Consider the following 55,291-nt stretch of genomic DNA (forward strand, 5'->3'; position numbering starts at 1 on the left):
AGCATACGTGCTTGTCATCGCGGCTGAACTCTGCAGCTTAACGTTTCAGCCGAACGACAAGTCAAAAAGCAACTTAATCGGAACTTCCCTGTTTGCGGACGGGATTGCCGCAGTACTAATGGGAGGAGAAAAGGCGAACCGAAACGACGTCAAACAGCCGCTTCTTCCGCGGATATTCGCCACTCAATCGGTGATGATGCCGGATGCGGAAGATGTGATGGGCTGGGAATTCACCGACAGCGGTTTTCAAGTCATTTTTTCAAGAGACATTCCCACCCTGGTTTCACAGTGGCTGAAGGACAATGTTGATGAATTTTTATTTGAATATGGTGTCAGTACTCACGACATTAAAACCTTTCTTGCCCATCCAGGCGGGAAAAAGGTCATTGACGCCTATTTAACGAGTCTTTCAATGGGCACCGGGCAGCTTGCGGCATCTCGGAAGGTGCTGCAAAAACACGGGAACATGTCTTCCGCAACTATTTTTCATGTGATAAAAGAACAGTTGCTCAACGGACGGCAGAAAGAAAACGAAAAAGGGCTGATCGGCGCTCTCGGGCCGGGATTTTCGTCTGAGCTTTTGCTGTTCAGCTGGGAAAAGGGGGCTTCTTAATGTTTTGGCTGTTTATCATGCTGGTTGCGGCCCAGCGGATTGCGGAGATGATCGTGGCCCGGCGCAATGAGCAAAAGGTGAAAAAGCAAGGCGCAGTCGAATACGGAGAAGGACATTATCCCTTTCTCGTCCTGATGCACGTGCTCTTTTTCGTCTCTCTTACAGCTGAGGTGGCGGCGTTTCAAAAAACGCTTTCTCCAAGGTGGGCCGCCATTATATGTATTATTTTATTTGTACAGGGGATCAGGTATTGGGCTCTATTATCATTAGGGCGGTATTGGAATACGAAAATCCTTGTCGTGCCGGATGCGGAGCTTGTCAGAAAGGGGCCGTACAGGTGGATGAAGCACCCGAACTACGCGGTCGTCATCTTAGAATTTATTTTTCTGCCGCTGTTATACGGAGCGTATTGGACACTGTTTCTCTTTTCGATTCTCAATGCCTGCATGCTCACTGTGAGGATTCGCGCCGAAGAGAAAGCGCTAGAAGAAAACACCGCAAAATAGAGATTGAAAATCATTCTCACTCATGATAAGATGTAAATATGAAAATGATTCTCATTCAAGGTGGTGCCGAAAATGACAATGTTATTTTTATTTGCAGCCGTTTGTACATACAGTGTTTTAATTGGTTTCGTATTGAAAAAAGTTTCGAATAAATCGATGTCTTCTTAAACATCTGCGGTTTTTCCTGCCGCGGGTGTTTTTTCTTTATCAGCTGCCGATATCGGCGGCTTTTTTGCGTTTCCTGAAGAAAAGTGAGCCATTCTTGTGTAAAATGGGGGAGAGGTTTTTTTCAGAGCTTTCTAAAAATGAAAAACGTCATTTGATGCGACAGACACAAAGGGGTAAAGACACATGACAGAAGAAGAACGCCATAACAGGGAGATTTTCAGCAGAACGGGTGCCTTATACGCACAATTTTTGGATCATCAGGATGAAAAACGGGCCGATCAGCTCGCGGCCATTATGAAAAAAGCGGCTGATGAAGAGGTTTATATCGCGTTTACCGGGCATTATTCGGCCGGAAAGTCCTCTTTATTAAACACATTGCTCGGTGAAGACATACTGCCGACAAGCCCGATTCCCACAAGCGCCAACCTCGTCGTCATCCGGCACGGTGCAGATAAAGTCGTGCTTCATACGACGGACGGGGCTTATGCAGAGATCAAAGGAAGTTACGATAAAGAACAAGTGCAGCAATTCTGTAAAGACGGTGAGCAAATTGAGACGGTGGAAGTCTATGCCGGCTTTAAGGAGTCAGAGCCTTATGCGGCCTACATTGACACACCGGGAATTGATTCGACGGACGAAGCGCATTTTTTATCTGCCGCTTCGGTTCTCCATCAGGCTGACGCTTTATTTTACGTCGTTCATTATAATCACGTTCATTCAGAAGAAAATATGCTGTTTCTCAGCTCCATCAAAGACCGTATTCCGAATTTGTTTCTGATCGTCAACCAAATTGATAGGCATGATGAAACCGAAACGAAGTTTGAAGAGTACCGCAGGCAGGTGGAAGATATGCTTGAAGGCGCAGGAATACCGAAAGAATCGCTTTTCTTTACGTCTGTCACTGAGCCTGACCATCCTTTAAACGGCATGGAACAGCTGAAAAAACATCTGCAGAAGCTGAAACAGCAGGCAAAAACAAATTTATGGTCCTTAACGGAGAGAAAAGTTGCACACTTAGTCAAAGAGCATACAGAGATGCTCGTAAAAGATGATAAAAACGGCAGCGGAGAGCAGTTTGACAAACAAGAAGCACTTGTCCGTTCTGTTGAAGATGAGCTTAAAAAAGCCGTTCAACAGGCTGAAATAGCAGAGAAAGACATCAGAAAAGACGTGCAGAACATATTGCAAAACGCTAATCTGACACCCTTTGAGATGAGGGAGCTTGCATCTGCTTATATTGAATCACAGCAGCCATCATTTAAAACCGGATTATTCTTTTCAAAAGCGAAAACGGCTTCGGAAAAAGAAAGAAGGCATGCTGAATTTTTTGCCGATATTAAAAAAAGAACGGAAGGGGAAGCGGATTGGCATATTATCGACACATTTACGAAAGCGGCCAAGCGGCATGAAGCGGATTCGGACGAACTGATCAAGAAAATCCAGGCGTACCGCACACCGCTTTCTGATGATATCACCGCTCAGGCCCTTAAGCAGGGAGCGGCCTTTTCATCTGAATATGTATTAACTTATACGAAAGACCTCGCTGAAATGATCAGAAGGGAAGCCAAAAGACAGACAGCGGAACTCATTGAGGAGCTGACCGCTTATGTTCAGACAAAAAACGGACCGCTCATTGAGAACTTGAAAAACCGGCTCGAAAAAGAAAAGAAAATAAGGGATGAGCTCGCGCAATCGGCAAAAGAAGAACGCAATGCCTTGGAAAAAGCAGCCCGCGTCCGCGCTTTGTGGGAAGAAGAATTGACCTGTGATACGGGAAGCGGCGACTGGTATACGCGAAAAAAACGCCTTGCGAAAGCGCCCGTCCAAAAAGAGAAACCAAAAGAGGCTGTACAGCATGAAGTAAGCAAGCCCGAAAAAAATGCGATGAAGGAACTTCCTATAAAAGAGCAGACTGATCGGTTCTATGAGCTTGCCGGGATTCTTGAATCCTCAAGCATTTTAGGAAAACAGGCAGAAGCCTTTCGAAGCAGGATTGAGCGGCTTGAAAACCGCCAGTTTACCTTGGCGTTATTCGGCGGATTCAGTTCCGGTAAATCATCATTTGCAAATGCGCTTGTCGGTGAATACGTGCTTCCGTCATCACCGACGCCCACAACGGCTACGATCAACAAAATAACGAAACCGCAAGACGGCAAACCGCATAAATCTGCGGAGATCGTTTTTAAAACGGAGGAGGAGCTGGACGCTGAAATGCTTCAGCTGACTGAGCTGAAAGACGCTGATGTAAAGGGGCGTTCACTGAAAGAGAGATGGAATTATGCCATTAAAAAGGGAAAAATTCCGGATGAACTCATCCCGGTGATTCAGACGATGCTGCAGGCGTTTGATGCGTATGAAGAACAGATCCGTCAAAGGCTGACACTGACGGTGCCGGTTGAAGGTTTAAAACCGTACGCAGCCGAAGAAAAAACGGCCTGCTGCGTAAAAGAAGTCACCGTGTATTATGATTCGCCTCTCACGCAAAAAGGCATCACCATTGTTGATACGCCGGGAGCAAGCAGTATAAACAAGCGCCATACGGAACTTGCCTTTCAATATATAAAAGATGCTGACGCGTTCTTTTATATGACGTACTATCAGCATTCTTTTTCAAAAGGAGACAGGTCTTTTCTGAAGAAACTCGGCCTCGTCAAAGAATCATTCGGCATGGATAAAATGTTTTTTGTCATTAACGCCGCCGATCTGGCCAAAACCGAAAGCGAGCTGGAAACCGTCAAAGACTATGTCCGCTCAGAACTCTCAAAAGAGGGAATTAACCGGCCGAAATTATATCATGTTTCAAGTAAAGAAGAGCTTGCGGGTAAAAAAGAAGCTTTTTATAACAGGTTCTCTGATGTAAGAACCGGGCTTGAGCACTTTATTGAGGAAGATGTAATGAGGGCCAGCTGCGCCCAGCTGAAAACAGAGGCGGGCAAATTGTGCGATATGGTGGAACAGCTTCACGAATCTCTTCACCAGTCGGCAGAAGAAAAAGAGAAAAAGAAACAGCGTCTGGAGTCTTCCTATGAAAAAGCTCTCGCTGACATTTCAAAGCGCCGTACGTCTGAGGTCATCATTCGAAAAGTGATGAAAGATACGAAAGAACAGCTCTATCACATTAAACATCGCCTGACGTTTTATGCGAATGATATGCTGAAAACCGCCTTCCATCCGGGTCTTCAAAACGGTGATTGGAAACAAAATATATCAGCGGCGCTGAATGAAGCGCTCAAGGAATTCCGTTTTGAATATATTCAAGAGCTGAAAACGCTCGATATCCGGATGACCGGTTTTATTGAGCGTCATATGACTGAGGAATGGATGGAAAACTGTCAGAAGAAGCTTATGGAAGACGGAAATTTCTCCATTTATGTGAGCGGTGAAAACGAATTTGCCGTTCAGCTGAAAGAGGTCGCTCCGGTCATTGACGTCTCGGCATTCTCACATCACGTAAAGGAAGTTAAATCACCGAAGCAGTTTTTTGAACAGAACGGAAAAGCAGCGTTTGTAGAAGGGCTCAGGCTCAGCCTGCAAAAAGTGACAGAAAAGTGGCTTGAGCAGGAGAAAGAAAGCCTTTCAGAGCGATATGCTGAGCAGGTGCGCCGTCTGCAAGAAGACATGGCGGATAAAAGCCTGTCCCAGATCCGCGAGCAGCGGGACACTTATTTACAAGGTCTTGCGGAAAATACGAGTGCAAGGGAAATTGAACACCTTTACGAAGCCGAAAAAGCATGGAAAAAGAAAGATGAAATGCTGAAAATTTAAAAATCCGGTTGGCGGGCAGATAACAGTCATGGTAGACTAAAATGAAAAAAAGCGAGATGAAACCTTTTATGTCAGAAGTCCATAAAGCAATTTCAGCACATTCCGCAAAACAGCATCAGCACGTCAAAACATTTGTACAGCTTGATTATGAGCGTGAACAGGCCATTGAAGAAGCCATTGTAAAATGCAGACAGAATAAACCGTTCACGACAGATGCCATCAATGGCATCACCGCAAAAATGAACCAGCTGGCGAAAAAGGGCATCGTGCCGCAAAGACGATTCGTAAGTGAAGAGATGGTGAAAGAATTCGTCAGCAGACAGTAATGGATGAACCTGCCGCGTGTGTCATCAGCGCTTGCTGTACATACTATCCGTATCTTCTCTAAAGGGGGATATGACCATGGGCAGAACAAAACTGGGAAACAGAAATGCTCAGCAGAATAACAATGCCAAAAAGAAAAACGGCTTCGGACAGAAATTTGATTCTTATGCCGGCCGTGAAGCTGAAAAGCTGATGGCAAGCAATAAAAGACACGGTGAGTAACGTGACGGCAGCATCTTCCAAATGGGGGGATGCTGTTTTTTTACCGCCTTCTTTGGTAAAATAGGAACATTGAATAAAAAAGGAGTTTCGATATATGAATAACAAATTACTGCTCGTTGACGGCATGGCGCTTTTGTTCCGCTCGTTTTTCGCGACGGCCGTTCATCGCAATTTTATGATAAATGAAAACGGAATTCCCACAAACGGAGTCAACGGTTTTTTAAAGCATCTAATTACGGCGGTTGATACGTTTCAGCCCACACATGTCGTCTGCTGCTGGGATATGGGAAGCAAAACGTACCGCAATGATTTGTTTCAAGATTATAAGGCCAACAGAAGCGAACCGCCGCTAGAGCTGATTCCGCAATTTGATCTAGCGAAAGAAGCAGCGCGAGAGCTCGGTTTTTTAAACATCGGCATAAAAGGCTATGAGGCGGATGACTGTATCGGTACGCTTTCTGCCCTATTTTCCGGGGAAGCGGAAATTACGATTGTAACGGGTGATAAAGATCTGCTTCAATTGCTGAATCATCAAGTTCAAGTAGCGCTGCTGCAAAAGGGTATCGGCAATTATAAGGTATATACAGATGAGATATTCAGAGAAGAAACGGGAGTTCCGCCAAAAGCGCTGATTGACATTAAGGCGCTGATGGGAGACACGAGCGATAACTATCCCGGCGTTAAAGGGATCGGGGAAAAAACGGCGTACAAGCTGATCCGTGAATATCAAAACATAGACAGCTTATTAGAAAGCCTCGCTCTCTTGCCGAAGGGCCAGCAAACGAAAATTCAGCAAAGCTTGAAAGAATTGGAGCTGTCAAGGCAGCTTGCTGAAATACATTGCGAGGTGCCGTTAGTCTGTACGCTTGAAGAAGCGCTTTTTTCATTAAAGATGGAAGAGGCGGCATTAATGCTCAGACGTCATCAGATAAAAGGAATTGAAAGGATGCTCGAAAAGCTGAACGCCAGAGAGATCAGCTGATCCCTCTAGCGTTTTGTATTGCTTTTTTTTGCGTTGTTTTCAAGGGCTGATTTCGGGTCTTTATGCGCATTTCCTTCCATATTTCCCTGAGGATTCACGCCCCCGGTCAGCCGGCCTTTATTTTCTTTTCTCATAGCTATTCACCTCATTTGTAGGATGAACAGTGAGACGCAATTTCATTCCGGTTATTTATTCAGCCGAATCGCTTTTTTTGCGAGCTGATCGGCTGTTTGGTTTTGTCTGCCGGGAATCCACTTAATGAAAAACAATGGAAATTCGGCCTTTAAGCGGATGATTTCGTCAACAAACGGCTGGAAAGCCTTGTTTTTAACCGCTTCAAGATCTGCGGCCCGCTCCACGATATCCGAATCCGTCCGGAATGACACGGACTCAAATCCGCGGGCGGCACACAGCTTCATTCCTTCAATTAAAGCGAGAAATTCAGCTTCCTGATTTGATTGGTCGCCGATCGGAATTGAGAAAGATTCTGTTTTCCCGTCATGTTTAATAAAAATACCGATACCGGACGGGCCCGGGTTTCCGGCGCTTGCACCGTCTACATAAATTTCAGCGGGCATCATCCGTCACTCTCCATTCGGTGTCATTCGTTTTGCCGCATACGCATAAGGGACAGAAATGAGTGATACCGCAAATTTAATCAGGTAAGTTGAAATGAAGATGCTGAACCATACTCCCGCGGAATAAACGCCGATAAAGGCCACGGCAGTGAAGATAAATGTATCCAGCAGCTGGCTGAGCGCCGTGCTTCCGCTGTTTCTGAGCCAGAGAAGCCTGTCTGAAGGAAAGATTCTCCGAATGGCTGAATATACATAAACATCTATCGTTTGGCTGAAAATAAAAGCCAAGAGGCTTCCGAGCGCAACACGCGGCAGAAAACCGAAAATCGTCTCAAGGGCAGGCTGTGCGATATCTGATGCAGCCGGTTTATATAAAAGAGCCCCCTGCATGGCGCATGTCAAAGCGAGCAGAGTGGAAAACCCGAGCCAGACGGCTTTGCGCGCTTCCCTGGGACCGTATTTTTCATTCAGCACATCCGTTGCGAAGAAAACGGTGCCGTACATGATATTTCCCAGTGTCGCCGTAAGCCCGAACAGCTCGACTGTTTTGACAACCTGCAAGTTGGCGCACACCGTGGCGAAACCGATCCATACGAATAGGCCCGTTTTGCCAAATCCTTTATAAAACAGAAGAACAATGATAAAATGAATGACCGCAAATAAGATCCATAACACATCGTTAAACAAAACCTGCTGACTTCCTTTCAATTTGAGAATGGTTTGATTATAGCACACGCCCGTCAACTAATGAATGGTAAGGTGATTTCAATGAATCTTAAGCCGTATATCGAAATAGAAGCAAAAGGAACAGGCCCTGTCGCGTTTTTTTCCGAAGATTGGCTGACCGTTCCGAAAGCGCGCATGCTTGCAAGAGAAGTCAGCCGCTTTCCTTATATAAAAGACATTTATTTTGAGGATGAAAAAGGCGCGAGCTGGACGCTTAAAGAATTAGAAAAGCTTACTGAAGAGCTTGCGCACGAACCTGACGACATTACAGTGTATTTCGACGGCGGCTTTGACAAAACAAGCGGACGCGCCGGACTCGGAATTGTCGTGTATTATTCTCTCGGCGGCAAGCGGCACCGCATACGAAAAAACAAAAGCTTAACGCTTCAGACGAACAATGAGGCGGAATATGCCGCTTTGTACGAAGCGCTTAAGGAAGTGCAGGAACTTGGCGCAAGCAGAAATTCAATCACGATAAGAGGGGATTCCCTCGTCGTTTTACATCAGCTTGACGGCAGCTGGCCGTGTTATGATGAAACGCAAAACGAATGGCTGGATAAAATTGAAGCGCTGCTCGAATCCTTAAAGCTGACACCGACATATGAAGCCGTAAACCGAAAGGAAAATCAAGAAGCGGATGACCTTGCCAGAAAAATTCTCTCGGACCGGCAGATTGAAAGCCGTATAACATTAGAAGGTAACGGAGATGACTGATATTGGATAAAAAAAGCATTTATAAAGAATTGACAGAGCTTCAGGATGAATATTGCAAAGACTGTTTCGTAAAAAAGCATTTCCGCAAAGAGTTTGGAAAAACGCACGCTCATTCTTTCTGCATCAAGCAATGCACGGTGGGGGAGAAGCTGAAAGCCTACGGCAAGGTGCTGACAAATCAATAAAAAATAAAACCGCAGCTTCTGCGGTTTTATTTTTCGAATTCATCGAGCTGATGCTGGCAATCGTCGAGAAGCATTCGCTGCTTTTGCAGAAAATCCTGGTCGAGAGCTTGCAGTTCACTGGATTGTGACATTGTTCTGGCATCCTGAATCGCCTGGTAAGCAGATTCCACCAAAGTTGAATTTTGGCCCCGGGTAGCCGCTCCCGTTGTTTTCTGGGCCGTTTCCACCGCTAATTCAAGCTGGCGTTTATCCGTCAGTCCGTTTGGAAAAAATTCAGAGTCCATTAAAAAACACCTCCGCAAATAGTTTGGAGATTTTTTTTTAGAAATATGTACGGAAAATAGAAAAAAATATAGAAAATAAGCCGATATAACTATTGAACCTGATTAATTAGGGCTTATTTACTATTATTCAGGGTATCTTGGGAGAGAAGGGAAAAACCAGCCGTGAATGATAATGATTTAAAAACAATCCTTCAGCAGACATTTAAAGAAATATACGGTGATTTGGGAAGTTTAGCAAAAATGGCGAAAAAAGGAATGCCGTCAATGGAGAAACAAATTGAAGAAATCGAGCAGCGCTGCAAGCAGAATCTTGTCGCAATTGAGATTCAGACGGCAATCAAATAGGAGAGGCATACGCCTCTCCTCTATTTGTCATCTGATCAACATGTATTGAGTTTAGAGTTTTACAACATTAGAAGCTTGAGGTCCACGATTACCTTCGACAATTTCAAAAGAAACTTCTTGTCCTTCTTCTAATGATTTGTATCCTTCTCCTTCGATAGCAGTGAAGTGAACAAATACGTCGTCTCCGCCTTCAACTTCGATGAAGCCGAATCCTTTTTCGTTATTGAACCATTTTACTTTACCGTTTTGCATATTGCTTAATTCCTCCTAGTACTGTAGCACCTTCGTGCTAAAAAAAATTTTGTCATCATCCAACCGTACGTATGTAAACGTTGTTAAATGATGGTTCAACTATACACCATATGGGAGCGGACGTCAAGCAGCCGCTCCCTATTTTTTATCTTTATTTTTCCAGTCACAAAGCTTAACCGGAAAAAAACAAAAAGCACACGAATCGTTCGTGTGCTTTTCTTTTACGATAATGCCATATCTGCCTTCCCGGCCATCATTTCAGATTCTTTTATAATGTCCTGCAAAATGACTTCAGAAGAGTTGGGGAGGTGAAGGCTTTTAATATTGTCCTTCATCCGGTTCAGCTTCTCCTCATCCGCAAGAAGGGAGGTGACCGACTCTAAAATTTCTTCGTGGCGGTTGACCACGACAGCCGCACCGCGATCTTCAAAGAAAATGGCGTTTTCTTTTTCCTGTCCGGGAACCGGTTTGTACAAAATAACGGGTACTCCGATCGCCGTTGCTTCCGTCAGTGTGATGCCGCCCGGTTTCGTGATCATGCAGTCTGTAATACGGAACAGCTCGTCAATTCTTTCTACATAGCCCAGAACTTTCAGCCGGTCGGCATTGTCACCTTCCAAGCTGCTGAGGGATTCTTTCAGCGAGCTGTTTTTGCCGCATACCACCACAACCTGCACCTGATCGTCATGAACGAGATTTTCGCACAGTTCTTTTACGTTTTTCAGCACACCATGCGCTCCCGCCATAATAAGAAGAACTTTTTTGTCGGGAGAGAGATTGTATTTTTTATAAATCGGCTCTTTCGGCATCGATTCCTCGAATTGAGGCCTGATGGGAATGCCCGTGATCTTTACGTTGTTCGGGTGAGTGCCGATTTCAATCAGTTTTTCCTTCACGTAATCTGTGGCGACATAATATTTATCAACATTTTCATGAACCCAGATTTTGTGAAGGCAGAAATCGGTCATAACGTTGAACGTCGGGATCACTTTTCCGGTTCTCCGTCTGTATTCCGGTACGACAATCATCGGAAATGTATTGATAATAATGTCCGGCTTATGCTCTTCGACGAGCTGGCCTAAACGTTTATTTCCCATTTTAAAATAAATATTGAATTTGCGTTTATTATAGATTTTGTCAACTCCGTAATAAAACAAACGATAAAACTGTTTCCCGATTGAGAAGCTTTTTAAATAAAGGTATTGAGTAACCTCTGAAACAATCGGATTTGACTCTTGATACAAATTGGAAACCGTCACATCTAAGCCGAGACGCAGACACTGTTCGTAGAGCGTTTTGGCCACTTGAACATGCCCGTTTCCGTAATTTGCAGTCAAAATTAATACTTTTTTATTGGTATTCAAGTAAATTCACCTCAATGTAATCAACAACAAGCAAGCTTCATGCATCGTAAGGAGTTATTGTCTATAGATAAACATAACACAAGTGCATCATTTTATAATAAGCGCGGCAACATATTTAAACTAAATTTAATTGATATGTTCCATTATTTTAAAGTTTTGTTATACGCATACTGAATCAAGAGTATTTTATCATATTTTTGTCACCGTATCACTCAAAACAAAAATTAATCCCATTCATACGGGGTTTCCTGATATACGTAATAATTCAGCCAATTCATAAACAATAACGTTGCATGAGCTTTCCAGCGGTTAACAGGTTCTTTCCCGCCGGGCGCAAAATAGTGCTTAGGAGCTTCTACGTTTGAAAGATTTCTCTCTATGTCTCTCTCATACTCCTGAAGTAGCGTATCGGTATCATATTCCGGATGACCCGTTAAGAAAATCTGTTTTTCGTCTTTTGAAACGATTAAACAGACCCCCGCTTCCTCTGAAACGCTGAGCACATCCAGATCCGAAGCCGATTGCAGCTGCTCCGTATTAATATCTGTATGCCGTGAGTGGGGCACATAGTATAGCTCGTCAAATCCTCTTACCAATCTCTCATGTTTTTTAAGAACGGTATGCTCAAACACACCGAAGATTTTTTTCGGCAGCTCCACTTTCTCAATGCCGTAATGATAGTATAAACCGGCTTGAGCGCCCCAGCAGATATGGAGGGTTGAAGTGACATTCGTTTTGCTCCATTCCATGATTTCCTTCAATTCTTCCCAGTAAGAAACATCTTCAAACGGCAGGTGCTCAATCGGAGCCCCGGTAATAATCATTCCGTCAAACCGTTTGTGGCGGATGCTGGAAAAATCCGTATAAAATTCATCCAGATGCTGCCTTGCCGTATTTTTTGGAGTATGTGTGCTCGGAATTAAGAACGTAAAGTGAACTTGTAAAGGTGAATTCCCAAGCATCCTGAGGAGCTGGGTTTCCGTTTGGATTTTTTTCGGCATCAGATTTAAAATCACGATCTTCTGCGGCCGGATATCCTGATGAAAAGCCCGGCTTTCATCCATTACAAAGATGTGTTCACTTTCAAGCACCTGCTTAGCGGGCAGGTGATTTGGTATATTAATAGGCAACATGCCACCTCCGTTATTCCCCGTTAATTTTCTTCATTATAGAAATTTTTAAGCCATTTTTCAATCCATCCCGGCGTAATAAACCGCATTTAACGCATAATGACGGGGATAAAAGCGGCAAATAGGCATAAATTCGGAGCGGCTCTTTATTATGACGGGTAAAGAGCCGTTTGGTTCCTCGAAAAAAACGTTTTCCGTTAAGTGGAAGGAAAAAGCGGTTGCCGTTTGTTTTGCAGTGTAAAACAGGTAAAATAAATGAAGAATGTAAAAAGGAGGGCCGCAGATGACAATTTACGATATAAACGTACGGACCATAACAGGCGAAGACATGACGCTATCGGCTTACAGAGGCAAGGTGATGATCATTGTGAATACAGCAAGCAAATGCGGGTTCACATCCCAGCTCAAGCAGCTTCAGGAGCTCTATGATACATATCGGGAGGAAGGTCTTGAAATATTGGGATTTCCCTGCAACCAATTCATGAACCAAGAACCTGGAAACGAAGCGGAAATTCAAGAGTTCTGTGTGAAAAACTACGGAGTCACATTCCCGATGTTTGCGAAAGTTGATGTCAATGGAGCAGACGCTCATCCTCTCTTCACATATCTGACGGAACAGGCGAAGGGGATGCTCGGCACAAAAGCGGTCAAATGGAATTTCACTAAGTTTATCGTGGACCGAAACGGTGAAGTCACCGGGCGTTTTTCACCGAACGTCAACCCAAAAGAGCTTGAAGATACGGTGCAGAGGCTTTTGGCCCGATAAGAGGTGATACGATGAACGAAAAAGAGCAGCTGGAAAGCGTCAGGAATTGGGTCAGAGAAACTTATCAATGAACGAACGGGCCATGACTGGCTTCATATTTCCCGGGTCGCAACACTTTCTGTGTACATTGCAAAAGAAGAAGGCGCCGACTTATTTATCACTGAGACGGCCGCGCTGGTTCATGATCTGATTGACGCCAAGCTCGAAAAAAGCGAAAGGCTGACGGCAGGCGAAGTGACAGAACGGCTGGCTGCTTTCAACATTGCGGATGGCTCCATTCAGGAGATCGCGGATATTATCACGAGAATGTCATTCAGACACAGGGAACTGCTGATAAAGCGGCCGCTTTCATTGGAGGGGAAAGTTGTTCAGGATGCAGACATGCTTGATGCGATCGGCGCAGCGGGCATCGGCAGGGCTTTTATGTTTGCCGGGGCGAAGGGTCACCCGATGTACGGAACTCAAACAAGTGTGCTGGCCCATATAGAGGATAAATTAATCAAGCTTAAAGGCTTAATGAATACAAAAGCGGGGGCCGGTTTAGCAGAGGAGCGGCATCAATTTCTTTTGCAGTTCGCCGCCCGTATCCAAAAAGAGGCCGGCATTTGCAAAAGCTAAGCGGCGCAATAGAACGCTTGTGCCGACTATGTTAGAATAAGTGTCAGATTGCGCATAGGAGGACCAATATGAAGATTAAATCAATAGAACCGACGCCGAGTCCGAACACGATGAAAGTGATTTTGACTGAAGAGCTTCCGGCAGGGAAAAGCAACAATTACAAGCCCGGTCAGGCAGATGATGCTCCGGCTGTCGTACGTGATATTTTAAACATTGAAGGAGTAAAGGGCGTTTATCACGTTGCCGATTTCCTGGCTGTGGAGAGAAACGCCCGTTTTGACTGGAAGGAAATTCTGCCTCAGGTCCGTTCCGCCTTCGGAATGGAACATACGGAGCAGTCTGAGAGCCGTTCTGAACAGGAATCGTTCGGTGAAGTGAAGGTTTTCGTACAAATGTTCAGCGGAATCCCGATGCAGGTCAAATTGACGGACGGCGAACGTGAAGAGCGCTTCGGCCTTCCGGAACGTTTCCAAGAAGCCATCTTAAAGCTGCGTTCCGAAGCTTCAAATGTTGTATTTGAGCGGGCTTGGAAAGAACAAGGCGTGCGCTTCGGGGATTTTACCGAAATCGGACACGATGTCACAGAAGAGCTTCAGGCCGCCTACAGTGATGAGCGGCTCAAACGCCTGACAGAAGCAGCCGCACAGCAAAAGGGTGAGGCCAAACCTGCAGTGCAGCGGAAAGCTTATAAAGTGACTTTGGACATGCTCGATGATGAAGACTGGAAACAGCGCTATGCCCATCTTGAGCAAATGGATCCGGATGAAGACGATTTACCAGTATTGGAAAAGGCGCTGTATGATCCGAAGACTTCGATCAGAAGACAAGCCGTCGTTTATTTGGGAATGATCGAAAAGCCGTCTGTGCTTCCGCTGTTATACAAAGCGCTTGAAGACAAAACGGTGACGGTCAGAAGGACGGCGGGTGACTGTCTGTCGGATCTTGGCGATGCGAGCGCCATCCCGGCCATGACGAAATCGCTCAGTGACTCAAGCAAGCTCGTGCGCTGGCGCGCGGCCATGTTTTTATATGAGGTCGGCGATGAAAGCGCGCTGGAAGCATTAAAAGCGGCGGAAGACGATCCGGAATTCGAAGTCAGCCTGCAAGTCAAAATGGCGATTGAACGGATTGAGCACGGAGAAGAGGCGAAAGGTTCAGTCTGGAAACAGATGACTGAAAGCAGAAAAAAAGAACAGTTATAACAAAAAGGTGCGCCCATGCACCTTTTTTATTTGAATTCACTTTTTATAAAAATTATTTAGAATATTGTTGAAAAATGATTCAAAACTCTATATAGTAAGTACAATATTAATTGTTGGAGGGTTTTTATCGAAATACAGAAAGAATAGAAAAGCGAGACAGGGCAAAGACACTGTAAAATTTGCAGAACGCGCCCTAGAATAAACTGAAAATTTTAAAAATAGTGCACAGTCTAAAAACAGTAGGGGGATCACCATGGCAGAATTACGCAGCAACATGATCACACAGGGAATTGACAGAGCGCCGCACCGCAGCCTTCTTCGCGCTGCCGGCGTAAAAGAAGAGGACTTCGGTAAGCCGTTTATCGCGGTCTGTAATTCATACATCGATATCGTTCCCGGGCATGTTCACCTGCAGGAATTTGGAAAAATCGTAAAAGAAGCAATCAGGGAAGCGGGCGGTGTGCCTTTTGAATTTAACACGATCGGAGTAGATGACGGAATCGCAATGGGGCATATCGGCATGAGATATTCGCTGCCGAGCCGCGAAATCATTGCCGATTCAGTTGAAACGGTCGTCTCGGCGCACTGGTTTGACGGAATGGTCTGCATTCCGAACTGCGACAAAATTACGCCGGGAATGCTGATGGCGGCTATGCGGATTAATATTCCGACCATTTTTGTCAGCGGGGGGCCGATGGCAGCCGGCCGCACAAGCGACGGCCGCAAAATTTCGCTTTCTTCAGTATTTGAAGGCGTCGGCGCATATCAAGCCGGGAAAATCGGTGAAAGCGACCTGCAGGAGCTGGAACAGTTCGGCTGCCCGACGTGCGGATCTTGTTCGGGCATGTTTACGGCAAACTCCATGAACTGTCTGTCTGAAGCGCTCGGTCTGGCGCTTCCGGGCAACGGAACAATTCTAGCAACTTCACCGGAGAGAAGAGAGTTTGTGAGAAAATCAGCGGCCCAATTGATGGAGACCATCAAAAAAGACATTAAGCCGCGCGATATCGTCACCGAAAAAGCGATTGACAACGCGTTTGCGTTAGACATGGCTCTCGGCGGCTCAACCAACACAGTGCTTCATACGCTTGCGCTTGCCAATGAAGCTGGGGTTGAGTACTCTTTAGAACGCATTAACGAAGTGGCTGAACGAGTGCCTCACTTATCGAAATTGGCGCCGGCCTCGGACGTCTTCATTGAAGATCTGCACGAAGCGGGCGGTGTGTCGGCTGCCCTTAATGAATTGGCGAAAAAAGAAGGGGCGCTTCATCTTGACGCGCTGACTGTAACAGGCCACACACTCGGAGAAACAATTGCGGGTCATGAAGTAAAGGATTATGACGTGATTCATCCGCTTGACAATCCGTTTACCGAAAAAGGCGGTTTGGCCGTCCTGTTTGGGAATCTGGCTCCGGACGGCGCCATTATCAAAACAGGCGGGGTGCAGGACGGGATTACAAGACATGAAGGCCCCGCTGTCGTCTTTGATTCCCAGGATGCCGCGCTTGAAGGCATTATAAACCGCAAAGTAAAAGAAGGAGATGTTGTCATTATCCGTTATGAAGGGCCAAAGGGCGGCCCGGGCATGCCGGAGATGCTCGCTCCGACGTCTCAGATTGTCGGAATGGGGCTTGGCCCGAAAGTGGCGCTTATTACAGACGGCCGTTTTTCAGGAGCGTCCCGGGGCCTTTCAATCGGGCACGTATCGCCTGAAGCGGCTGAAGGCGGCCCGCTCGCATTCGTAGAAAACGGCGACCATGTCATCGTTGACATAGAAAAACGGATTTTGGACGTACAAGTGCCTGAAGAAGAATGGGAAAAACGCAAGGCCGAATGGAAAGGCTTCGAGCCGAAAGTAAAAACAGGATATCTGGCCCGGTATTCCAAACTCGTAACAAGCGCCAATACGGGCGGAATCATGAAAATATAAAACAGAGGCCTGAACAATTGAATTCCGGCCCCCTCTATAGTATCCTTGACTTCATATAAGGATTTTAGAGGGGGCTTTTTTATGTCAATGGCTTATGAAGAATATATGCGCCAGCTGGTCGTGCCGATGCGCCGTGAGCTGACGGGTGCGGGTTTTCAGGAATTAACGACTGCTGAAGAAGTAGAAAGCTTTATGGAACAGGCAGAGGGCACGACATTGGTCGTTGTCAACTCCGTGTGCGGCTGTGCAGCCGGTCTTGCCCGTCCGGCTGCGACTCAGGCTGTTTTACAGCATGAAAAAGCGCCTGATCATACGGTTACCGTATTTGCCGGTCAAGATAAAGACGCAACTGCAAAAATGCGTGAATACTTTACAGGGCAGGAACCTTCCTCGCCATCAATGGCGCTGTTAAAAGGTAAAGAGGTCGTTCATTTTATTCCCCGTCACGAAATCGAAGGGCATGACATGGAGGAAATTATGAAAAATCTGACGGATGCCTTCGATGCGCACTGCTGAAATGCCCGAATTCCGGGCATTTTCTTTTTGGAGAAAAAGATGATCACAACGAGTTACCGACCAAGCGAATATACGATACACACAGCGCAGTCACTCAGTGTCAGGCTGGGTGACACTTACTGCAGCCGCAATAAACAGCCCATTGAAAAAATGCTGGAACGAGCGGCTAGCGATCTTTTAGTCATCGGAAAGGAACGGTTCGAACTTTACACGAAGCAAGGGGAGAAGTTCTTTTTTCACCCGAATACAGCGATGTTCCGCGCAAAGCGGTTTTTGAGAGGGGAAGCCGAGCCGTTGTTAAAAGCAGCCGGATTACGCGAAGGGGATTCCTTTTTAGATTGTACGCTCGGGCTGGCATCCGATGCGATTTTGGCAAGCCTGGCAGTCGGAAAAAGCGGACAAGTCATCGGCCTGGAGAAAAACAAGCTTGTCTCATTGCTTGTTGAAACAGGACTTCAAACGTGGGAAACCGGAATGGAGCAGCTCCAAACCGCCATGAAACGCATTCAGGTCAAACATGCCGACTGCGCCGATTATTTGCGGGAGCTTCCTGATTCATCGGTAGATGTCATTTATTTTGACCCGATGTTTCACGAACCTGTTGAAACGTCAGACGGCATTGCACCACTCCGCGCGCTGGCAGAAGAGGGTTTTAACGAAGAGTGCATCACGCAAGCCGTCCGGGCGGCGAAAAAATGCGTAGTGCTTAAAGACCATTGGAAAAGCCCGCGGTTTGAACGATACGGCTTCAAGGTGCTGAAAAGAAAGACGGCGCTTTTCCACTTTGGTGTCATCCATGTGAGCTCATGATATCTTGGGCTTCTTTTTCGTTAATCAGTGATTTCCATAACGACAAAATAAAGCAGCGTGAGAAGTGATACAGTCGCAAATAAAGCGTTAATCATCTCATCCCCTCCTTTTTCTCCTTCTTATTGTAAGCGGTTTATCCGCTCGGTCACAGTTACCAATTTCCCATATTGCATGATAATACGCTGCCGGACATGACGCCGCGCTTTCATCTATGCTAAAATAAAGGAAAAGAGGACAATAAAACAGAGGGGAACAATCTGTCATGAAATTGTGGATGAAAAAGACCCTTGTGGTTCTGTTTACCATTGTAACGTTCGGACTCGTGTCTCCTCCGGCTGCTTTGATGACAGACAAGCCTTCAGGACAGTCGAGCAGTCTTGAGCAGAATGATTACACCGCTTTTTATGATGAACACGCCCTGCCGGGAGAAGAGAAGGCAGGGCGGGAGCCTGAATTACTGTTTCAATCGTATCAGCAGCAGCTTCTCGGTGATGCTGAAAATCAATCATTTTTAAAATTCGGCAGCAAAATCTCTCCGGTCATTGAAGATGATTACAGAAGTGAAATTCTGCCGAAAATCGAAGATGTGATCACAGGACATTTAGCCAAGTTTCAAGATGATGAAGCGTATCAGGATGTGGTTATTTCCAGCAAACCGTCGGCCGGAAAAACTGAAAAAATTTTTCATGTGTATAACAGGCTGACGGGTGAAGATCTTTTAAGGTTCCACGTCCGCCGGGATCATCCTCCGCAAGACGGCTACTGGTTTAATTTTCATTACCATACCGCTGAAGACGGATTTCAATCACATCATGAGCTCGGCAGCATTTACTGGGACCGCAATACGCCGCCTGACTGGATGAGCGTGTAATAGCGAGAAGAAATAAAAAAATCATTTCTGAGAAATTTTGCAGAAATGATTTTTTATTGTGTTACACTACTAAAAGACTACTTTAAAAGGATGAAAAAAATGAAACAATATAAAGATTTGTGCCGTCATGTGTTAGAAAACGGAGAAAAAAAAGGAGACCGTACGGGAACGGGTACGATCAGCACGTTCGGCTACCAAATGCGGTTTAACCTTCAGGAAGGTTTCCCGATGCTTACGACGAAAAAGCTCCATTTTAAATCCATCGCGCATGAGCTGCTTTGGTTTTTAAAAGGAGATACGAATGTCCGCTACCTTCAGGATAACGGAGTCCGCATCTGGAACGAATGGGCGGATGAAAACGGAGAGCTCGGACCGGTTTACGGTTCTCAATGGCGTTCATGGCGCGGAGCGGACGGCGAGACCATCGATCAAATCTCCCGGCTGATTCATGACATCAAGACAAACCCGAATTCCAGACGTTTAATCGTCAGCGCCTGGAATGTCGGCGAAATTGATCATATGGCGCTTCCGCCTTGCCACTGCCTGTTTCAGTTTTATGTCGCGGACGGAAAACTGTCGTGTCAGCTTTATCAGCGCTCAGCGGATGTCTTTCTCGGCGTGCCGTTTAATATTGCGTCTTATGCGCTTTTAACAATGATGATCGCGCATGTGACGGGGCTTGAACCGGGTGAGTTTGTTCATACATTCGGAGACGTCCACATTTACCAAAACCATGTGGAGCAGGTGAATTTGCAGCTGACAAGGGATGTCCGTCCGCTGCCGAAACTGCGGTTTGCGCGAAATGTTGATTCTATTTTTGATTTTACGTTTGAAGACTTTATCATTGAGGATTATGACCCGCATCCGCACATAAAAGGAGCTGTCAGCGTATGATTTCGTTTATTTTTGCGATGGATGAAAACCGGCTGATCGGAAAAGATAACGATCTGCCTTGGCACCTTCCCGATGATCTCGCATATTTCAAAAAAGTGACGACGGGCCACACCATTGTAATGGGGCGGAAAACGTTTGAATCAATCGGACGCCCGCTTCCGAATCGGCGTAACATCGTTGTAACCTCACGGGACGAATCTTTATTCCCGGGCTGTATTACCGCCGACTCGGCTGAGGAAGTGCTCAAGCTGATCCCGGCAGATGAAGAATGCTTTGTGATCGGCGGCGCCCAGCTGTACAGTGCGCTCTTTCCTTATGCGGACAGACTCTACATGACAAAAATTCACCATGTCTTTGAAGGAGACCGTTTTTTTCCGGAATTTAATGAAGCTGAATGGGAATTGACATCCCGCAAACAGGGAGTAAAAGATGAAAAAAACCCTTACGATTATGAGTACCTTGTATACGAGAAAAAGAATTGAGTTTAAGCAGGGGGACAAGAATTGATTCGTTACGGCTGCCTTGTGATGTACGTTGTATTTATGTTCATGAAAAATATTCAGGAATATATCAATCAAAAAGAGCTTGACCCGCGGCTTTCTTTTCAAAAACAGATGAGGCTGGTGTATGAGCGGCCGAAAGCCTTTATGAGAGGCTGCATTGACGTGTCGGGATCGGCAATCGGCATTCATCATGATCAGCCGATACCGGACGGCCCCGTATTGTATGTGCATCCCAGATTGCGCCCGGCTGATCTTCTGCTGCTTGCGGGACATCTTGAAGAGCCGGCTGGTTTTATCGCTGGCGAGAAAGCTTTCCGGATGCCGTTTCTCGGAAATTGGCTGCGTCTGATGGGTGTCATTTGTGGCGGAGACAGCCGGGATGCAGTGCTTCATGAGGCGGAAGTCCGTCTGCAAAAAGGGCAAAGTCTGATTCTGTCCGAAGACGGCAAAATCAATCCGGAGGAACTGGCCCTTCGTTTCGACCTCCCGATTGTGCCTGTCAGCACTTCGGGAACAGACCGGCTGCTGCGGGGCAGATTACTGAAACGGCTGAAACCGGCTGACATTGAATTACATATAAAGCCCGCTTATTATCCGGCCGGTCAGAAACGGCTCCGTGCATAAAAAAAGCACAGTCTCTATAGAGAGGCTGTGCTTTTTATTTCAGATAAAGGGGACTTTGACGCAATAAAATAAAATACAGAAAAACATCGAGGCGCTGCCGCCTAAAACAAAACTGTGCCAAATGGCGTGATGATACGGAACCTTTCTCCAAATATAAAATATTGTGCCGGCGGAATACAATAAGCCGCCGAAAAGAAGAAGGCCGAAACCGGGACCTGACAGCGAAGCGTACAGCGGTTTAATGGCGACGATGATCAGCCAGCCCATCATTAAATAGACAAGCGTTGAAAAAATGATAAACCGCTTCACGAAAAAGATTTTAAACACGATGCCTCCGATGGCAAGCGACCAAACAATAATTAAAAGGGTCAGACCGAGCGCCCCTTTAAGGGGTCCTAATAAAAATGGCGTATATGTTCCGGCTATTAATACGTATATCGCGGAATGATCCACAATCTCAAGAATGTCTTTCGTTTTTTTATGCTGAATGCTGTGCAAAAGAGTCGAGCTGAGATACAGCAGCAGCATTGAAGCGCCGAAGATTGAAAAGCTGACGATGTCTGTCGGCGAGCCGTATTTCACCGCGAAGATAATGAGAAAAATAAGCGCCGGAATCGACAGCAATACACCGATTCCGTGTGTGACGGCATTTGCGATTTCTTCTTTTATTGTGAACAATATAATGTCCTCCTTTTTAAAGGATTTGTTTTTGCAGTGACTGCAAAAAGCTCAACCCTTCTAATGTAATTTTTGTTCCAGCGCGTCCTCGGCCTTTTGTCACATAGTTCATCTTTTCTAAGTAATCAAGCCTGTTTCTGACCTGCTGGGGCGATAATGTCATTGTGCTGTTTTCGCTTAATTCGGATATGCTCCGTCTGCTGGCGGGTTCGCCTTTTGTATTTAAGTCTTTAATTGATTCCAAAATAAACAAAAACTCTTCTTTCTCCATCAATGTCAGCCGTTTTTCTTTTTTCTTAGCTGTTTTCGCTTTCTGGCTGTTTTTGATATACAGCGGGACATCATCGGGATAAATCGTGTTGCCGGATGCTGCCGCGGCCATATAGTACGCCGCATTTTGAAGTTCTCTGATGTTGCCGTTAAAGGTGTGCCGCTCAAACAGCGGATAAACGGACGGATCGATATGAACATGCTGCCCCGAGGCTGTCAGCATATGCTGCAGAAGAAGCGGTATATCGCTTTTTCGTTCAGATAAAGCAGGGAGCGGAAGGCATAACACGTGAAGCCTGTAAAATAAATCTTGGCTGAACGTATTTTCTGCGCCGGTATCACCAAGATCCGCCGTGCTGCTTGCAATGATGCGGGCGGAAAGCCCGGCATCCAGCTCGGAAAGAAGGCGGGCCTGTACCGAGAGCGGCATGTCTCCGATTTCATATAAGAATAATGTTCCGCGGCGGGCCCTGTTTAATGCGCCTTCAGCGCCGAACAGTTCATATTCGAGCCGCTCTTCGCTTTGGCTACAGTGAACGGTAATAAATAGTTCGCTGTTTCTGCGGGATTTATGGTGGATCGCTCTGGCCATTTGTTTTTTTCCGGTTCCGACTTCACCCGTTATGAAGACTGGCAAATCAGATAAAGCAAATTGCGAGGCCAATCGTTTCGCTTCTGAAAAGGTGTGATGTTCGCCGGCTAGCTGATAAAAAGGATCAGTTTGTTCAATTACACTCATGAATTGGCTCCTTTTGGTTCTAATTGGTTTAAGTATAACACGTTTGTGCGATCGAAAATATCTTTTTCTCTTGTATCGGTTCATTTAATTTTATTTACAAAATTAAAATAATTGTCTTATTATTTGAATATTCATGTTATAATGGCATATTAAATAGGGATTTAAATAAGAAAGGACTCTGTAAATGAAACCGTTGCTTAAAGAAGACTCTCTCATCCAGGTAAAAGACATTTTAAAAGCGCACCAAAATGTAAAGGACGTTGTGATACATACGCCTTTGCAGAGGAATGACAGACTTTCTGAGAGGTATGGCTGCAACATCTATTTGAAAAGGGAAGACCTGCAGGTGGTCAGATCATTTAAGCTCAGAGGGGCTTATAATAAAATGAGGCAGCTCTCAAAAGAGCAGACTGAAAACGGAATTGTATGCGCAAGTGCGGGAAACCATGCGCAGGGGGTTGCGTTTTCATGCAAACACCTCGGCATTCACGGCAAGATTTTTATGCCGTCAACCACACCGAGACAGAAAGTATCCCAAGTGGAACTGTTCGGAAAAGAATTTGTAGAAATCATATTGACGGGTGACACTTTCGATGATGCGTATAAGAGTTCTGCGGAATGCTGTGAAAAAGAAAACCGCACGTTTATTCATCCGTTTGACGATCCCGATGTCATGGCCGGACAGGGAACGGCTGCCATCGAAATTTTAAATGACATTGACGTTGAACCGCATTTTCTTTTTGCAAGCGTAGGGGGAGGAGGACTCCTGTCCGGGCTCGGCACGTACATGAAAAACATATCGCCGGATACAAAAATCATAGCGGTAGAGCCGAAGGGCGCAGCCTCCTATTTTGAATCGAAAAAAGCCGGACAAGTGGTTGAACTTGAGAAAATTGATAAATTTGTCGATGGGGCGGCCGTAAAAAAAATCGGCGCCGAAACCTTTCAAACGCTCGAAACCGTCGTCGATGACGTTGTGCTTGTCCCGGAAGGAAAAGTGTGCAGCACGATTCTCGAATTATATAATCAATGCGCCATCGTAGCGGAGCCGGCGGGGGCATTGTCCGTGTCAGCCCTTGATCTGTACAAGGAAGAGATTAAAGGGAAAAACGTCATCTGCGTGGTCAGCGGAGGGAATAACGACATCGGCAGAATGCAGGAGATGAAGGAACGCTCCATGATTTATGAGGGGCTGCAGCATTATTTTATCGTTAATTTCCCGCAAAGGGCGGGAGCGCTTCGCGAATACCTAGATGAAGTGCTTGGGCCTGATGATGACATCACCCGGTTTGAATACACGAAAAAAAATAACAAAAGCAGCGGCCCCGCATTGGTCGGCATTGAGCTCAAGCATCGGGAAGATTACGGCGCGCTCATTGCCCGGATGAATCAAAAAGGATTTCATTACGTAGAGGTGAATAAAGATCAGGATCTGTTCCACCTGTTAATCTGACTTTTTTTAGAACGGCCGCGCAAAATGACAGACACGCTTTCTCAGATTGTATATAATAAAAAGAAAACAATCGAAAAAGAAGGATTGATATCTTGTTACTCAAAAGCCTAGAGTTCAAACGACAGGACGGGATTCAGGTAAAAGTGACAGAAATACCGGTTGTCACGGAAGGTGAACATTATTTTTTTCAAATTCATCAGCACCTTGAGCTTTATTTGAGAGAGGTTTTTGCTTCACAAAGTGTGAGAACAGTGTATTCATTCCGACAATATTTCAAGCGCCGTATGAAGTGGAAAGATTACGAGGCCGTTTTCAACCAAGAGATTTTAAAACATAACGCATAACGGTGCATATTCCTTAGCGCCTTCCTTTTGATAAGGGAGGGTGCGGGAATTTTTTTATGATGAATGCTGTAAGCGTTTTATCCATGGGGGGGAATGGAAATGAAAAAAATGAAAATCTTCGCTGCCGTCTTTTGTTTGCTGCTCTTGTGCGCCTGCGGGGGGAAAACGATAAAAGACCCGCTGAACTATCAGATTGAACCGTTTTCATACCAGAACCAAGACGGGAAAACAGTGTCACTGAAAAGCTTGAAGGGGCATGTCTGGATTGCCGACTTTATGTTTACAAATTGTAATACGGTCTGTCCGCCGATGACGGCCCACATGACCGAACTGCAAAAAAAACTGAAGGCTGAGAATCTGGACGTGCGGATTGTGTCGTTCAGTGTAGATCCTGAAAAGGATACGCCGAAACAGCTGAAAGCCTTTGCTTCCAAATATCCGCTTTCGCTTCGCAACTGGGATTTTCTGACCGGTTACAGCCAAAAGGACATTGAAGATTTTGCGCTGAACAGCTTTAAAGCAATCGTCAAAAAGCCGGAGGGAGAGGACCAGGTCATACATAAAACCTCTTTTTATTTAGTCGGACCTGACGGGACGGTGCTTAAAGATTATGACGGCGTGCAGAAGGTTCCGTATGATGACATCCTCTCAGATGTCAGAGCGGCTGAGGAGCTCAAGTAAACTGGCAGATTAGACATTTTCAAATCTGAAAAAACATGTTACACTTTCCACTAGTAGACGGGGAAGGAGCAACCAGATTGAAGCTGCGAATGTTCTCATTGATCGCCGGACTGGCTTTGCTTTTATCAGCTTGTTCTGTCCAGCGCACCGGTTCTGACACTGAAGAACCGAAAACGAAAGATCATATTGTCATAGCTGCGGTCGGTGATTCATTGACTGAAGGAGTAGGAGATCCTGACGGTTCAGGATACGTCGGCAGGGCAGCGGAGTCTCTTAAGAAAAAGGGACATGTGAAAACGGTTGATATTAAAAATTATGCGGTGCAGGGTGACAAAACGTCTGACCTGCTGGAAAAGCTTGATAATAAAAAAGTTCAGAAATCATTAAAGAGCGCCGACTATATCTTTTTTACCATCGGCGGCAATGACTTAATGAAGGTGCTCCGCCAGAATATGATGCAGCTGACGGTTCAGCCGTTCCAAAAGGAAGAGAAACCTTTTGAAAAACGATTCAAGGCGATCGTTTCAAAAATCCGCAAATATAATGAAAACGCAGAGCTGGTGTATGTCAGCATGTATAATCCATTCACGTTTACGCTGCCTGAATTAAAAGAAATTAATGGGGTTGTAACGGATTGGAACAAGATCGCCGCAAAAGAGCTGGAAAAAGATCCTCACGCCGCCGCGGTGAATGTTGAAGACTTGTTCAGTCAAAAAAGCGGCAGCAGACGGATTTCAAAGGATGATGATTTTCATCCGAACGCAAAAGGGTATGCACTTATCGCCGATCGATTGTACGGCATCATTGAAAAACAAGGGTTACCAGCAGAATAGGGTGAAATGATGAAAAAGTGGAAATCGCTGTTTTTTGTTCTTCTCGCACTCAATGTGATTGCCGCCGCGGTAATTGTGACATTATTGGTTATGCCGGGAGAGCAGGCGAAAATACAAGATCAGACAAAAAGTGAGTACGGCTTTCATATCACGAGCTCGAAAGAATCTCTTGCCAGGTTTGTGAATGCGTACTTAAAAGAGAAGGCATCGAATCAGCTTGACTACAAAGTGGACATCAATAACGATGTGCACGTGGCAGGTAAAATCAAAGCATTCTCAACCTCCATTAACGCGGTCGTCACATTTGAACCGTCCGTACAGGAGAACGGAGATGTGATGTTGAAAGTGACGAAGTTTTCATTAGGCGAATTAAGCCTGCCGATCAGCTTTGTGCTGAATTATATGGACAGCTTTTATGAACTCCCGTCATTTGTGCACGTTCATTCCGGGGATAAAAGCATCGAGATCCGTCTGTCGGAAATGCCTTTAGACAACGGCATGTATGTAAAAGCGGATAAAATCAATCTCGACACGGATGAAATTGAATTTTCCTATTATCATCCGAAACAATAAGTTTTCATAAAAAAAACACAGATCCTTTCAGGGATTTGTGTTTTTTCGTGTCAGCGTTTTTTGTCCAGCTTGCTGAACAGTTTGATTAACGTTGCGAGCTCTTCATCAGAGTAGCAGTCAAACCGTTTAAAAAAGTATTCTGTTTTTTTCTGGTTGAAATGATCGACAATTTTCTCCCCGGCTTCCGTAATATGGATTCTGATAATTCGCCTGTCCTCTTTGGAACGGATGCGGGTGATCCATTCCTTTTCTACTAAAGCGTCGGTCACTGCGGTAATATGGCTTGCGGAGACCTCAAGAATGGGGGCGAATTCCGTTACTTTTTTAGGCCCTTGTTCACTGAGAATCCGCAAAATGGTGAATTCGTTCCTGGACAGCTCTTTATCTAGAATTTCATTAACTTCATTTCTGATTTGTTTAAACACTTTTCGAAGCAAAGCTTCCATATCATACATCATTTGTGTCCTTACTTTCAAATCATGAACCTCCAATATGTAGTCAGCGTGGCATTCGTTCAGCTTCCCCTGAAAGCAGAATTATTTTTATTCTGTTTATACATGCTATAATATAATAATACCACGTATGAACAAAGGAGGGCACCCGTATGTCAGAAAAAAAAGAAATCGCCACATTTGCAGGCGGCTGTTTTTGGTGCATGGTGAAGCCGTTTGTCGAACAGCCCGGGATTGAAAAGGTGGTGTCCGGCTATACAGGAGGTCATACTGAGAATCCGACTTACGAAGAAGTGTGCAGTGAAACGACCGGACACAGAGAAGCCGTTCAAATCACATTTCAACCTGACATTTATCCGTATGAAAAGCTTGTCGAGCTGTTTTGGCAGCAGATCGACCCGACTGATGCAGGCGGCCAGTTTGCAGACCGCGGAAGTTCATATCGGGCGGCGATATATTACCATAATGATGAACAAAAACAAATCGCTGAAGCCTCAAAAAAACAGCTTGAAGAAAGCGGCATATTTAAAAAGCCGATCGTGACAGACATCTTGAAGGCTGAGCCTTTTTATGAAGCGGAAGGCTATCATCAGCACTTTTATAAGAAAAATCCTGATCACTACGGGCGCTACCGTGTAGGTTCCGGACGTCAAGGCTTTCTGGATGAGCATTGGAGGGACAGATAAGATGGCTTTTAATAAAGAAGAAAAAATCAAATCATTAAACCGCATGCAATATGAAGTCACACAAAATAACGGAACGGAGCCGCCGTTTCAAAATGAATTCTGGGATCACAAAGAAGAGGGGCTGTATGTTGATATCGTATCGGGAAAGCCCTTGTTTACTTCTCTGGATAAATTCGATTCTCATTGCGGCTGGCCCAGTTTTACAAAACCGATTGAGGAAGAAGAGGTTGACGAAAAACTGGACACAAGCCACGGGATGATCCGGACGGAAGTGAGAAGCAAAACAGCTGATTCCCACTTAGGCCACGTATTTAATGACGGTCCGGGGCCAAGCGGTCTCCGTTATTGCATTAACTCTGCGGCACTCCGGTTTATTCCGAAAGACAAGCTGAAGGAAGAGGGCTATGAAGCCTGTCTGCATTTATTTGAAAAATAGAGCTCAGCAATGAGGCCTGCCTATCAGACAGGCCTTTTTTCTATGTTTTTTTTTCTTCATGTAATCGTTCAATAATCTTTACGATTGTGTCTTTTGTGATGAGCGGCGCCTGATCGGATTGATATCTGGGGAGATTGACCTTCCGAAATTCCGGATGTTTGGCGGGTTCCGGCAATATTGCGTAAAGATTGCCCCATTCATATAAAGATTCCGTCTCATGAGGAGAGGTCAGTTCTTCATGAAGCTTCTCACCGGGACGTTTTCCCACTTCAACAGCGGCGGGGCGCGGCAGTCCGTGCCGGAACGCATATTCTTCAAATCCGTGAAGCAGTTCTTCAAGCCTCAGGGACTCCATTTTAAAAATAAATGTTTCTCCGCCCTTTGTGATCGCCGCAGATTGCAGGGTGAGCGTTGCGGCATCATCAATCGACATAAAAAACCTCGTCATGTTTTTATCCGTAATGGTGAGCGGGCCGCCTGCCATCAACTGCTCAAATAAAATAGGAATAACAGAACCGCGTGAACCGAGCACATTGCCGAAGCGGACCGAACAAAACACCGTACCGCGGTTTTGAACATGATGATTTGCCTGATGAAACAGCTTTTCGGACAACAGCTTCGTAGCTCCCATTGTGTTTACCGGGGAAACGGCTTTATCGGTTTTTTAAGATATTTACTGTATTTTGAGGGACTATCAGTGACGGTGAGGTCGATAACGAAAAATTAAACCTTAGGATAGGGGTAATTTCAAACTGAGCCGGAATTGGCCCTTTTCTTTTTTGTGTCATCGTAACGATAACTTCTTTGAAGACCATTCTTAATAGCGCGTTCTTTTTCTCTGTGCTTGATTCAATGTGATATTGATCAATTATCCTATTTATGTTGTTTCTGACTGTATTACTGTCTATTTCTGATTGCGCTTCTTGAGTTCCATTGAGCTCATGCTTGGCAATCTGGAGTTCTTTAAATTCTTCATCTAAAACAGCTTTTCTTTTCAAAAAAAGTTCATCAGTGTAAATGCCGCTCTCATATTTCTCGAAGATAAAATTCTCTTTGTTTTTTAACTCTTGTTCTTTTTGTGAAAGATGTTCAGACATTTGCTTTTTTGTTTTCACATTACTATTTACGTCTTCGTATTTAGAAATCATTGAAGTGATATGTTTTGTTAAAGTCTTATTATCTAAGTTGCTTAAAGAAGAGAGGTAATCCAGAATGGCATTTTCAACATCGTTATATCTTACATAAGTGCATTTATTCTTTTTGCAAGTGAGTGATTTAACGTGATACACACTTTCCGTGCCGTTTTTGTTTTCTCGCGTTCGTCTAGTTTCGTATTTAGATAATGGTTCACCGCACTTAGAACAAGTGCATACGCCTGCCAATTCACTTAATTCCAATGCATTTTTATTAGGCAGCAGGGGGACTTTGTTTGCAATTTTATCTTGTGATTGTTGAAATTGTTCTTGATCTATTATAGGAGCATGTGCATCCGATACTACAATTTGTTCCTTTTCAGGTCTAATTGTTCGTTTACCGTCTTTTGTTTTTTCTCTAACCTTATATTTAACAGTTCCGATATACGCTTCGTTTTGCAGAATTGCTTTAATTGTGTATTGATTCCAGCGCTTTTTTCCTGATGGAGTCGGTATTTGTAATTTTGTTAAGTGAGAAGCAATCGCTGTATAACTATAATCTTTTCCATTCAACCCATTTAAAAAGATGTTAAAGATGAATTGAACGACTTTTGCTTTTTCTTCGACTGGGACTAGTTTGGATGTTTTTTTGTTTAACCGGTATCCATAAGGCGCTAGTCCGGAAATCCATTTCCCTTGTGCCGCATATGTGTATTTAGCGCCTGTCATACGCTCTCTGGTCATTTCAAATTCTTCTCTGGCCATAAACAATTCAAAACGAATCTGACGCATGTCTGCAGGGTTTCGAGGGTCATAAACTTTATATGGTGTAATGATAATCAATCGCTTGCTTTGAAGAAGGTTAACAATTTGTCCCGCATCACTGTAGCTCCCGCGGCTGAGTCTTGTTATTTCTTTAACAGCAATTGCCTGGTACTTGCCTTCCTCGAGGTCTTTAAGACATTCTTTAAAAACAGGGCGGCCCTCAATGCTTTCTCCTGACCCGATTTCCATTTTTAATTCATAGGGGATTTCAATCGACTTCAGTATTTTATTCATGAGTTCTTTTTGTTCTGTTAGCGTATCTTCGCCTGTTCTTTTTTCTCGCTCCATATCCTGACGAGAGCGTCTAAGATAACCCAAAATATTTGTAATGTTGTAAGAATGAACGATGTTTTTTAATTCCAAAAAATCAGCACCTCCTCTTTATTGTATTTACTGTAAAAACAGTAGTATTCGTACAATATTCTATCTAACATTGAACACGAAAATAACCTAATAAATATTGTAGGGGCTGTATTCTTTAAGTGTTGGGCTAAAGAGCTCGCTCATACGCTCTATGTTTTTTGTTAGCCTGAGAAAATACCCAAATAAAAAAAGAAGCCTCAGAGGACTTCAAAATAATTAATTCTTCTCACATGCAAAGTTGTCATTATCCCGATCCATTTTAGATGTATAAGCAGGGTGAGTGCTTGGTACACCATGCGGATATTTCTTTCTCAGCTCTGTGCAGTTTGCAAAGTGTTCTGTTCCTCCAGCAGAAGGGGAGGCTTGAGCAGAGTTAGAAGAGCTGCTTGATGCTGAACCGCTTGAGTTCGATTTATGTGTCTCGGATTGGTGTGTTGTAACTGACTTTTGAGCCGGCTTAGATACACTTACTGATTTCTTCGGTTTCGTTACGCAGCCATTAAATCCTTTATCAGTCGCATATCCATTCTTACTCCAAATCTTCAAGTCTTTATCTTTCGCAGCTTGCTCATCTTTCTTATACGTGTCTAAATACTTCGTGTTTGGCTCATATACATAAGCTACTCGTGCTAATCCTTCTTTAAGCAGTGTTTCTTGTACTGATTTGCCATCTGCATAAACGTAAGCCAGCATTCTGCCATACTTGTCTGTACGATCTCCTTTATCAAACTCCAGTTGAAGTTTTCCCTTGTTAACCAGCTGTTTGTTTCTTGCTGAAGCATCCTCACCATATGGTTGTACGCAAGAGTTTGGGTTCTTAGTTTTAGGCGTGTCAACAAGTAAATAACGAACAGTTTTGACTTCGCCTTTATAGTTAACTTTAATCGTATCCCCATCAACTGTTCTGTTAAGTGTTACATCGACCAGCTTTTTCTTTTTGTCAGACGCCTTTTTATCCGACGAATCCTTCTTTGAAGCATTTTCGGCTTTTTCATTTTTGTCATTAGTACTTTTGTCATTTGATTGAGTGTCTGCCTTTGTCTCTTTTGCATCCTTTTCTTCTTGCTCTGTTGTTTTAGCTTGATCTGAATCTGTTTTATCTGTAGAAGCAGAATCAGATCCACACGCAGCCAAAGAAAAGCTTAGAGATAATGGCCAATACCTAACAGCCATTTCTTCAATGTAATTCCCCCAATTTGTTTGTTCTGTCTCTATATCGGACAAACCTTCCTAATTATAAGTATAAAACCAAAGATTGTAAATTTCATTTTGGCATTTTAAGACACTCAAATACAGTTGTGTGGTAAAATTTAGTGACTCAAACACCTTAGAGGAGGGAAATTTAATTGGAAGAAGGAAAGTTAATTCGCATGACTCTTGATGGGATAAAGGAAGCTGTTTCTAAATACGGAACTTTTCCTATGCTCCAACATGGAGGGCATGTCATGGAAGATGCTGCTTTTCAATTCAGAGACCCAGCCAGTCCTCAAGAAATTAATAGTTTAGAAAAGATGTTAGGGGTAACTTTGCCTAATGATTATAAAGAGTTCCTATTCAATCACAATGGAATGGAAATGTTTAATGGTATTGAGCTTCTTAGTACAGAAGGGATAATTGAATTTAATGAAGTTCAAGACTTCCCTAAGGGATATGTCCTAATTGGGTATCATTATGATGGCAGGTATGTTATTGATGTAAACAAATCAAATAAAGGGTTGGGGTATATGTTGCATCTGGATTCAATTGATAATATTGAAGATGCGGTATATTTAGACTCTAACTTTGAGATATGGTTTGACATGTTGGTGTCATCAAACGGAACTAAGTACTGGGAAGTAAAGCCAAAAATTAAAGAGTATTATAAATATGTTTCAGAATAGAAAGTTTAGATAAGATCAAGTGGAAAGGAGCCGTAAATGAAAGTATTTGAAGTAGCCTCGTTCATTTCAGCCGCAGAAAAGCGGGCAAAACAATACGATCAGATTAGAGAACAATTTATCAATCTCAGAAAAGCATTTCAGGGAATGGCTGATTTAGATGACAGTGAGTTTTCAGGCAAAGGCGCCGACAACATTAAAGCATTCTTTCAAGATCACGCCGGTGTCACAGACAGCTGGCTTGATCTGATCGATATGAAGATTGCGTTTCTTAACAGTATTTCTGGAAAAGTATCTGATGCCGGATTGGCCGATTCGTTTGTGGAAGAGTCATTTTTAGAACACGAGCTGATTCATGCGAAGAATAAATCACAAGCCATCATGCAGGAGCAGCGCAATGAACTCAAGGACATCATAAATGAAATCAGCGATATCATTCATCTTGATGTTTTCTCTACAGAAGATGTCGATCAAAATCTGGAATCAGCAGACAAAAAACGGGACGATACCGTAAATAGGCTCGGCAAGCTTGATCACGATCTAACAAAAGAATACGCCGAAACAGAAGCGAACGAACAGTTCATCCAGGCCGACTTTCAGCAGCTCCAAAATGCCACGGGCAAAGGAAAAAACGCCACTCCGCTTCACTATAACGCCAAGGCGTACAGGGAAAGTGACATACATAAGAAAAAAGGCGAGATTGCAAGACATTCAGACACATATTTAACGTTTAAGAAGGAAGAAGCAAAAGAGCGGGAAATCAAGGATCTGAAGAAAAAGCTCGCTGACGGTGTGACCGATCCGGATGAATACTTGGAAATTGCGAAGAAGATCGGCTATGAAAACCTTGAACCTTCCCAGCAGCAATATGTCATTCAGCTTGAACAAGCAAAACAGCTTGAAGAAGTCGGAGAAGTGACTTGGGGTATTTTAAAAGGAGCTGGCGTTGGTTTATATGATGTCGGGAAAGACACGGTAACCGGTTTATGGGACTTCATAACCGATCCGGGAGAAACCTTGTCAGCACTGGGTAATGCAGTACTTCATCCAGTTAAAACATATGATGCTGTTTCAGCAGCAATTGAGGAATCATATCAAAAAGATATGGTGAACGGAGATGCTTACTCCAGATCAAGATGGGTGACATATGCAATTGGTTCAGCAGCTGTGGCTGTCGTCGGAACGAAAGGCGCAGGAGCCGTTAACAAAGCTGATGCGGCGGGGAAGGTCATAAACAAGGCAGGACAGGCAGGGAAGAAAATTAAAGACGTTAAACTTCCAGAACTGCTTCCTTATAACTCTAAATATGATCTTGCTCTGTCGGGTGACGTACCATACAATGTGGTTGACAGCCAAAACCTTAAAAATCAACTATTAACTAATGCGAAGAAATTAGATGAGAGTAGAAAGCCGTTTACAGGTAAGGAATTAACTCTCCCTTGGCTAAATAAAGAGAAGTATGGCGCCTTTGAAGTTAAAGGGAAGGTAAAAGCTTCGGGTAAAACTAAAGATGTAAGTCGAAGAGTATACACGTTGAAAGATATTGATATAAACAAAGTTGATACTGAAAGCGGAAAAACAAATTTACAACTTATGAAAAAAGGTGACGCTCCTTTTGCTAATGATGGCACAAAAATCAACTTACATCATTTAATTCAAGAAGAGCCAGGAACGATGGTGGAAATTCCAGTTTCTGTTCATCAAAATAATAAAAAAGTTCTCCATGGATTGAAAAAAGGTGGGGAAAGTTTTAGAAATGACAGGGAGTTGCGGAATCAGTATAAAAGCTTCCAACGAAGATATTGGAAATGGAGAGCGAGCCAATTTGAAAAAGGAGAAATGTAACAATGACTTATCATGAAATTGAAGAATTTATTAAAGAAAACGCTGAAGATGATGATTTTACAGGCGGAATAAGTGAAGAAAAAATCAAAGCGATACAAAATCGTTTAAATGTAAAACTTCCCGAGAGTTATAAGTGGTTTTTAAATAAATATGGCTCCGGTGGAATTTACGGGGTAAATATACTAGGCCATGGGAAAGTTTCTGCAAGGGTTGTTACAGTTACTGAGGAATATAGAACTTATTATAATTTAAGTGACGGTATTATCGTTATAGAAGATGTAGATGAATTCTCTTATTGCCTTGATACAAACAAAATGGAAAACGACGAATGTCCAGTAATAGTTTGGGCAAATGAAGCCGGTTATGGTGACAAGGTTGCAGATAACTTTCTGCAATTTTTCTTGGAAGAGCTTGAAGAAGCAAAAGAAAATTGGGAAGAGGACGAAGATTGGGACGATTAAGTAGAAGTATTGCAAAGTTAAGCTCTCTTTTTGAGAGCTTTTTTTGTATGAAATAATGAAATAAGATACTGTTGGTTGAAAAGAAACTGTTTTTCCATCTATTATATTTGGTCGAATTTAAGTTGAATATCTCGCTGGAATTACCGATAAATAACATGTGAAATAATACCAAACGGAAGGAATTTGTTATACAAAGGTGAAGCGAACATATACAAATATGATGCTATACTTGGGCAAAACAGGGTAGTGGTAGGATGGGACAAATACATTGAAATTCCAATGAACGAACTTCCTTCAAATGAGATTCAAGTTGAAGGTCTTGGGAAAAACATGAAAATCATTTACAGCAACGTTGTAAAATTTGAGAGAGGGTGAATGTTATGGAAGGCCTTAATAACTCTTACAACATTACGAAAGACCCTAAGTTTTTAGCATTTTGCAGTTTAGCGACAGAAGGCGCAGGAAGTAATTCGAATCAGCAATGTTCAATTAATTTTGATGAATTTAAAGATGCGCTCGAGAACGGAAAAGTGGTTGATAATCAAAACCTTAAAAGCACTTCAGAATTAAATCACCAGTTCGATTACTGGAAATCCAGAATAACGGGTGGACGAGCTGTAACTGAAACAGATAATCAAGTGCTGGATATCATCAAACAAGCATACAATCTTGGAATGGTGACGAAAGATAATATGCTTTTGAGAAATCAAGCCATTAACGCGTATAAAACATCTATTTAATTTAAAATTAAAGCCCCTTATTCAGGAAGGGGCTTTTGCTTTGCAACTTATTCTTTATGTTTAATCTAAAACCATAAAGTACTGCACTTTTGTTTCTTCTTCAGGTAAATCAAATTCATTAAGTTTCTTTTTAGTACGGATATCAAAAATCCCCATATAGCCACCAATGCCTTTTTTGTTTTCCTCTTGTGAAATCACATAAAGTTTTTGATCTTTAAACTTTGTATTCATATATGGAAATTGTAAATCGAATTTTTCAAAAGAAAAATCTTGACCGTACTCAAGAAAGCAGGTGTATCAGGATTTGTTAATATATGTAACGTTTTTGGATATATGGTATATCCGGTACCTTAAAGTATCGTTTATTAAATTCTTCTCCTTGGGATGTGGATATGAGTACGCTTTTGTTGATGAGTGGATTTGAATAGATAAAAAAGATTTTATCCTCGGTTGGATTAATTTTAGAAGTACTTACAGAGTGGACATTTGATGAGCGGTTAATATCCAGATGTGACAAGTGCGCCTCCATTACTGTCTAGGTCCGTTCCTTTTGAATTTTTGTATGATTGCCACACAAGTTTAGAGCAATACTATTTATTTGTACTTTTTTGGTTGCAGCAACTGAATAAGGCTTATCTGTTTTACTACTAGCATATGTCTGAGCCTTTACCTTATCATAGATATCTGCGCCCTTATGCTTTTGAATCGCTTACTCCAGTTGTTCTGATAATTCCTTACCCTTTTCCAGCCCATGCTTCCATAATTTTGTTATGGAGGGGATAAGAAATAAATACGGATCAAAAGCGATCTTACGAGCTGTTTCTTATACACCTGGAGGCACAGCTTTGCATAGAGCAGGTTTGACAGGTGGTCACAAATCATAAAATAAAAAGCCCACTCATATGAGTAGGGCTAAATTAATTAATTTTTTAACCTCCGACTGGCCTTTCAGCTATCTGGATGTTAGATGGTGAATCTGTACTCAATTGCGTTAAAGCTACCCCACTTAAAATTACAGTTAAAATAGATACGCAAAGCACAATTTTTTTCATAAGATTCCCTCCACCTGATTCATTTTCTGTTCAGCCCAAATTTTTTCATTGAAAAAGCTTGTTGCTTCTTCAAAAGCACCTATTGATTCAAACCTTTTTGCAGCTATGTAGGACAATTCATCTACACTTTCAAGGTCATTTTGTTGTTTTAAAAACTCAATATAACGGATGCAATTATTGAAGTTGTTTTTTAATTCACCGCAATATAGGTTGAATAGGATGCTAATTTTGGCTTCGTATATCTTATTCTCCATTAATATGAGTCTTTCCTGTGCTTTATTGTAAAAATTAATGGCTTTCATTTTTTCGTCAATTTTAAATAGTTCCTTAATCATCATGAATAAAGAATTTATATAATAATTTGAATTCATCCAAGATTCATTTTCAATAGCTTTTTCGAGAGATTTAATGCACTTATCAGGTTTGTCCCAATCAGAATACACGATACTAAGGTTGTGATATAACTGAGCTTCCAAATATTCATCCTGTGTTTCTTGTGCAATGTCTATTGCTTCTAAATAATATGTTTCTGACTCTTCAAACCGTTTCATATCGGAATAGTTTGCAGCCGCAATCATTGTTGAAGTTGCCAGTTTGCATTTATAATCAGGGTGTCGCTTATATATTGTAATTGCATTCTTGATGTAGTGTTGTGCCACAATGCTTTGTTTAACAAGAGTGTATAAGTAGGAGACCTTTGAGTAGAATTCAGCAGCTTCAATTTCATCCGGAATTTCTGCAAGTTTTTTCTCCGCTATTCCATATAAGTTAATTGCTCGTTCATAATTTTTGTTGTATGCCTCGTACATTGCTTCGAATAAATAAAAGTTATATTCCAATTTATCGTTCGTTCTTTTTATGAAATTTTCATTCTCTTCAGTGAAATAAGTGTGCTTTTGTAATGGCTCTCCGCGTGAAGAATGTAGCAACATTTTGTGTCTTTCTTCTAATAAACTGTAATATGCAAGAACTTCTTGATCCTCTTCCATGTCATCGAACAGGCTTTTTATCTCTGAGTAATATTTTATTGACTCATGTACCTTTTGTTTCTTTATAGCAATGTACCAATCATTCAGTGTAGTAGCGACAACTTCTGAAGCGATCTTGCTCATCCAAACCCCTCTTTCTGAAAATTTCCAAAATCCCTTGGAAATAATCATAACATAGTCATTGAAAAAATTGTAAAAGGATGTAGAGATTTAGGGATTTTCCAATTTGAAAAAACGAAAAAAATACCCTCCTCGTTAGAGAAGGGTACGTGTTTAGTTTGCTGTTGCTTTTAGTGAGGCAAGCCATTCATCTAATGTTCCTGAGAAACCTTGTTGAACGCTAATTCATATGCTGATTTTCCATCTTTACCGGCGGCACCAATAGCTCCTTTAGCTCCAGTACTGCCTTTTTCACCTTTTAATGAAGCTAACCATTCAAAAGTGATGAATATTCAAGGCGGGAGTAAGGGAAATTAACAAAAAAATGTGAGGGAATGTAGATGAAACGATTTATCTTGGTTATACCGTTATTGGCTGCTGTTATTGCCTCTCCAACTCAAATGAAAGCAAGTCCAATGCCTTGTAGTGCAGTACTCGAACCGGTAAATCAAAAACTGAAAAATGCGAAGGGTGCGGCACTAATCTATAAAGTGCAGTTATACCCGCCAAGTGCTGCAAGAACGAATATGAGTATTCTTGCTGTCCACCTTCCTCAACCATCTTCTTATGGAAGCTACGACGGTTATGAAGGATTTGCCTCCAAAACAGGAGAGGTCAGTTGGCGATTTAAACTATATCCGACTCCCGAGGAAGAGAGCCCTAATTGGGCTGGAAGGGTTGATTCCATATCAGCTGAAATGACAAATGTTAAAGTGCAAGTGCGTCTTTCAAATTCTAAGACGCAAAAGTTGGGGCCAAGTGTATTAACAAACAATATTCAATCTTGCTATTAGAAATGTAGAGTTCTTATCAAAGAGAGCAATGCGACTGGATCTTTTGTAAATTGTCAAAAAGGTAATTGATCGAGAAATTCTGGTGAAAAATGAAGAAGAGTCCATTAAGATGGAATGTCTGGAGTCAATTCATCATTTGATAGAAGAGAGCCGGCAAAAATCGATATTGCGTTTGATTTTGTACATAGAAAGACGGCATAAAAAGAAATGGTTAGCTAAAAAAAGGCAAAGAGTCAACGCTCTTTACCATCAGGTGTTTTCCTTAAGCGGTCTGCAATATGCTTAATTAAATTCAGCGCAGCAGTCACTAATCCAATAACTAAAACAATTTCAAGTAAGAGGATAAATCCAAAATTTAAACCGCGACTTTCAAAGTAATCATCGGTAAAAAAGAGCAATTGATAAATTCCAAGCATTAGCACAATAAAGGAAGTGCCTATAATCGCCAGAGACTTTTTAGAGAACTCCTTAGTATGGTTGAAATTATAAACCAATAAGAACAAAAATAGACAAGCCATGGCGATCTTATGAGTCAATGAATCACTTGCTGAGAACCCTTGCACAAGTAAGGAGATAATTAATCCGGTCATTCCGATTATTTTGTTCAATATATCACCTGCTTTGTATAAGTATGACCTTAGATGTCAGCTTACCAATTAAAGGTGATATTCTCAACATAATGCAGTTTAAACTTAACTTAAAATCGTAATTTTAAGAACAAATTTAGAGTGGATCATGACATGCTGTTTATTATGCTGTAAACAAACGCAACAATAAATAATGGATAAGAGATAATAGCAATTAGTTTTGAAGATTTGCTCTTTTTTTCAAATGTGTATATTAGTGCAAATCCTAAAAAGAATATTGTGACAAACCAAGAAGAATAGGACGGGTACAATGCAATAAGTAAGACAATAAGAGTGGATAACGCAAAAGAAGAGTTTAGCGTTATTTTCTGATCGTTTTTCAAATAAACCGCCTCCTTACACATATTCCCCCCATATAAAAACACTTAAACATTATATTAAGTCAGCATGATTAAATGATAAACATTTTAAGTAAAGAACAAGATAAAGCAATCCGGCATTTCAAGACAAGCTGAACATGTCTGAAAAACTGTACATATCCTTAGTTAATGTAAACTGCTTATAGATAAGCAAAATGATTAAGCGGAAAGGCTGTATAGACTTATAGGACCTTATATAAACATTAGATCGCTTAAAGAAGGTGATGTGGTTGATCAGCCAATTGAATATTTCATGATGCAATTGTGCGGTTCTATAATGGTGAAGACCTCGCCGTGTTCCATTTGTCTAGGGGGGGAATTTGTTTAAATTCATAAACATGAGGCGTTTTAGTCTGTCATTTCCTAAAACAGTGTTTTATTCTTGTTACAAATATGCAAGAAGGGCGGTTTGAACTTGTATAGAGTGTTTATAATGCTGTTAATTTTGTTATGTATAACATTAGGGTGTCAAAATCAACATAACAAACATTTTATGGAGGCTGAGCAAACTATGGTCGGCTATGTCATTTTAAAAAGAGAGAATCAAGCAATTCTCATACCTAATGAAAAAGCTGATGTTAAAGACTATGAAAATCTTAGTGAAAAAGAGATTATTGAAAAGTATAGATCGGATATAGTATTACTGGGACTTAGTCAACTTAACAATAAAGATGACTTGAGCAAAGGGCAAAAAATTCGTATTTGGTATAAAAAATTAAATGAATCTTCACCGCCAAAAACAAACATCTCAAAGTTTGAAAGGATTTAGTACATATTCTGTAATTCCTAGGAATACCGCTGCAAAACTGAGGCGGCATATTGAACAGAAATAAATTTCTTCAAACCTTACCTCATTCGCGGTAGCTTAATCCTTGACGATTGTTGACTCAAGTGCAAGGAGAAGGCACATGCCAAGAACACATTTTTGAATTACTGGGCACCTTGAATAAAACCAGCATTCCCGTATTCATATGCGAAGAGATCGGTACTGAACGCTGGATAAAGAAAAAAGTTAACCGTACATTTGAACAAGCTTGCGAGGCTTTGATAAAGAAAGAACAGTCAAGAGACGAACCATTACATACATATAATACTCCTGTGAAAGCGGGGGTGTAGTTTTGGAACCTTACCAACGTTATGAGGAATTAAAGAAGAAAACAATAAAGGTTGTCCATAAAGATAATTACAGTATCCGCTATATAGATCAGGATGAAGCCAGTAATGACTTAGATGAATTTTATAAACAATTTGCTCAGCATTTATTGGAGGCTGCTTTGGAAAGGAGTGCAGAGTAAGCTTCTTTTTTTGATTTGTTTGTAGTAAGTATCTTAATAAACGGCTTTATCGGTACTGATATTAATCACATGCGTCACCTCTTGCAGCAAAGCGGCTTCTGCGACATTTTGTCCGCCGATAAGGTTGGTTTGAATGGCTTCAAAGGGATTATCCTCACATGTCGGAACCTGCTTCAGCGCAGCTGTGTGAAAGACAATATCAACACCTTTCATCACTTGGTTGACTCTTCTGTAGTCACGAACATCGCCGAGCACAAATGACAGTCTTTGTTCATCCGCGTATTTTTGTTTCATCACATATTGTTTGCTGTCATCTTTGCTGAACACAATGACTTCTTTAGGGGTTAAGAGCAAAAGGCGTTTTACTATTTGGCTTCCGATTGATCCTGTCCCGCCTGTGACGAGAACAGTTTTATCGTGAAAAAACGGTTGTAGCTCTACTGCTTGCTGTTTAGGCATGGCTTATCCTCCAACTCTCGTTTCTCTACCATGCATCATATGTTGAACAATTTCAGCGAGTTAATGAAAGAAACCAATAAATCAAAAATTAGAGAAAAACATTAATCTGATGCGCTTTCATATCGCTTTACCCGATTAATAGAATAGAAATCACAAATAAAACATTGTACTAAATGTTCATTCTAAATATTTGCTCATGTCAATTCTTTCTCTTCATAAATTCTCACATGCGGACAATCTTCACAAAAACTTAACACTGACATTCCTGTATGTATTTTACAATTAAAGTACACTTTCATAAAAGGAGGAAGGAAAATGAATCATTCAAAAACACTTTTGTTAACCGCGGCAGCCGGATTGATGCTCACATGCGGTGCGGTTTCTTCCCAGGCCAAGCATAAGCTGTCTGATCCTTATCATTTTACCGTGAATGCGGCGGCGGAAACGGAACCGGTTGATACAGCAGGTGATGCAGCTGATGATCCTGCGATTTGGCTGGACCCCAAGAATCCTCAGAACAGCAAATTGATCACAACCAATAAAAAATCAGGCTTAGTCGTGTACAGCCTAGAGGGAAAGATGCTTCATTCCTATCCTACCGGGAAGCTGAACAATGTTGATATCCGCTATGATTTTCCGTTGAACGGAAAAAAAGTCGATATTGCGGCGGCATCCAATCGGTCTGAAGGAAAGAATACCATTGAGATTTACGCCATTGACGGGAAAAACGGCACATTACAAAGCATTACGAACCCAGACCGCCCGATTGCGTCAGCAATTGATGAAGTATACGGTTTCAGCTTGTACCACAGTCAAAAAACAGGAAAATATTACGCGATGGTGACAGGGAAAGAAGGCGAATTTGAACAATACGAATTAAATGCTGATAAAAATGGATACATATCCGGCAAAAAGGTAAGGGCGTTTAAAATGAATTCTCAGACAGAAGGGATGGCAGCAGACGATGAATACGGCAGTCTTTATATCGCAGAAGAAGATGAGGCCATCTGGAAGTTCAGCGCTGAGCCGGACGGCGGCAGTAACGGAACGGTTATCGATCGTGCCGACGGCAGGCATTTAACCCCTGATATTGAAGGACTGACGATTTACTACGCTGCTGACGGGAAAGGTTATTTGCTTGCATCAAGCCAGGGTAACAGCAGCTACGCGATTTATGAAAGACAGGGACAGAACAAATATGTTGCGGACTTTCAGATAACAGACGGGCCTGAAACAGACGGCACAAGCGATACAGACGGAATTGACGTTCTGGGTTTCGGGCTGGGACCTGAATATCCGTTCGGCCTTTTTGTCGCACAGGACGGAGAAAATATAGATCACGGCCAAAAGGCCAATCAAAATTTTAAAATGGTGCCATGGGAAAGAATCGCTGATAAAATCGGCTTTCACCCGCAGGTCAATAAACAGGTTGACCCGAGAAAACTGACTGACAGAAGCGGAAAATAAACATGAAAAAAGCAGCTTATCCAAGCTGCTTTTTGATGTGAAGAGCGTTTCATGAGAAAGTCTTGGAACGGATAGCCGCAAGCACAGCCGGAATCTGGTCATACGTGTACGCCGGGACTGTCTCTTGATAATTAAGCGCCGCGGTTTGTTTACGTTCACCCGGGTTTGTCATATAAAAATGGATATTATCCGCAAAATCCGCAAGCCCGCTGTAAGAAACAAAGGATGAAAACGGGGGCGCGGGAGAAAGGTCTGTCAGCTGAAAGGCCTGACAAGCCGCAATGTCTAAGCTTCTCGTATTTAAACTGATATTTTCGATGCCGCGTCCGTTCTGATTGAGTGCAAACCGATAAGAACGGTGAGGGTTTAAGACCACGTCTGCGCTGTTGTAATATAATGCGGCACGTTCGGGTGCAATCCATTCATCCATTACGAGCACATTTTGCTGCCTGGCGATTTTTTTAGGCAGATGTCTGCGCCATCCCTTCCCGATGATACGAAGCGTATACGGAAGCTTCGCCGCTGCTTTCACCAGTTCAACGCGGTTCGGGTACGGGTATCCGATCAGAAGCAGATTTGTGTGAAGAGAAGCTTCAGCAGGTTGTTTCTTAAAAAGCCGCTGATTAACGGGGATCGGGACATAATATACGTGCTGTAAGCCCATTTGCCGGTAAGCATCAAGCGCGTTTTGTTCTATCGTTAAAACGGCATCGGCAAGCGGGGCGATTGTCATGCTCACATCGAAATAAAAAGGATCCTCCGTCATCCATAGATAAACGGGAATCTGTTCTGTCTTCAGCCATTGAAGCCATTCAGACGGAATACGGTCTCCCGTCATCATCAGACTGATGTCTGGTTTGAATGCCCGTATACTGCGGATGGTATCTTCCTCAAACTCAAAAACAGAAAAAAAGCGGACGGAAGACTGTAAAAAGCCTTCCTCAATCCAGCGGTCAAAATACGTGTATATGCCTTTATATCCTGAACGGATATATAAAACGTTCATATGCTGTTACGAAGTGAACGTGACACTTTCAACTTTGTCGACGTCAAGCAATGTTGTAGCAGAGCCTGCCGGTGTAACGGAATTTTCCTGCGTAACAAAAACGATTCCGTGAATTTCGTCAAAGGCAACAAATTGAACCGGGCCGATCATGTCTCCTGAATCCATCACAATGCTGATGACAGTGCCGGGCTGAATTCTTGCAAAAATCCATCTCGCAGCTAATGAAATACCGCTTCCCAATACAGATTGTGCGCTGAGACTGTCTTTCGCCGCTGCTTCATCTACTTTTGCATCAATTGCCGATTCCAATAATTCTTTTACTTTGTTTTCCACATTATCTCCTCCATCTGTACCGCCAGATAAAGCGCTGTTGTCAAATACAGGGGCTAAAAGAGTTTTCAATAACTCCTTTTTAAGCTCCAAACGATCCTCGCTCATGCGGACATACACCTCCTTTAACAATTTCAACCTCACGTTTATTCATATTCCTGATTGAAGAGATTGGTATAAGTCGAATGCCGTTTTGCTTGTGTTTTTTTCAATATTTAATCAAACAGCTGAATTTTCGAATCAGGCTTTGTTTGCCTATGCGGTTTGTAAGAGTATGACATACGTTGTATAGATTAAAAAATGAAGGAGAGGAATATTTTGGATTCGGAAGAAACTGTAAAACACGGGGGTTTTGAGGAGGAATTTCAGCTCGTACTGCTTCTTCTTCTTTTGTTATCCCGTCAGCCGTCCGGAGATCATTCAGATTTGCGGCGTCAGCTTGTAATGGCAAAAGAGCTTGGGGTTCCTGTATCACGCGTCAATCTGATTAACGGCAGCACACTGCAAAACGTAATTGTCAAAGAAGTGCTGTCAGATTTGGCCGTTTTTCAAAATCCGCTCAATCATACGAGATCAAACGTCGCAATTTCAAGCATCGTCAGCTGGGGTGCTTTTTAATAACGGATATCAGGCTCTGTCTCTTTCGGAGCCGTTTTTTATGTTTTACAGAAGGGTGATGGGATGGAAAAGAAGATCTCAATTATCTTAACGAGTTACAACAAACCGGATCTTGTGAAACAGGCGATTGAAAGTGTTTTGCATCAAACCTACAGCAATTGGGAGCTGTTTGTAATGGATGATCATTCAAATGAAGAAACCTCGGCTGCCATCAGTACGTATATAAAAGATCCTCGCATATATTATGACAACAGTTTTATCAATCCTGCCGAACGGCTGAAGTCCACCCGGTATGCCGTTTTGATTAATGATGCGCTTTCACGGGCTAAAGGCGAATACATCACTTATTTGACAGACGACACCGTATTTCATCCGGATAGGCTCAGCCGCATGGCGGAAGCGCTTAATCAATACAGCGAGTTTGATGCCGTCTATTCCAGCCAGAAGGTGATACATGTAAACGGGCGCGGAACAGAACAATTCCACTTCTATCGTTTTGCTGAAGAGGTGCTAGATCAGGCCGCTTTTCTCGTTGATCACTGTTCAGTGATGCACCGGAGATCATTGCTTGAGCGTGTGAAAGAGAAGTTCGGCAGCTTTTGGGACGAAGATGTTATGCATTGGAATCACGGAGACTCTGTTTTTTGGAGCAGGCTCAACACATTTACATCATTTCTGCCGATAAAAGAAGTGTTGGATACGACCTATAAAACACCCCACTCATTTCAGAACACGTATCAATCGCTTCCGTCTGTCCTGATCGACGGATCCTTTGTAAAGGGGACGGATCAGAAAGTATATCAGCTTGACCGAAATAAAAGGAAGCCTGTAAACGAGCGCTGGCATTCGTTATATGAAGGCCGAACCGTCGTCATTCCGGATCCGTTTTTATTTCAATATGAGGAAGAGAACTCCGTCAGTATTCCGAATTTTCAGCTCGTCAGGGATCAGTTTCATGTTTATTTTATAGAAGACGGGGAGAAAAGGCTGGTTGATCATAGCGCATTTCGCTTTTACCGATTTAAACAGCATGACATCCCGGCTTTAGAGCGGGCCGAAATACAATCGCTTCCGGACGGTCCGCCGATCAGCCGGGAGACATCGGGCTGTATTCAACATCTGCCCGGGAGAATGCTGTTTCGCATTGAACGGGAATTTTATGTTTATTTGAGAGGGGTTCTCCATCCGATCAGTCATGACGTAGCGAAACGCTTTTTTGCGAATCAGAAGGCGATACCCATTTCCTTTCAGCAAATTAAACAATTACCAATTGGAATGCCGTTCTATCCGGTGTACGATGAAATTATGAGAAATCTCAATATAACAAAAGGTTGAGGGATGCAGTTGGATGTGTAAGGAAAAGGAGAGCTTTTATGACCGATCAATTTGATAAAACCGAGAAGCAGTATATAGAGCTTACTTCCGGCATTCAGAGGTTCGAGCATTTCAGTGTATATACGGACCCTTTTTTGCCGCAGATTTTTTCGCATAACTTTGTTCAGCTGCACCGTACATTTCCGTTAGACAAACTGCTGCCGTTTTTTTCGTCCGTTCCGGGCTTGCTTCAAGCCAATTATATTCATGTGAAAGCGGCTCCGGAGCACGCGTTTCCGCTTCTTCTGAAACAAAATCTCGTAAAGCAGGGCTGCGTAGTGGAAGATGAGCTGTTTTTTGCAAGGAAACTGGAAAATAGGGACCTGCAGGCCGGACACCCGCTCACTGCTTGGGGGACGGAAAAAAGCCTCGCCGACGGGTCGTCTATTATGAACATCTATGATGCTCTTTACATTGGCGAGGCGGCGGCCGAACAAAAGCTTGAGCGGAAATATTCTTTGTATAAGGACGGAACGGTTATGCTTGTCGTGTGCTACAGCGACGCCTCGCAAACGATTCCGATCGGCTGCGGAGAGCTTTTCATCAACAAAGCAGATAAAACTGCAAAAATAGAAGAAGTCGCAATTCTGGATCAATTCCAACGAAAAGGCTACGGATCGATATTGATGAATGAGCTGATGGCGGCGGCAAAGCTGAACGGCATGGAAACCGTATACCTTGTGACGTCCGGGATGGACGGTGTAAACCGCTTTTATGAAAAACTCGGCTTCAAAAGATTTCGGCGCGTGCATACAATTTTTCATTATTTTCTTACATAGTTGGGCATTCGCATAAACCAATTGGGAGTTGGCCCGCATACAATGCCGTATATCGTAAGAAGAAAGGATGATTTGCGTATGTACGGATACGGATATGGCTACGGTTGCGGCAGTTTTGGCTATGGTTACGGGCACGGCGGCTGCGGAGGCGGAACCAGCACTTTTGTGCTGATCGTGGTATTGTTTATTTTATTAATCATCGTCGGTGCGGCTTTTATTTGTTAGACTGAAAAAAATCCTATAATGAAAATCAGCCTGCAGAGAACATCACTTTCTGCAGGCTTTTTGTTATATCCATGCTGAAAAATCAGCTTGAAAAACATTTTAATACATACTACCTTTCTGGAGAAGGGGGCGAAAATGTGAACATAACGATTGAAGAATTACCTGAATCAAAAATTGCTTATTTCCGAAACATCGGAGAGTATGGCGGAAAGCAAAACAAAGAACTGATGGAGGTCATTTAAAAACTGGGCGCAATTGAATGGTCTGCTTTGTCATTCTGTCATTTTAGGAATTCCGCAAGATCATCCGAATCGTACTCCTAAAGAGAAATGCCGCTATGATGTTTGTCTTGTTATCAATCAAGACCATGTGCCTGAACCAGCCCGGATCGGTACATTTTCCGGAGGGAAGTACGCTGTTTTCTTGCTTGATCATACAAAAGAGGCAGTCAGTGGATTTTGGAACACTGTTTTTTCTGAGATCGAAAAAAATAATTTATCAATCAGAGAGCAGCCCATTATCGAAAGGTATACTTTACAAAAGGTGAATCATCATTTGTGTGAAATATTGATTCCCATACGGTAAAGAAGACGGGAATTTTCCGCCTTCTGCTTATACTGATTCAGATCAAAAATGATGTGATAATGAGCTGAGCAAAGAATAAAATCAACAATAGGAATAGAATTTCCAGAACGCTTTTCAGGCTGTCGGGACATCTCCGGCAGCCTGTTTTACAGAAAGGTATTTTCTGCAAAAAACTTTCTGAAGGATAAGAATGCGGTTATTCATCTGTTCATACAATGAAGCAAATGGGTTTTCGAGGTGGAAAGATATGGGGAGCTATTTAATCAAACCGGAGCTTGACGCAAATTATCCGTCAGTCAGTCATGGAAAGGGATCATATGTGTATGATCAGGAGGGGAACAAGTATCTTGACGGAGCAGCGGGGGCGGTCACTTGCAATATCGGCCACGGCACGGAGGATATTATACAAGCTTTAAAAGAGCAGCTTGACTCTGTTTCGTTTGTGTATCGCTCGCAATTCACCAGTACTCCGGCAGAAGAACTGGCTTTATTTCTGGCGGATCATCTGCCGGGCGGGCTGAATTGGTCATTTTTTGTAAACAGCGGCTCAGAGGCAGTCGAAACAGCGATGAAAATGGCCGTTCAATATTGGCAGGAAAAAGGGCAATACCAAAAATCCGTCTTTCTATCAAGATGGGGCAGTTACCACGGCATTACTTTGGGAGCGCTTTCATTATCGGGGTTCTACGAACGGAGATACCGCTTCACCCAGTTGCTCGAACGGTTTCCTGCCGTTTCAGCGCCTAATATGTATCGTTCAGAGCTGCAGGGAGAGGAATTTGTGAAAGCTGCGGCGGCTGAACTGGAAACGGCTGTTCAGCGGATCGGTTCCTCATTTATCGCGGGATTTGTCGCAGAACCGATTGTCGGAGCAGCGGGGGCGGCCATCACTCCGCCGGCAGGTTATTATGAAGCGCTTGAGGATGTCTGCCGCCGGCACGGTATTTTGTTTATCGCGGATGAAGTCATGACGGGGCTCGGGAGAACAGGGCGGATGCTTGCTTCTGAGCATTGGGGGATCGCACCTGATATCGCGGTGCTCGGGAAAGGGTTAGGCGCCGGTTACGCTCCGATAGCGGCAGCCGTTGCGTCTGATGACATCATTGAAACGATCAAGCGGGGCTCCGGGGTCATTATGAGCGGACATACGTACAGTGCCAACCCATACTGTGCAAGAGCGGCGCTTGAAGTGCTTCGCTATGTTAAGAAACACGAGCTGCTTCGGCAGTCAGAGGAGAAAGGCGTAATGCTGAAGCGGAAATTAGAAGAAATCAAAGAGCGCAGCGGGGTGATTGGGGATGTCCGCGGTAAAGGCCTCCTGATCGGGGTTGAATTCGTTAAGGATAAAACGACGAAGGACGTTTTTTCGAAAAAACAGGCCTTCACCGAAAAAATCATTAAAGCGGCAAAAAAACGGGGCCTGCTTATTTACCCTGCAAAGCCTGGTATTGACAGCGGAGAAGGAGACGCCGTCATCATCGCCCCGCCGTTCACGATTTCATATGCCGAGCTGGATGAGCTGTCAGATCTATTTTCCCAGGCCGCAGAAGAAGTTGAAAAAATAATGAAGAAGGATTGAGCTGATATGTCTATTTTTCATAAAAAAATCGATATTCATGAAGCAATTGCCGATGTCAAGGACGAATCTGTCATCATGTTCGGCGGTTTTGGGGGAGTGGGTTCACCTCCGTCATTAATCGAAGCGATTTTGGAAAGCGGCGTTAAAGAGCTGACCGTCATCTGCAATGATGCCGGATTTCCGGAAATCGGCATCGGCCCGCTTATCGTTCATAAGCGGGTAAAAAGGCTGATCGCTTCCCATATCGGCTCAAATCCTGTCGCGGGCAGACAAATGACTGACGGAGCGCTTGAGGTGGAATTTTCGCCGCAAGGGACGCTTGCTGAACGGATTCGCGCAGGCGGAGCGGGGCTAGGCGGTATATTAACTGATATCGGCATTGATAACGCAACCGTTTGTGAAAACAAAGAAACCGTAACGATTGACGGAAAGTCCTATTTAGTTGAAAAAGCGCTGACGGCTGATTTCGCTTTTGTGTCCGCACATACTGCTGATGAATTCGGGAATCTGACGTTTGACAAAACGGCGCGCAACATGAACCCTCTGATGGCTGCGGCGGCCGAAAGAACATTTGCTGAGGCGGCAGAGATTGTGCCTGCCGGCGAACTTGACAGCGAGCATATTGTAACGCCGGGCGTTTTCGTGGAGGGTGTCGTGCAAAGTGAAGGAGTGAAGTGGAAATGGGCTTGGGAATAGCGGAAAGAGAGAGTATCGCGAGGCGGGCCGCCAGTGAAGTTACCTCAGGTATGATTGTCAACCTGGGGATCGGCATTCCTTCTTTAGTGCCGAACTTTCTGCCCGTCGGCATGGAGGTAATGCTGCAGGCGGAAAACGGCGTCCTCGGGATCGGCGGCAGTCCGGAGCGCGGAGAGGAGGATGAGCTTTTATGCAATGCGGCCGGGTTTCCTGTCAGTACAGTTAAGGGTGCTTCCTATTTTGATTCAGCTCTGTCTTTTGCCATGATCAGAAAAGGGCTGATAGATATTACCATTTTAGGCGCGCTCCAAGTCAGCAGGACAGGTGATCTCGCCAATTGGCTCGTGCCGGGAAAAAAAGTGCCCGGAATGGGCGGGGCGATGGAGCTTGCCCAAGGCGCGAAAAAAGTAGTTGTCGTCATGAGCCACACCGATCAGAAAGGACGGCCGAAGCTGGTCGAAAGCTGTTCATTGCCGCTTACAGCAGCGGGCTGTGCAGATCTCATCATTACAGAGAAAGCCGTCATCAGCATAGATGATGGGGCTTTTGTTCTTGAGGAACTGCTGAATGGCACGACCATAGACGATGTCATTCAAACAACGGATGCCGAGATCAGATTGGGAGAATGTTTTCTTAAAAGGGGGCCTGTCCATGGATCAATTAGAAAAGAAAGTCACTGAGTGGGCGGAAGAAAACACAGCAAAAGCGGTAAGCTTGCTGAAACGGCTGATCGGGGAAAAAAGCACGTTCGGCCATGAATTTAACGCGCAGGCAGTCGTTTTAGAAAAACTGAGACAGTTTGACATGGATATTGATGTATGGGAGCCGAGTGTCAAACATTTGAAAGAGCATCCTTATTTCGTATCGGAACGCGAAGACTTCCATGAAAGCCCGAATATCACAGCTGTAAAGAAAGGGGCCGGGGGCGGAAGATCACTGATACTGAACGGACATATTGATGTTGTCCCGGAAGGAAATCCCGCCGCATGGACGTATGAACCGTTTACCGCTGTTGAAAAGGACGGCAAAGTTTACGGCCGCGGGTCAACGGATATGAAAGGCGGCAATACAGCTCTCTTGTTTGCGTTAGAAGCGCTTGAAGCCTGCGGGATTACATTAAAAGGAGATGTTCTGTTTCAAAGTGTCATAGATGAAGAGTGCGGCGGCGCGGGAACACTGGCGGCTGTTATGAGGGGCTACAAGGCTGACGGGGCGCTTATTCCCGAACCGACTAATTTAAAGCTGTTTGTTAAGCAGCAAGGGTCTATGTGGTTCCGCATTACGGTAAGGGGATTGTCCGCACACGGCGGCACCCGCTATGAAGGGGTGAGCGCCATTGAAAAAAGCCTGCATGTCATCACAGCCCTTAAAGAGCTTGAACACGTCCGCAACGCCCGTATCACAGACCCGCTTTATCGGGACGTTCCGATCCCGGTTCCCATTAATATCGGCACCGTCCAAGGGGGAACGTGGCCATCATCGGTAGCTGACCGTGTGGTGATAGAAGGCAGGTGCGGAATAGCTCCGGATGAAACGCCCGAAGCAGTAAAAGAAGAGCTCGCAAGCTGGCTGAAAGATTTGGAGTACCGGGATGAGTGGTTTAAACACCACCCGGCGGAAATAGAATGGTTTGGGGCTCAGTGGCTTCCGAATGATCTCCCGGATGAGCATCCGCTGATTTCCGCTCTGGAATCTTCTTTTGAGAAAATGAAAGGGGCAAAACCGGTTCGTGAAGCGTCCCCGTGGGGAACGGACGGAGGGCTTTTGCAGCACGCGGGACAGACGCCGGTCATCGTCTTCGGGCCGGGAGAAGTCAAAGCGGCGCATCAGGCGAATGAATACATTGAAATGCGGGCGTTAATCGATGCCGTCAAAATCATTTCTCTTTTTATCATGGAATGGTGCGGGGTGGCAGATGGGGGTGACGGAGCTGATAAAGGAACTGAGGGCTGAAAAGGGAGCGGCCGAGATTGATGCAGACCGTTTCAATGAGCGGCTCAGAGTCATTCGTTATGACGGACAGATCACGGCGCTTATTCCGGCCGTTTTGGCAGAAGCAAAGCAAGAAGGAGCCCAAAAGGTAATTTTCTTTGCCAAGCGCGGCGATGAGCCGGAATTTGTCAAGCATCTTTTTATTGTTGAGGGTGTCATAGACGGGTATTACAACGGGCATGAGGCTGTTGTGATGGTGCGCTATTTAGCAGAGGAACGGAGACGGTCAGATTCATATGTATCAGAAGATTCGACTGTTGACCGTTTATATGAGACACCGCGGCGGGGACTGACTCAGGCAGAAAGCGCGCTGATGTTCAGAAAAGCGGACGAAGATGATGCAGACCTTTTAACGCACTTATATAAACATGTTTTTCTTACCTATCCGACTCCTGTCTTTAATCCCCTTTATATTAAAAAAACAATGAGAGAAAACACCATCTATTATGCCGCATTCGATCAGGATCGTCTCATTGGGGCGGCAAGCGCAGATATCAATCCGGTATTGGGGCACGCTGAAATGACCGATTGCGCGGTTCTGTCAGATTACAGGGGGAACTCCGTAACGGCACACTTGTTTAAAGCGTTGGAGCAGGAACTCGCGGGCCGGGGAATCATCCATCTTTTTTCCTTGGCCCGTGCAGCGTCTTACGGGATGAATGCCGTTTTGTACCAAGCGGGATACGGCTACAGAGGCAGGCTTGTGAACAACTGCCGCATTTCAGAAGGGCTCGAAAATATGAATATATGGTGCAAGACTTTACGTTTGGCCATTCATAAGGAGGAATTCGTTTGACAAACAAATGGTTTCAGCCGAAGCGTCATTGGAAGGAGATTGAATTGTGGAAAGATGTGCCGGAAGACAAGTGGAATGATTGGCTGTGGCAGCTCACCCATACTGTAAGAACCGTCGATGACCTGAAAAAAGTCATTCATTTGACCGAAGAGGAAGAAGCAGGCGTCAGGATGTCTGTAAAAACCATTCCCCTGAACATTACGCCTTATTATGCTTCTTTAATGGATCCCGATAACCCGAGATGTCCGATCCGCATGCAGTCCGTGCCGCTGTCAGAAGAAATGCACAAAACGAAATATGACCTTGAAGATCCGCTGTTTGAAGATGAAGATTCACCGGTTCCCGGTCTTACGCACCGCTATCCCGACCGCGTTCTTTTTCTGGTGACAAATCAATGCTCGATGTATTGCCGATATTGCACCAGAAGGCGTTTTTCCGGACAGATCGGAATGGGGGTGCCGAAAAAACAGCTCGATGCGGCAATCGCTTACATCCGGGAAACGCCGGAAATCCGTGACTGCCTGATTTCCGGCGGAGACGGGCTTTTAATCAACGATCAGATTCTGGAATATATTTTGAAAAACCTGCGTGACATTCCCCATCTTGAAATTATCCGGATCGGAACGAGAGCGCCCGTTGTATTTCCGCAGCGGATAACGGATAACCTTTGTGAGATTTTGAAAAAATATCATCCGGTCTGGCTGAACACTCATTTTAATACGAGCATCGAACTGACGGAAGAATCGGTTGCGGCGTGTGAAAAGCTCGTTAACGCAGGTGTTCCGGTCGGTAACCAGGCCGTTATTTTAGCAGGCATTAACGATTCGGTGCCGATTATGAAAAAACTCATGCATGATTTAGTGAAAATCCGCGTGCGTCCGTATTATATTTATCAATGTGATTTGTCAGAGGGAATCGGCCATTTCAGAGCGCCTGTGTCAAAAGGGCTGGAAATCATTGAAGGACTGAGGGGCCACACAACGGGCTTTGCCGTGCCGACCTTTGTCGTCGACGCCCCGGGCGGAGGCGGTAAAATCGCCCTGCAGCCGAACTACTTGCTCTCCCAAAGTCCGGAGAAAGTTGTGATCAGAAACTTCGAAGGGGTGATTACATCTTATCCCGAGCCGGAAAACTATATCCCGAATCAAGCCGACGACTATTTTGAATCTGTTTTTCCTGGAACGATGGCCAAACGCGAGCCGGTCGGACTGAGCGCCATTTTCGCGGACAAAGAGGTTTCGTTCACACCAGAAAATGTATCGAGGATCGACAGGAGGAAAACGTTCACATCAAACCCTGATCATGAAACGCTGAAAGACCGCAGGGAAAAGAGAGATGAATTGAAAGAAAAGAAATTTATTGCACAGCAAAAGAAAGAGCAAAAAGCAGGATCGGAAGTCGGAGGTGAATCGCCGTGAAGCCATGCGAGTGGTGCGGCAATCAGAAGGCGTCAGCTTGTCAGGCGGCTGTGTACTGGGAGCTTCCTGACGGTACGAGGGCCATAGAAATTACAGAAACACCCGCATTCGCCTGTTCCTCCTGCGGCATGACTTATCAGGAGGAAGCGGTCATAGCAGAAATCGAAAATCAGCTTTTTTTAGTCAATGCAAAAAAATTACCGGAAACACTCACATATCAAGAGCTGATGGAGACAGAACGGATCTTGAAACGGAATTATTTTGACTTCTCCTAGTCTTCTTTTGTTGTAATTTCACACTTGAATTGTATAATAGTACAACAAAAGACAGTCATCAGGAGGGGAAACCCATGAAATCCTTTTATCACTATTTGATGAAATACAGGCATCCCAAGCCGCAGGACGCAATCAGCCAGTTTGCGAATCAGGCATACGAAGATCACGGCTTTCCGAAAACGTCAAGCGATTATCACGAGCTCAGTTCTTATTTAGAACTGAGCGCCGACTATTTAGAAACGATGGCGACATTTGATGAAGCTTGGGAAAAATATGAGACCGAGGTGCATCACGCCTGACGAAAAACCGCACATTGTGCGGTTTTTTTCTGTTGAAATCACTCGCTTATGAGGTGCCGTATGATCAAATCCCGCAACGCCGTCCGTTTTGATCAGCTCGTAAACAAATCTTCCTGAAGGCACGTATCATAAGGCAGTAGAATGTATAGCTGCAGAGTTCACCGGATCAGCCTGCTGCCGGCGGGGTCCCGGGTAAGGAGTCTCTTTTCACGGAGAAATAATCAAACATTTAAATGAAGTGAGAGGAATCAAATGATTCATTAGGTAAGACTGATGAGGCACTGACGTTTGGACGGAAAAGGGGATTTTATGTGACAAGGTTGAAGCGGATTGAAGTTGTGCCTTCATTGAAAGCCGAAACGAGTTTGGTTGTTCATGATAATCAAGCGATTGCAAATATGCAGCCGGAATTGAATCTCCATACACCTTCGATGATGTGTTTCACAGCAAATCTTGAACATCATGGCGGTGATATTGTCAACATGCCTTCGGGCCGGGTATTTACCTTTGGAAAAAAACAAAAAATCATAAAAAATAGAAGCTTTTTGTCTCAGCATTGTTACTGCTCAGTCGATCGAGAGCGGAATGGCATCAGACGCTTCTGTTACGGTAAGTGAAAAAACGCACAAGCATGTTGCGGTTTTTGACATTTTGAACAGGTGCAGAAATAGATATTTCCTGTGGTTTTCATGCCCATGCGAAATGATGGCGGCCGGCATACGATAGCGTATGACAGTCCGCGGCAAGGGGGAGACAGCATGAAGCCAGATAAACCGAAATTTCAAGTGGGAGACATCGTGGTCGTCGTGATGTACGG

64 protein-coding genes and 9 pseudogenes (2 of these 73 only partly in view) are annotated in these 55,291 nt (G+C 43.8%); 51 read left to right on the top strand and 22 right to left on the bottom strand.

The window, feature by feature from the left end; translation table 11 throughout:
- The 7 genes from AC3WTF_RS03120 to AC3WTF_RS03150 all read left to right on the top strand — a co-directional run.
- Positions 1–613, top strand: partial view of a type III polyketide synthase gene (locus AC3WTF_RS03120; protein WP_032866278.1) — the 3' portion only. 488 nt of this gene lie to the left of the window's left edge; 613 of the gene's 1,101 nt are visible here — the last part of the coding sequence; the start codon falls outside the window, past its left edge; its stop codon occupies positions 611–613.
- Entirely contained in the window at positions 613–1,119 is a 507-nt protein-coding gene (locus AC3WTF_RS03125; RefSeq protein WP_032866277.1) for an isoprenylcysteine carboxyl methyltransferase family protein, read from the top strand. Before AC3WTF_RS03120 ends, AC3WTF_RS03125 begins: the two co-directional genes overlap by 1 nt.
- A gap of 72 nt (positions 1,120–1,191) precedes the next feature.
- Positions 1,192–1,287: a Fur-regulated basic protein FbpC gene (gene fbpC / locus AC3WTF_RS03130; RefSeq protein ID WP_025284905.1), complete on the top strand. Its 96-nt coding sequence runs from the start codon at positions 1,192–1,194 to the stop codon at positions 1,285–1,287.
- 183 nt (positions 1,288–1,470) lie between these two features.
- Positions 1,471–5,052 carry a dynamin GTPase gene (dynA, locus tag AC3WTF_RS03135; protein WP_047935845.1) on the top strand — a complete coding sequence of 1,194 codons (3,582 nt, stop codon included), beginning with the start codon at positions 1,471–1,473 and terminating at the stop codon, positions 5,050–5,052.
- A 68-nt stretch (positions 5,053–5,120) separates the two neighbouring features.
- Positions 5,121–5,378 (top strand): YpbS family protein, encoded by a 258-nt coding sequence (locus tag AC3WTF_RS03140; RefSeq protein ID WP_012117818.1) that lies wholly within the window; start codon positions 5,121–5,123, stop codon positions 5,376–5,378.
- Positions 5,379–5,454: 76 nt separating this feature from the next.
- On the top strand, positions 5,455–5,598 hold the full coding sequence (locus AC3WTF_RS03145) for a hypothetical protein (protein WP_003153570.1): 144 nt from the start codon (positions 5,455–5,457) through the stop codon (positions 5,596–5,598).
- A gap of 94 nt (positions 5,599–5,692) precedes the next feature.
- Positions 5,693–6,580: a 5'-3' exonuclease gene (locus AC3WTF_RS03150; protein ID WP_020955969.1), complete on the top strand. Its 888-nt coding sequence runs from the start codon at positions 5,693–5,695 to the stop codon at positions 6,578–6,580.
- A gap of 5 nt (positions 6,581–6,585) precedes the next feature.
- Here AC3WTF_RS03150 and sspL read toward each other — a convergent pair whose 3' ends face one another.
- From sspL to AC3WTF_RS03165, 3 genes are read right to left on the bottom strand one after another with little or no spacing between them, the layout of a single operon-like run.
- Positions 6,586–6,714 (bottom strand): small, acid-soluble spore protein L, encoded by a 129-nt coding sequence (gene sspL, locus AC3WTF_RS03155; protein ID WP_003153575.1) that lies wholly within the window; start codon positions 6,712–6,714, stop codon positions 6,586–6,588.
- Positions 6,715–6,765: 51 nt separating this feature from the next.
- Positions 6,766–7,158, bottom strand: coding sequence for a reverse transcriptase-like protein (locus tag AC3WTF_RS03160; protein WP_039255083.1), 393 nt, complete (start codon positions 7,156–7,158; stop codon positions 6,766–6,768).
- 6 nt (positions 7,159–7,164) lie between these two features.
- The gene (locus AC3WTF_RS03165; RefSeq protein ID WP_012117815.1) at positions 7,165–7,845 is read right to left on the bottom strand and encodes a queuosine precursor transporter; all 681 of its coding nucleotides are present in this window, start codon (positions 7,843–7,845) and stop codon (positions 7,165–7,167) included.
- Positions 7,846–7,926: 81 nt separating this feature from the next.
- On the opposite strand from AC3WTF_RS03165, the gene AC3WTF_RS03170 reads away from it, so the two are divergent.
- Complete coding sequence (locus AC3WTF_RS03170) at positions 7,927–8,598, top strand: ribonuclease H family protein (protein WP_014418166.1); 672 nt, start codon at positions 7,927–7,929, stop codon at positions 8,596–8,598.
- 2 nt (positions 8,599–8,600) lie between these two features.
- Positions 8,601–8,783 (top strand): zinc-finger domain-containing protein, encoded by a 183-nt coding sequence (locus AC3WTF_RS03175; protein WP_033574700.1) that lies wholly within the window; start codon positions 8,601–8,603, stop codon positions 8,781–8,783.
- A 26-nt stretch (positions 8,784–8,809) separates the two neighbouring features.
- Here the strand turns inward: AC3WTF_RS03175 and AC3WTF_RS03180 are convergent, their stop codons facing one another.
- Positions 8,810–9,067: a DUF2564 family protein gene (locus tag AC3WTF_RS03180; protein WP_007409519.1), complete on the bottom strand. Its 258-nt coding sequence runs from the start codon at positions 9,065–9,067 to the stop codon at positions 8,810–8,812.
- A 162-nt stretch (positions 9,068–9,229) separates the two neighbouring features.
- On the opposite strand from AC3WTF_RS03180, the gene AC3WTF_RS03185 reads away from it, so the two are divergent.
- Positions 9,230–9,412 carry a hypothetical protein gene (locus AC3WTF_RS03185; RefSeq protein ID WP_020955965.1) on the top strand — a complete coding sequence of 61 codons (183 nt, stop codon included), beginning with the start codon at positions 9,230–9,232 and terminating at the stop codon, positions 9,410–9,412.
- A 51-nt stretch (positions 9,413–9,463) separates the two neighbouring features.
- Here the strand turns inward: AC3WTF_RS03185 and cspD are convergent, their stop codons facing one another.
- The 4 genes and pseudogenes from cspD to metA all read right to left on the bottom strand — a co-directional run bounded on the left by cspD (position 9,464) and on the right by metA (position 12,158).
- Entirely contained in the window at positions 9,464–9,664 is a 201-nt protein-coding gene (gene cspD / locus AC3WTF_RS03190; protein ID WP_003153604.1) for a cold-shock protein CspD, read from the bottom strand.
- A 15-nt stretch (positions 9,665–9,679) separates the two neighbouring features.
- Positions 9,680–9,791 (bottom strand): annotated as a pseudogene (locus tag AC3WTF_RS03195) (hypothetical protein); the annotation flags it as partial.
- A gap of 94 nt (positions 9,792–9,885) precedes the next feature.
- Positions 9,886–11,028, bottom strand: a complete 1,143-nt coding sequence (locus AC3WTF_RS03200; RefSeq protein WP_007409520.1) for a diglucosyl diacylglycerol synthase — start codon at positions 11,026–11,028, stop codon at positions 9,886–9,888.
- A 224-nt stretch (positions 11,029–11,252) separates the two neighbouring features.
- Positions 11,253–12,158, bottom strand: a complete 906-nt coding sequence (gene metA / locus AC3WTF_RS03205) for a homoserine O-acetyltransferase MetA (RefSeq protein WP_003153608.1) — start codon at positions 12,156–12,158, stop codon at positions 11,253–11,255.
- 283 nt (positions 12,159–12,441) lie between these two features.
- Between metA and AC3WTF_RS03210 the strand changes: the two genes are divergently transcribed.
- From AC3WTF_RS03210 to AC3WTF_RS03255, 10 genes and pseudogenes are all read left to right on the top strand, one after another.
- Positions 12,442–12,924: a glutathione peroxidase gene (locus tag AC3WTF_RS03210; RefSeq protein ID WP_007409521.1), complete on the top strand. Its 483-nt coding sequence runs from the start codon at positions 12,442–12,444 to the stop codon at positions 12,922–12,924.
- 11 nt (positions 12,925–12,935) lie between these two features.
- Positions 12,936–13,542: pseudogene (locus tag AC3WTF_RS03215) on the top strand (HD domain-containing protein).
- A 68-nt stretch (positions 13,543–13,610) separates the two neighbouring features.
- A complete protein-coding gene (locus tag AC3WTF_RS03220; RefSeq protein ID WP_007409523.1) occupies positions 13,611–14,744 on the top strand; it encodes a conserved virulence factor C family protein in 1,134 nt (377 codons plus the stop codon).
- A 253-nt stretch (positions 14,745–14,997) separates the two neighbouring features.
- Positions 14,998–16,674 carry a dihydroxy-acid dehydratase gene (gene ilvD / locus AC3WTF_RS03225; protein ID WP_042635284.1) on the top strand — a complete coding sequence of 559 codons (1,677 nt, stop codon included), beginning with the start codon at positions 14,998–15,000 and terminating at the stop codon, positions 16,672–16,674.
- Positions 16,675–16,755: 81 nt separating this feature from the next.
- Positions 16,756–17,190 (top strand): BrxA/BrxB family bacilliredoxin, encoded by a 435-nt coding sequence (locus AC3WTF_RS03230; protein WP_003153619.1) that lies wholly within the window; start codon positions 16,756–16,758, stop codon positions 17,188–17,190.
- A 39-nt stretch (positions 17,191–17,229) separates the two neighbouring features.
- Positions 17,230–18,000, top strand: a complete 771-nt coding sequence (locus AC3WTF_RS03235; protein WP_007409525.1) for a class I SAM-dependent methyltransferase — start codon at positions 17,230–17,232, stop codon at positions 17,998–18,000.
- 262 nt (positions 18,001–18,262) lie between these two features.
- On the top strand, positions 18,263–18,871 hold the full coding sequence (locus tag AC3WTF_RS03240; protein WP_007409526.1) for a YpjP family protein: 609 nt from the start codon (positions 18,263–18,265) through the stop codon (positions 18,869–18,871).
- 99 nt (positions 18,872–18,970) lie between these two features.
- Complete coding sequence (locus tag AC3WTF_RS03245) at positions 18,971–19,765, top strand: thymidylate synthase (protein ID WP_015417677.1); 795 nt, start codon at positions 18,971–18,973, stop codon at positions 19,763–19,765.
- Complete coding sequence (locus AC3WTF_RS03250) at positions 19,762–20,247, top strand: dihydrofolate reductase (protein WP_007409527.1); 486 nt, start codon at positions 19,762–19,764, stop codon at positions 20,245–20,247. Before AC3WTF_RS03245 ends, AC3WTF_RS03250 begins: the two co-directional genes overlap by 4 nt.
- Positions 20,248–20,268: 21 nt before the next feature.
- Positions 20,269–20,892, top strand: a complete 624-nt coding sequence (locus AC3WTF_RS03255; RefSeq protein ID WP_020955962.1) for a lysophospholipid acyltransferase family protein — start codon at positions 20,269–20,271, stop codon at positions 20,890–20,892.
- A 39-nt stretch (positions 20,893–20,931) separates the two neighbouring features.
- On the opposite strand, the gene trhA is transcribed toward AC3WTF_RS03255, so the two are convergent.
- A complete protein-coding gene (trhA, locus tag AC3WTF_RS03260) occupies positions 20,932–21,570 on the bottom strand; it encodes a PAQR family membrane homeostasis protein TrhA (protein ID WP_007409529.1) in 639 nt (212 codons plus the stop codon).
- Positions 21,571–21,586: 16 nt separating this feature from the next.
- Positions 21,587–22,579, bottom strand: coding sequence for a sigma-54-dependent transcriptional regulator (locus AC3WTF_RS03265; RefSeq protein ID WP_020955961.1), 993 nt, complete (start codon positions 22,577–22,579; stop codon positions 21,587–21,589).
- A 184-nt stretch (positions 22,580–22,763) separates the two neighbouring features.
- On the opposite strand from AC3WTF_RS03265, the gene ilvA reads away from it, so the two are divergent.
- From ilvA to AC3WTF_RS03290, 5 genes are all read left to right on the top strand, one after another.
- Positions 22,764–24,032 carry a threonine ammonia-lyase IlvA gene (ilvA, locus tag AC3WTF_RS03270; protein WP_014418155.1) on the top strand — a complete coding sequence of 423 codons (1,269 nt, stop codon included), beginning with the start codon at positions 22,764–22,766 and terminating at the stop codon, positions 24,030–24,032.
- 92 nt (positions 24,033–24,124) lie between these two features.
- Positions 24,125–24,376 carry a DUF2535 family protein gene (locus tag AC3WTF_RS03275; protein WP_047935839.1) on the top strand — a complete coding sequence of 84 codons (252 nt, stop codon included), beginning with the start codon at positions 24,125–24,127 and terminating at the stop codon, positions 24,374–24,376.
- A gap of 99 nt (positions 24,377–24,475) precedes the next feature.
- Entirely contained in the window at positions 24,476–25,057 is a 582-nt protein-coding gene (locus tag AC3WTF_RS03280; protein WP_023842866.1) for an SCO family protein, read from the top strand.
- Positions 25,058–25,134: 77 nt separating this feature from the next.
- Complete coding sequence (locus tag AC3WTF_RS03285) at positions 25,135–25,890, top strand: SGNH/GDSL hydrolase family protein (protein WP_007409534.1); 756 nt, start codon at positions 25,135–25,137, stop codon at positions 25,888–25,890.
- A 9-nt stretch (positions 25,891–25,899) separates the two neighbouring features.
- Positions 25,900–26,463 carry a YpmS family protein gene (locus AC3WTF_RS03290; RefSeq protein WP_007409535.1) on the top strand — a complete coding sequence of 188 codons (564 nt, stop codon included), beginning with the start codon at positions 25,900–25,902 and terminating at the stop codon, positions 26,461–26,463.
- Positions 26,464–26,513: 50 nt separating this feature from the next.
- Here the strand turns inward: AC3WTF_RS03290 and AC3WTF_RS03295 are convergent, their stop codons facing one another.
- Positions 26,514–26,939: a MarR family transcriptional regulator gene (locus AC3WTF_RS03295; protein WP_003153639.1), complete on the bottom strand. Its 426-nt coding sequence runs from the start codon at positions 26,937–26,939 to the stop codon at positions 26,514–26,516.
- A 128-nt stretch (positions 26,940–27,067) separates the two neighbouring features.
- Here AC3WTF_RS03295 and msrA point away from each other — a divergent pair, with 128 nt between their 5' ends.
- Complete coding sequence (gene msrA / locus AC3WTF_RS03300; RefSeq protein WP_047935835.1) at positions 27,068–27,601, top strand: peptide-methionine (S)-S-oxide reductase MsrA; 534 nt, start codon at positions 27,068–27,070, stop codon at positions 27,599–27,601.
- Position 27,602: 1 nt separating this feature from the next.
- On the top strand, positions 27,603–28,037 hold the full coding sequence (gene msrB, locus AC3WTF_RS03305; protein WP_007409536.1) for a peptide-methionine (R)-S-oxide reductase MsrB: 435 nt from the start codon (positions 27,603–27,605) through the stop codon (positions 28,035–28,037).
- A 40-nt stretch (positions 28,038–28,077) separates the two neighbouring features.
- Here the strand turns inward: msrB and AC3WTF_RS03310 are convergent.
- The 3 pseudogenes from AC3WTF_RS03310 to AC3WTF_RS03320 form a co-directional block, all read right to left on the bottom strand.
- Positions 28,078–28,698: pseudogene (locus tag AC3WTF_RS03310) on the bottom strand (polysaccharide biosynthesis protein); the annotation flags it as partial.
- Positions 28,674–30,358: pseudogene (gene sprA / locus AC3WTF_RS03315) on the bottom strand (serine-type integrase SprA). The pseudogenes AC3WTF_RS03310 and sprA, both read right to left, overlap by 25 nt.
- Positions 30,359–30,574: 216 nt before the next feature.
- Positions 30,575–31,539 (bottom strand): annotated as a pseudogene (locus AC3WTF_RS03320) (thermonuclease family protein).
- A 264-nt stretch (positions 31,540–31,803) separates the two neighbouring features.
- Between AC3WTF_RS03320 and AC3WTF_RS03325 the strand changes: the two are divergent.
- From AC3WTF_RS03325 to AC3WTF_RS03340, 4 genes are all read left to right on the top strand, one after another.
- Positions 31,804–32,238, top strand: a complete 435-nt coding sequence (locus AC3WTF_RS03325) for an SMI1/KNR4 family protein (RefSeq protein ID WP_096335157.1) — start codon at positions 31,804–31,806, stop codon at positions 32,236–32,238.
- A 36-nt stretch (positions 32,239–32,274) separates the two neighbouring features.
- On the top strand, positions 32,275–34,080 hold the full coding sequence (locus tag AC3WTF_RS03330; protein ID WP_047935832.1) for a T7SS effector LXG polymorphic toxin: 1,806 nt from the start codon (positions 32,275–32,277) through the stop codon (positions 34,078–34,080).
- Positions 34,081–34,082: 2 nt separating this feature from the next.
- Positions 34,083–34,541, top strand: a complete 459-nt coding sequence (locus AC3WTF_RS03335; protein WP_492314191.1) for an SMI1/KNR4 family protein — start codon at positions 34,083–34,085, stop codon at positions 34,539–34,541.
- Between the two features lie 380 nt (positions 34,542–34,921).
- Positions 34,922–35,281 (top strand): hypothetical protein, encoded by a 360-nt coding sequence (locus tag AC3WTF_RS03340; protein WP_047935828.1) that lies wholly within the window; start codon positions 34,922–34,924, stop codon positions 35,279–35,281.
- Positions 35,282–35,341: 60 nt separating this feature from the next.
- On the opposite strand, the pseudogene AC3WTF_RS03345 reads toward AC3WTF_RS03340, so the two are convergent.
- Positions 35,342–35,566: pseudogene (locus tag AC3WTF_RS03345) on the bottom strand (hypothetical protein); the annotation flags it as partial.
- A gap of 479 nt (positions 35,567–36,045) precedes the next feature.
- Between AC3WTF_RS03345 and AC3WTF_RS03350 the strand changes: the two are divergent.
- A pseudogene (locus AC3WTF_RS03350) lies at positions 36,046–36,165 on the top strand (DNA polymerase); the annotation flags it as partial.
- Positions 36,166–36,210: 45 nt separating this feature from the next.
- On the opposite strand, the gene AC3WTF_RS03355 reads toward AC3WTF_RS03350, so the two are convergent.
- Positions 36,211–36,333, bottom strand: a complete 123-nt coding sequence (locus AC3WTF_RS03355; protein ID WP_021493942.1) for a PhrK family phosphatase-inhibitory pheromone — start codon at positions 36,331–36,333, stop codon at positions 36,211–36,213.
- A complete protein-coding gene (locus AC3WTF_RS03360) occupies positions 36,330–37,445 on the bottom strand; it encodes a Rap family tetratricopeptide repeat protein (protein ID WP_047935827.1) in 1,116 nt (371 codons plus the stop codon). Before AC3WTF_RS03360 ends, AC3WTF_RS03355 begins: the two co-directional genes overlap by 4 nt.
- Before the next feature lie 377 nt (positions 37,446–37,822).
- Between AC3WTF_RS03360 and AC3WTF_RS03365 the strand changes: the two genes are divergently transcribed.
- Positions 37,823–38,275, top strand: coding sequence for a YoqH family protein (locus tag AC3WTF_RS03365; protein ID WP_025284885.1), 453 nt, complete (start codon positions 37,823–37,825; stop codon positions 38,273–38,275).
- A gap of 233 nt (positions 38,276–38,508) precedes the next feature.
- On the opposite strand, the gene AC3WTF_RS03370 is transcribed toward AC3WTF_RS03365, so the two are convergent.
- The gene (locus AC3WTF_RS03370; protein ID WP_032866266.1) at positions 38,509–38,883 is read right to left on the bottom strand and encodes a YoqO family protein; all 375 of its coding nucleotides are present in this window, start codon (positions 38,881–38,883) and stop codon (positions 38,509–38,511) included.
- Positions 38,884–39,008: 125 nt separating this feature from the next.
- Positions 39,009–39,245 carry a hypothetical protein gene (locus AC3WTF_RS03375; protein ID WP_032866265.1) on the bottom strand — a complete coding sequence of 79 codons (237 nt, stop codon included), beginning with the start codon at positions 39,243–39,245 and terminating at the stop codon, positions 39,009–39,011.
- Positions 39,246–39,792: 547 nt separating this feature from the next.
- Here AC3WTF_RS03375 and AC3WTF_RS03380 point away from each other — a divergent pair.
- On the top strand, positions 39,793–40,050 hold the full coding sequence (locus AC3WTF_RS03380) for a DUF3221 domain-containing protein (RefSeq protein WP_223254694.1): 258 nt from the start codon (positions 39,793–39,795) through the stop codon (positions 40,048–40,050).
- A 349-nt stretch (positions 40,051–40,399) separates the two neighbouring features.
- Positions 40,400–40,576, top strand: a complete 177-nt coding sequence (gene sprB, locus AC3WTF_RS03385; RefSeq protein ID WP_007612049.1) for a recombination directionality factor SprB — start codon at positions 40,400–40,402, stop codon at positions 40,574–40,576.
- A gap of 33 nt (positions 40,577–40,609) precedes the next feature.
- On the opposite strand, the gene AC3WTF_RS03390 is transcribed toward sprB, so the two are convergent.
- A complete protein-coding gene (locus AC3WTF_RS03390; RefSeq protein ID WP_003153663.1) occupies positions 40,610–41,035 on the bottom strand; it encodes an SDR family NAD(P)-dependent oxidoreductase in 426 nt (141 codons plus the stop codon).
- 315 nt (positions 41,036–41,350) lie between these two features.
- On the opposite strand from AC3WTF_RS03390, the gene phyC reads away from it, so the two are divergent.
- The gene (gene phyC / locus AC3WTF_RS03395; RefSeq protein ID WP_094031784.1) at positions 41,351–42,502 is read left to right on the top strand and encodes a 3-phytase; all 1,152 of its coding nucleotides are present in this window, start codon (positions 41,351–41,353) and stop codon (positions 42,500–42,502) included.
- A 49-nt stretch (positions 42,503–42,551) separates the two neighbouring features.
- On the opposite strand, the gene AC3WTF_RS03400 is transcribed toward phyC, so the two are convergent.
- Together AC3WTF_RS03400 and AC3WTF_RS03405 are read right to left on the bottom strand one after the other, a co-directional pair.
- Positions 42,552–43,508: a CgeB family protein gene (locus AC3WTF_RS03400; protein WP_251248358.1), complete on the bottom strand. Its 957-nt coding sequence runs from the start codon at positions 43,506–43,508 to the stop codon at positions 42,552–42,554.
- Between the two features lie 6 nt (positions 43,509–43,514).
- Positions 43,515–43,946, bottom strand: coding sequence for a hypothetical protein (locus AC3WTF_RS03405; protein ID WP_007407928.1), 432 nt, complete (start codon positions 43,944–43,946; stop codon positions 43,515–43,517).
- 210 nt (positions 43,947–44,156) lie between these two features.
- On the opposite strand from AC3WTF_RS03405, the gene cgeC reads away from it, so the two are divergent.
- The 15 genes and pseudogenes from cgeC to yodN form a co-directional block, all read left to right on the top strand.
- On the top strand, positions 44,157–44,456 hold the full coding sequence (cgeC, locus tag AC3WTF_RS03410) for a spore maturation protein CgeC (RefSeq protein ID WP_012117782.1): 300 nt from the start codon (positions 44,157–44,159) through the stop codon (positions 44,454–44,456).
- A gap of 63 nt (positions 44,457–44,519) precedes the next feature.
- Positions 44,520–45,791 carry a glycosyltransferase family 2 protein gene (locus AC3WTF_RS03415; protein ID WP_039063238.1) on the top strand — a complete coding sequence of 424 codons (1,272 nt, stop codon included), beginning with the start codon at positions 44,520–44,522 and terminating at the stop codon, positions 45,789–45,791.
- Positions 45,792–45,829: 38 nt separating this feature from the next.
- Positions 45,830–46,609, top strand: a complete 780-nt coding sequence (locus tag AC3WTF_RS03420; RefSeq protein ID WP_129003401.1) for a GNAT family N-acetyltransferase — start codon at positions 45,830–45,832, stop codon at positions 46,607–46,609.
- A 78-nt stretch (positions 46,610–46,687) separates the two neighbouring features.
- On the top strand, positions 46,688–46,834 hold the full coding sequence (locus AC3WTF_RS03425; RefSeq protein ID WP_014418145.1) for a YjcZ family sporulation protein: 147 nt from the start codon (positions 46,688–46,690) through the stop codon (positions 46,832–46,834).
- A gap of 137 nt (positions 46,835–46,971) precedes the next feature.
- Positions 46,972–47,419: pseudogene (locus AC3WTF_RS03430) on the top strand (AraC family transcriptional regulator).
- Positions 47,420–47,666: 247 nt separating this feature from the next.
- On the top strand, positions 47,667–48,998 hold the full coding sequence (locus tag AC3WTF_RS03435) for an aspartate aminotransferase family protein (protein ID WP_047935824.1): 1,332 nt from the start codon (positions 47,667–47,669) through the stop codon (positions 48,996–48,998).
- A gap of 6 nt (positions 48,999–49,004) precedes the next feature.
- On the top strand, positions 49,005–49,694 hold the full coding sequence (locus AC3WTF_RS03440; protein WP_015240035.1) for a CoA transferase subunit A: 690 nt from the start codon (positions 49,005–49,007) through the stop codon (positions 49,692–49,694).
- Positions 49,679–50,374, top strand: a complete 696-nt coding sequence (locus AC3WTF_RS03445; RefSeq protein WP_047935823.1) for a 3-oxoacid CoA-transferase subunit B — start codon at positions 49,679–49,681, stop codon at positions 50,372–50,374. Before AC3WTF_RS03440 ends, AC3WTF_RS03445 begins: the two co-directional genes overlap by 16 nt.
- Positions 50,346–51,647, top strand: a complete 1,302-nt coding sequence (locus AC3WTF_RS03450; RefSeq protein ID WP_492314192.1) for a peptidase — start codon at positions 50,346–50,348, stop codon at positions 51,645–51,647. Before AC3WTF_RS03445 ends, AC3WTF_RS03450 begins: the two co-directional genes overlap by 29 nt.
- The gene (gene ablB, locus AC3WTF_RS03455; RefSeq protein ID WP_047935822.1) at positions 51,610–52,482 is read left to right on the top strand and encodes a putative beta-lysine N-acetyltransferase; all 873 of its coding nucleotides are present in this window, start codon (positions 51,610–51,612) and stop codon (positions 52,480–52,482) included. Before AC3WTF_RS03450 ends, ablB begins: the two co-directional genes overlap by 38 nt.
- Entirely contained in the window at positions 52,479–53,900 is a 1,422-nt protein-coding gene (gene kamA / locus AC3WTF_RS03460) for a lysine 2,3-aminomutase (protein WP_492314193.1), read from the top strand. Before ablB ends, kamA begins: the two co-directional genes overlap by 4 nt.
- Complete coding sequence (locus AC3WTF_RS03465) at positions 53,897–54,175, top strand: YokU family protein (protein WP_012117773.1); 279 nt, start codon at positions 53,897–53,899, stop codon at positions 54,173–54,175. Before kamA ends, AC3WTF_RS03465 begins: the two co-directional genes overlap by 4 nt.
- Before the next feature lie 74 nt (positions 54,176–54,249).
- Entirely contained in the window at positions 54,250–54,474 is a 225-nt protein-coding gene (locus AC3WTF_RS03470; RefSeq protein ID WP_007407941.1) for a YozE family protein, read from the top strand.
- Positions 54,475–54,755: 281 nt separating this feature from the next.
- Positions 54,756–55,087, top strand: a pseudogene (locus AC3WTF_RS03475) (VOC family protein).
- Between the two features lie 145 nt (positions 55,088–55,232).
- On the top strand, positions 55,233–55,291 hold the beginning of the coding sequence (yodN, locus tag AC3WTF_RS03480; RefSeq protein WP_003153690.1) for a germination protein YodN. It continues 622 nt past the right edge of the window; the window shows 59 of its 681 coding nt (coding positions 1–59); the start codon lies at positions 55,233–55,235; the stop codon falls past the right edge of the window.

The organism is Bacillus sp. EB106-06-01-XG163 (assembly GCF_058791615.1).

Coding starts and splice junctions, on each gene's coding strand:
- AC3WTF_RS03125 (WP_032866277.1), top strand. CDS start 613: ATGTTTTGGCTGTTTATCATGCTGGTTGCGGCCCAGCGGATTGCGGAG.
- fbpC (WP_025284905.1), top strand. CDS start 1,192: ATGACAATGTTATTTTTATTTGCAGCCGTTTGTACATACAGTGTTTTA.
- dynA (WP_047935845.1), top strand. CDS start 1,471: ATGACAGAAGAAGAACGCCATAACAGGGAGATTTTCAGCAGAACGGGT.
- AC3WTF_RS03140 (WP_012117818.1), top strand. CDS start 5,121: ATGTCAGAAGTCCATAAAGCAATTTCAGCACATTCCGCAAAACAGCAT.
- AC3WTF_RS03145 (WP_003153570.1), top strand. CDS start 5,455: ATGGGCAGAACAAAACTGGGAAACAGAAATGCTCAGCAGAATAACAAT.
- AC3WTF_RS03150 (WP_020955969.1), top strand. CDS start 5,693: ATGAATAACAAATTACTGCTCGTTGACGGCATGGCGCTTTTGTTCCGC.
- sspL (WP_003153575.1), bottom strand. CDS start 6,714: ATGAGAAAAGAAAATAAAGGCCGGCTGACCGGGGGCGTGAATCCTCAG.
- AC3WTF_RS03160 (WP_039255083.1), bottom strand. CDS start 7,158: ATGCCCGCTGAAATTTATGTAGACGGTGCAAGCGCCGGAAACCCGGGC.
- AC3WTF_RS03170 (WP_014418166.1), top strand. CDS start 7,927: ATGAATCTTAAGCCGTATATCGAAATAGAAGCAAAAGGAACAGGCCCT.
- AC3WTF_RS03180 (WP_007409519.1), bottom strand. CDS start 9,067: ATGGACTCTGAATTTTTTCCAAACGGACTGACGGATAAACGCCAGCTT.
- cspD (WP_003153604.1), bottom strand. CDS start 9,664: ATGCAAAACGGTAAAGTAAAATGGTTCAATAACGAAAAAGGATTCGGC.
- AC3WTF_RS03210 (WP_007409521.1), top strand. CDS start 12,442: ATGACAATTTACGATATAAACGTACGGACCATAACAGGCGAAGACATG.
- AC3WTF_RS03220 (WP_007409523.1), top strand. CDS start 13,611: ATGAAGATTAAATCAATAGAACCGACGCCGAGTCCGAACACGATGAAA.
- ilvD (WP_042635284.1), top strand. CDS start 14,998: ATGGCAGAATTACGCAGCAACATGATCACACAGGGAATTGACAGAGCG.
- AC3WTF_RS03230 (WP_003153619.1), top strand. CDS start 16,756: ATGTCAATGGCTTATGAAGAATATATGCGCCAGCTGGTCGTGCCGATG.
- AC3WTF_RS03235 (WP_007409525.1), top strand. CDS start 17,230: ATGATCACAACGAGTTACCGACCAAGCGAATATACGATACACACAGCG.
- AC3WTF_RS03240 (WP_007409526.1), top strand. CDS start 18,263: ATGAAATTGTGGATGAAAAAGACCCTTGTGGTTCTGTTTACCATTGTA.
- AC3WTF_RS03245 (WP_015417677.1), top strand. CDS start 18,971: ATGAAACAATATAAAGATTTGTGCCGTCATGTGTTAGAAAACGGAGAA.
- AC3WTF_RS03250 (WP_007409527.1), top strand. CDS start 19,762: ATGATTTCGTTTATTTTTGCGATGGATGAAAACCGGCTGATCGGAAAA.
- AC3WTF_RS03265 (WP_020955961.1), bottom strand. CDS start 22,579: ATGAGTGTAATTGAACAAACTGATCCTTTTTATCAGCTAGCCGGCGAA.
- ilvA (WP_014418155.1), top strand. CDS start 22,764: ATGAAACCGTTGCTTAAAGAAGACTCTCTCATCCAGGTAAAAGACATT.
- AC3WTF_RS03280 (WP_023842866.1), top strand. CDS start 24,476: ATGAAAAAAATGAAAATCTTCGCTGCCGTCTTTTGTTTGCTGCTCTTG.
- AC3WTF_RS03290 (WP_007409535.1), top strand. CDS start 25,900: ATGAAAAAGTGGAAATCGCTGTTTTTTGTTCTTCTCGCACTCAATGTG.
- msrA (WP_047935835.1), top strand. CDS start 27,068: ATGTCAGAAAAAAAAGAAATCGCCACATTTGCAGGCGGCTGTTTTTGG.
- msrB (WP_007409536.1), top strand. CDS start 27,603: ATGGCTTTTAATAAAGAAGAAAAAATCAAATCATTAAACCGCATGCAA.
- AC3WTF_RS03325 (WP_096335157.1), top strand. CDS start 31,804: ATGGAAGATGCTGCTTTTCAATTCAGAGACCCAGCCAGTCCTCAAGAA.
- AC3WTF_RS03330 (WP_047935832.1), top strand. CDS start 32,275: ATGAAAGTATTTGAAGTAGCCTCGTTCATTTCAGCCGCAGAAAAGCGG.
- AC3WTF_RS03335 (WP_492314191.1), top strand. CDS start 34,083: ATGACTTATCATGAAATTGAAGAATTTATTAAAGAAAACGCTGAAGAT.
- AC3WTF_RS03340 (WP_047935828.1), top strand. CDS start 34,922: ATGGAAGGCCTTAATAACTCTTACAACATTACGAAAGACCCTAAGTTT.
- AC3WTF_RS03355 (WP_021493942.1), bottom strand. CDS start 36,333: ATGAAAAAAATTGTGCTTTGCGTATCTATTTTAACTGTAATTTTAAGT.
- AC3WTF_RS03360 (WP_047935827.1), bottom strand. CDS start 37,445: ATGAGCAAGATCGCTTCAGAAGTTGTCGCTACTACACTGAATGATTGG.
- AC3WTF_RS03365 (WP_025284885.1), top strand. CDS start 37,823: ATGAAACGATTTATCTTGGTTATACCGTTATTGGCTGCTGTTATTGCC.
- AC3WTF_RS03380 (WP_223254694.1), top strand. CDS start 39,793: ATGGTCGGCTATGTCATTTTAAAAAGAGAGAATCAAGCAATTCTCATA.
- AC3WTF_RS03390 (WP_003153663.1), bottom strand. CDS start 41,035: ATGCCTAAACAGCAAGCAGTAGAGCTACAACCGTTTTTTCACGATAAA.
- phyC (WP_094031784.1), top strand. CDS start 41,351: ATGAATCATTCAAAAACACTTTTGTTAACCGCGGCAGCCGGATTGATG.
- AC3WTF_RS03400 (WP_251248358.1), bottom strand. CDS start 43,508: ATGAACGTTTTATATATCCGTTCAGGATATAAAGGCATATACACGTAT.
- AC3WTF_RS03405 (WP_007407928.1), bottom strand. CDS start 43,946: ATGAGCGAGGATCGTTTGGAGCTTAAAAAGGAGTTATTGAAAACTCTT.
- AC3WTF_RS03415 (WP_039063238.1), top strand. CDS start 44,520: ATGGAAAAGAAGATCTCAATTATCTTAACGAGTTACAACAAACCGGAT.
- AC3WTF_RS03420 (WP_129003401.1), top strand. CDS start 45,830: ATGACCGATCAATTTGATAAAACCGAGAAGCAGTATATAGAGCTTACT.
- AC3WTF_RS03425 (WP_014418145.1), top strand. CDS start 46,688: ATGTACGGATACGGATATGGCTACGGTTGCGGCAGTTTTGGCTATGGT.
- AC3WTF_RS03435 (WP_047935824.1), top strand. CDS start 47,667: ATGGGGAGCTATTTAATCAAACCGGAGCTTGACGCAAATTATCCGTCA.
- AC3WTF_RS03440 (WP_015240035.1), top strand. CDS start 49,005: ATGTCTATTTTTCATAAAAAAATCGATATTCATGAAGCAATTGCCGAT.
- AC3WTF_RS03445 (WP_047935823.1), top strand. CDS start 49,679: ATGGGCTTGGGAATAGCGGAAAGAGAGAGTATCGCGAGGCGGGCCGCC.
- AC3WTF_RS03450 (WP_492314192.1), top strand. CDS start 50,346: ATGGATCAATTAGAAAAGAAAGTCACTGAGTGGGCGGAAGAAAACACA.
- ablB (WP_047935822.1), top strand. CDS start 51,610: ATGGGGGTGACGGAGCTGATAAAGGAACTGAGGGCTGAAAAGGGAGCG.
- AC3WTF_RS03470 (WP_007407941.1), top strand. CDS start 54,250: ATGAAATCCTTTTATCACTATTTGATGAAATACAGGCATCCCAAGCCG.